Origin of the sequence: Acinetobacter bereziniae LMG 1003 = CIP 70.12, from assembly GCF_000368925.1 — a bacterium.
GTDB classification, from domain to species: domain Bacteria; phylum Pseudomonadota; class Gammaproteobacteria; order Pseudomonadales; family Moraxellaceae; genus Acinetobacter; species Acinetobacter bereziniae.
Genome location: NZ_KB849755.1, coordinates 1,014,667 through 1,072,337 on the forward strand (window position 1 = coordinate 1,014,667; position 57,671 = coordinate 1,072,337).

Genomic DNA, 57,671 nt, shown 5'->3' on the forward strand with positions numbered 1-57,671 from the left:
TGAAGAATCCATTTTCATCAGTTAAAGTACGACCACAGCCACCAAAGTTTGGATCCATCGCGCCGATAAACTTATCATTTGGATGACGATAACGCCCTGAAGCATTGGCTTGCCAAACTTCTAACAAGGCATTTTTGACTGGACGACCAAACTGATCACGAACATAACCATGGACAATAATACGTTCACCGACTGGTAAACCGTCTTTGGCATAGTTCAAAATCAAATCATTATCTTTCGCACCAAAAAGATTGGGGGAAAAATGCGGTGAGGTCACTTCTGTCAAGGTTTCATTAATCGAAATCAATGCATTTTTTGGCGAGCGTAATACACTGGTTTTATAGCCCGGTGTATATGCTGGCGGATGATCATCGGTGTTACGTTGTGGATATGCACCCAATGTATGACTTAACATGCTGGTCTCCTTAATCTTGTAGTGGTGTCGCAATAGGCTGCACTTCGATACCCAGCTCTTTAAAAACGTCTTCAGCCATATGCATTGCTGCATTTGCTGCTGGCAAACCTGCATATAATGAACTATGCAAAATCAATTCTTTAAGTTCATCCTTGGTCACACCATTGTTAAAACAAGCACGTAAATGCATTCTGAGTTCATCCTCTCGTCCCAATGCCAATAAAATCGCAATGGTCACTAAACTACGTGTATGACGTGGTAGACCTTCACGAGACCATACTTCACCCCATGCAAATCGACTGATAAAATTCTGGAAGTCTTGATTAAAATCATTTAGGTTCGCTAAAGAGCGGCCGACATGTTGTTCACCAAGTACTTCGGTACGGACTTTAAGCCCTTGTTGATAGCGTTGATCATCATTCATTGACGTTATTCCTCATCTAGAAAAATGAGCATTAGGTTGCATCGGTATGAGCAACCAAAGATTTAACAAAAATAGCGATGGCTGCTGCGGTTGCTGGAATCATGAGCAAACTGAGAATAGCGGTAAAAGACCAATCATTGCCCAATAAAACAGCCCCGATCCATGCACCAAACACAGCACCAAATCGTCCAATACCCGTCATCCAAGCAACCCCTGTTGCACGGCATTGCGTTGGGTAAAAACGAGCACTTAAAGCAGGCATAGAAGATTGCGCACCATTGATGGCTATCCCGGCACATAACACCAATAGTGCCAATAAAGTTGGATTGCTTAGGCTTTGCCCCACAGCGACTGCAAACAAACCTGCGATAAAATAGAAAGCGGAAATAATGCGATTTGGGTTAAAGCGATCCATCGCCCAACCAATAAATAAGGCACTCATCACACCACCGAACTGGAATAAACCACCGATAAATGCAGCTCGTTCCATGGTCGCGCCCGTTTCACGCATCAAGGTCGGTAACCAGCTGGTCAGCAAATAAATCACCACCAAGCCCATAAAATAGGTCGACCAAAGTAAGAGCGTGCCTTTGGCATATTGTTTTGAAAACAACATACCGAATACATTTTTCTTTTCTGCAACAGCAGACTGCTCTTCTGGAATATGAAAGGTTTGCGCAGTTTTTACCTGCTGTGGTGCAATATGGTTTAAAATTTTGCGAACCTTCTCTGTTGATTGTCCTTTGACAATCAAGAAGCGATAAGATTCTGGCAACACGAAAATGACCAATACCATAAGTATCAGTGGTGCGATTCCGCCCAGTAAAAATAGACTGTGCCAACCAAAGGTCGGGATTAACCAACTACTGATAAATCCACCAATCGCCATCCCCAAGTTATAACCGCAGAACATGCAGGTCACGAGCAATGAGCGAATGCGTTGTGGACAATATTCTGAGAACAAGGTAGTGGCATTTGGCATCGCCGCACCTAAACCAATACCTGTTAAAAAGCGTAATATCACAAGGCTGTTTAAGTCTTGTGCATAAGCAGATGCCAGTGTAAAACCACCAAAAATCAGCATCGAAATAGTCAAAACAATCTTGCGACCAAAGCGATCTGCTGTAGGACCTGAAACCAATGCACCGATGATCATTCCACCCAGTGCTGCACTCATGACAGGTCCAAGTTGGGAACGATCAATGCCCCAATCTTGCGCCAAAGCAGGTGCAATAAAGCCCATTGCAGCAGTATCAATACCATCGACAAATACGATGAGAAAACAAATAATTGCAATCATCCACTGATATTTACTGACAGGTGCATCATTGATCAGCGCCTGCGCATCCATACTCTTGTTTGGGGCAGCAAATTCCTGTGCCATAGTTGCCTCCTTGTAGGCGAATTCCTTTCTAACCCTTGCGGTTATATGCTTTGAATAAACTTAGACAGCGCCTGATTGAACACTTGAGGCTGTTCAATATTGGATAAATGGGAAGCTGCCAAGATTTCAAGCTGACTGTTTTGAACAAGTTGATGCATAAATTCTGCATCTTGAACTGTGGTGACAGGGTCATACTGCCCCGCAATAATCAATGTGGGTATTTGGATTTGATTTAGCTGATCGCGAACATCTGCATCTGCCAAAGCTCTACAGGCATTGGCATAACCTTGTGATGTTGTCATTGCTAAACTTTGAATGGTTTTTTGTGCCAATACATCATGGGCATAATCAAAATGCTCACTAAACCAACGGGTATGTGTCGTTTTTACGATTTCAGCTAAACCATGTTGCTCCACATTCTCCGCTCGACTGTTCCACGCTTCAGCAGTGCCAATTTTTGCGGCTGAATTTGCTACGGTAATACTATGAAAACGTTCAGCATAGTTGATCGCCAAAGCAAGCGCAGTAATTCCACCCATGGAAATACCACAGAAATGTGCTTTGGTAATGTTTAAAGCATCAAGGATATCCACTGCATCTTCAGCTAGATTTTGCAAGGTTGTGTGGGCAACCACCTCACTCTCACCATGACCACGTGTGTCATAAGTAATAATTTGATAATGCTCTGCTAATACAGCAACCTGTGCTTGCCACATCCCATGATCAGTTCCCAAAGAGTTGGAAAACATAATCACTGGAGCATCTTTCAAACCCTGTACTTGCACAGCAAGTTGGTGTCCTTGACGGTTATTGATCATCATGATCTTTGATCCTCTTGTGCGGCTTGCAGTACTGCATCAATTTGAGCCTGAATATTGCCCAAGTAAGATGTCGGGTTAAACAATGCTTGCAACGCCTGCTCATTGAAGTAGGTATTGACTTGATCCATCTCGGCTAATACCGTTTTTAAATGTTTCTGTTCAGCTACTGCTTGTTGACATGCTTGTTCAACCAAATGATGCGCATTTAAACGCCCAATTTTTACTGCAAGTGCCATCATGACTGCTTCTGCCATGACTAAACCTTGAGTACACTCAAGATTACGTTGCATGGCGACTGCATTTACTTGTATATGTGCCAATACATCATGTGTCCGTTCTAAAGCACCTGCACATAATTGAAAAATTTCAGGAATTGCCAACCATTCAGCATGCCAAGCCCCTAAAGCACGTTCATGCTCTTGCACCATACTTTGGTAAACGCTTGCCATCAAAGCAGGAACACGATTGGCTGCTGCAAGGATTGAAGCTGCTGCAACAGGATTACGTTTATGAGGCATCGTGGATGAACCACCGCGACCTTTTGCAGTGGGTTCAAAGACTTCGGCGATTTCAGTCTGCATCAGCAATGACCAATCTTTTGCCATTTTGCCGACATTACCAACAATCAAAGCTAAAGCGCTGGCGATCTCAACCATGCGATCTCGCTCACCATGCCATGTACATGTGGGTGCAGTTAAATTGAGTGTGTTTGCATAAGCTGCAACCACAGCGGAACCTTGATCTTGCAAAGAAGCCAACGAACCTACAGCACCTCCCAGTTGGGCGGTTAAAACTCGTTGTTGCATACGATTAAGACGTTCAAGATCACGTTGCAAAGCAGCCGCCCAACGTGCAAACTTATGTCCAAGCGTGATCGGTAAAGCCTGTTGTAACCATGTACGCCCAATCATGACTTGATCACGGTATTGTTGTGCTTGCTTTAAGCAGACCTGATACGTCTGTTGCAATTGTTGCTCAATCAAGATCAATGCATCTCGACACTGCAAAATGGTTGCTGTATCAATAATATCTTGACTGGTTGCACCCCAATGTACATAACGAGCGGCATCTTCATCTTGCTGTTTAACTAAGGCTGTAAATTGCTTCACAAAAGGAATCGCAATATTTCCAGCCAAACCAGCTGCAACAGCCAATGCATTGATATCTATGTGCATTAAAGCTTCTTGCCCAACACGTTCAATAACGGTAGCCGCTGATTCTGGAATCACATTAACCTGTGCCTGCGCTTTTGCCAAAGCGACTTCGGCTTGAATCATATAACCCAATAAAGCTTGATCACTAAAGATCGCAGTGACATCAGGTTGATAAAATAAGCTGGCGTATAACTGGCTCATCACAGACCTCACTCGACGCGTTGAATAATCATGGCGATGCCTTGACCCACACCGATGCACATTGAACACAAGGCATATTGCCCTTGAATCTGTTCAAGTTGGTTGAGGGCGGTTGTCACCAAACGGGCACCTGATGCACCCAATGGATGCCCCAAAGCAATCGCACCACCATTCGGATTGACCCGTGCATCATCATCTGCCAAGCCTAAATCACGAGTCACTGCCAAAGCTTGGGCAGCAAAGGCTTCATTCAGCTCAATCACATCCATCTGCGCTAAACTCAGATGTGCCTGTTGAAGTAATTTCTTGATCGCTGGTGCAGGTGCAAAACCCATGATTCGAGGTTCTATTCCCACGGTTGTTGCTGCAATGATTTTGGCACGTGGTTTTAATTGATACTGTGTAACGGCTTGATCTGATGCAATCAGTAAAGCGGCTGCACCGTCGTTAATTCCTGAAGCATTACCCGCAGTTACCGTACCTTCTGCTTTCACCACACCTTTTAATTTTTGCAAGGCTTGCAATGTGGTTGACGCTCGTGGATGCTCATCTTGATCCACCAGCAAATCATCACCTTTACGCTGAGGAATGGTCACAGCAACAATTTCTTGTTTAAAAAAGCCCTGTGCCTGTGCTGCTGCTGTACGTTGCTGGCTGTTCAATGCAAACTGATCTTGATCAGCACGGTTGATGTTGAATTGCTCAGCCACATTTTCAGCCGTTTGTGGCATGGTTTCTACACCATACATGTCTTTTAGCTTTGGATTGATAAAGCGCCAACCCATGGTGGTGTCTTCAATCTTTTGGCTACGCCCAAAAGCACTGTCGGATTTGCCCATCACATAGGGTGCTCGACTCATGCTTTCCACACCACCTGCAATGATCAGATCGGCTTCCTCGGCTTTAATCGCCCGTGCTGCCATCGCAATCGCATCCAGTGAAGAACCACATAAACGATTGACCGTAGTTGCAGGCACTTCGACAGACAGCCCTGCCAATAATGCAGACATACGACCCACATTTCGGTTGTCTTCACCTGCCTGATTGGCACAGCCATAAATCACATCATCGACTTGTTGCCAATCCACGCTAGGGTTGCGTTGCATTAAGGCTTGAATCGGCACAGCACCTAAATCATCCGCTCTTACAGCTGCAAGTCCACCGGCATAACGACCAAATGGAGTTCGAATGGCATCAATGATATAAGCATTTTTCATGTGTTTTTCCTTAAATAATCTCTCTTAAGAAGCAGTGCTTCTCACCTTTAAAAAAAAGGGTTAGAGGAGATTTATTATCCTTGTGTTGCATCAAGCAATTGAGCACCCGTCATCGACTGCAATTCTTCAAAGCTGAGACCCGCTACTCTTTCAATCACTTTTAAACCGTCTGGAGTCACATCAATCACACACAGATCGGTATAGATCCGGTCGACACATTTTTTGCCAGTCACAGGATAGGTCAGCTCAGCCACGATTTTGGGTTCGCCTTGTTTGGTGACATGGTCAGTGGTGATAAAGACTTTTTTGGCACCGACTGCCAAATCCATCGCACCACCCACCGCAGGAATCGCATCAGGAGCGCCTGTATGCCAGTTGGCAAGATCACCATTTTCAGCAATTTGGAAGGCACCCAATACTGCAATATCCAAGTGCCCACCACGCATCATGGCAAAAGAATCGCCGTGATGGAAAAAGCTTCCGCCTGTGAGCATGGTGACAAACTCTTTGCCTGCATTAATCAGTTCAGGGTCTTCTTCGCCTTTGGCAGGGGGTGGACCAAACGCCAACAAACCATTTTCAGAATGTAGGAATACATCTTTGTCTGAAGGAAGATATTTCGAGATTTTGGTCGGTAAACCAATACCTAAATTCACATAAGCACCATCGGGAATGTCTTGTGCAACACGTTCTGCAATTTGATCACGGCTTAGTTTTTGGTAACTCATTGTGCTTCTCCCTGTCCTGCATTGACAGCAACCACATGCTGTACAAAAATCCCGGGTGTAATGATATGTTCAGGATCAAGTTGACCGAGTTCTGCGATTTCAGAAACCTGTGCAATGGTGACATCCGCCGCCATCGCCATAATCGGTCCAAAGTTTCGTGCAGATTTACGATAGACCAGATTGCCCCAACGATCGCCTTGATGGGCTTTGATCAAAGCAAAATCAGCTTTGATCGGATACTCAAGCACATAGTCTTTTCCGTCGATATGACGGGTTTCTTTTCCTTCGGCAAGCAATGTACCAAAACCTGTTGGTGTGAATACTGCCCCTAAACCCATCCCCGCTGCTTGAATACGACATGCCAAGTTTCCTTGAGGAACAAGTTCTAATTCAATCTTGCCTGCATGATAGAGTTCATCAAATACCCATGAATCAGACTGGCGTGGGAATGAACAGATGATCTTACGTACAGCCCCTGATTTGAGGAGTTTTGCCAAACCATAATCGCCATTGCCTGCATTGTTGTTGACAATGGCCAAGTCTTTGACGCCAAGCTCAATCAATCCATCAATTAGCTCTGCGGGTTGTCCTGCCGTTCCAAAGCCGCCAATCATAATGGTTGAACCATCCTTGATTTGTGACAAAACCTCTGTCAATGAGCCGGCACGCTTATCAATCATCTGACTACTTCCTGTACTGTGTAGCACTCAACTTTTCATCCTAAAAGTCGATAAAACCAAGTTGAGTGTTTTGTTCGGATTTCTTATCTTTATTCTTGATAAATTCTGAACAGACTTCTATCTTCTAAAAGCTATTTTGTGCGATTATTATTTTTAATGTTCGATCATCGAACATTATCCAACTAAATTAGTCGTGTTTCGATTAGAATAATTATTCATCAAAGGATTTTGTAGGAATGCTCTAAATTATGGAAAATGATAAAAATAAAAATCGTCGCTTGATTCATCACCGTGAAAATAAGAAAGTGATTCGACATGAAGACTTTATCGCAGGTATTGCCAAAGGCTTGGCGATTTTAGATTGCTTCGGTCCTGAACGTCATCGTTTAAATATGAGTACAGCCGCAGAGAAAGCAGGCATGACCCGTGCTGCTGCACGTCGTCATTTACTGACTTTAGAATACTTGGGGTATTTGGACTTTGATGGTCATTATTATTATTTAACCCCCAAAATTTTAAAGTTCTCAGGTGCGTATCTGGATGGTTCTCCCTTACCTAAAATTTGTCAGCCTTTATTAAACTTACTCACCAATCAAACATCACTGATTTATTCAGTCATGGTGCTGGATGGTTATGAAGCCATTACTATTGCACGTAGTGCAGCGCATCAACAAACTGATCGTGTTAATCCTTATGGTTTGCATTTGGGTAACCGACTCCCCGCTCATGCCACATCCGCAGGCAAAATTTTGTTGGCACATCTAAATAAAGATGAGCAAAAAGAGTGGTTAGAAAAATATCCTTTGAAGCGATTGACTAAATATACCCATACAGACAGTGAAGTGTTTTTGGCATTGTTGCATGAGATTAAGGAACAAGATTGGTGCTACTCGTGTGAAGAACATGAGTTAGGTGTACATGCAGTTGCTGTACCGATCTATGATGCCAATGCCGATGTAGTTGCAGCTTTAAATATTGTGTCTCCAACGATCCGTACGACTCAAGATTATTTAATTACGCATATTTTGCCGTTGTTACAGGAAACAGCTCGCGACTTGAGACAAGTGGTTTAGGTGGGAAAATGACTGATATTCATTTTTTAAATTCATTATTTCCACCTGTTCTGTACGAATAGCCTAATTGCCATATTTGATCTAATCGAGCTGCCATAACTCTAATTAATTTATTTTTAATAATAACAAATATTTAAATAAAAACTATTGTTGTAAAACCATGAATCATTCAAGCTTAGGTTTCCAATAGTTTGCCTTCTCTGGATTATATTTTGGATTATTTTCATCAGAGTAAATATTTAACAATAACTCTACTGCTGGTTTATTCCCATTGCTTGCAGCCATCTCTGCATACTTAATAGATTTATCATAATTTTGTACAACGCCACCACCACTATAGTATTTCAATGCTGCATTATATTGGGCTTCTATGTTTCCATTTTTAGCTGCTTTTTCAAACCATATCAGTGCTTGAATAGGGTCTCGATCAACTCCCTCACCTTTCTCATATGATATTCCAATATCATTTTGTGACTCCACATCTCCTTGTTCTGCTGCTTTCATAGACCATTTAAAAGATTCACTTAGATTTTTAGTTACTCCATCTCCTCTATATAACTGTGAAGCAACTATAGTTTGAGACTGTAAAAGACCAAGCTGGGCAGACTGAATGAAATATTTAAATGCTTTACTTCTGTCTTCCTTAACACCAACCCCCTTATAATAAGCTAAACCAAGATTATGTATAGCTGAGGGATTCCCTTTTTTTGCACCAGTTTCAAACCATTCTAAAGCCTTTCTATCATCCTTTTTTATATAGTTATTACCATTTCGATAAATTAACCCTAATTATAATATTGCATTAGAAGATCCTAATTTTGCAGCTTGTTCAAATAGTTCAAATGCCCTTTTTTGATTAACTTCAGCTCCCTCTCCTGTGGCATACATTGAACCTAAAACAAATATTGCTTCTGGATCATTTTCTTTCGCTGCACTTTCTAAATCAGCTTTAGACGTATAAGTTGTAAGATCCTTATAATCTTTTGTTAAATTTTCTGTTTTATTATTCCGACTACCTTCTGTGCATGCAGAAGTCAAATAAATAATTATAAAAAATATAATATTTTTAACATTCATATTTCTAACTACTTTACTACAAGGTTAAATAAAAGCTTAAATTTTATAAAATCATGATTCATTCAAGTTTTGATTTCCAATAGTTTGCTTTTTCTGTATTATAATTCGGATTTTTTGTATTTGAATAGATATCAATTAATAATGCCATAGCAGCTTTATTATTAGAAGTTGCCGCTTTTTCAGCATATTCAATTGCCTTACTAAAATCTTGATTGGTACCATTTCCTGAAAAATACTTAAGAGCGGTATTATACTGAGCTTCAACATTACCATTGTTCGCTGATTTTATAAACCAATTCAGAGACTTAATAGGATCTCTTTCAACTCCCTCACCTTTCTCATAGTTGAGGGCAACATTATTTTGAGATTTTATATCTCCTTGCTCTGCTGCTTTCATAGACCAATAAAAAGACTGGCTTAAATCTTTTGTTATTCCCGTACCTGTATATAATTGATAAGCAACTATTATTTGTGATTGTAAAAAACCTAACTCTGCTGCTTTATGGAAATATTCGTAAGCTTGACTTTTATTTTGAGCAACGCCGACACCATCATAATATGCTACTCCCATGTTATGTAGGGCAGCTGCATTATTCTTCTCAGCTGCTTTTTTATACCAATATAAAGCCTTTTTATTATCAATTTCTTTTAAGTAGTTTGACCCATCATTATATATCAAACCAAGTTGAAACATTGCCTCATCGTTTCCTAAGTTTGCAGCTTGTTCAAATAATTCAAATGCCTTTTTTGGATTAAGATCAACTCCCTCTCCAGTGGCATACATTGAACCTAAAACAAATATTGCATTAGGATCATTTGTTTTCACTGCATTCTCTAAATCAGTTTTGGATGTGTAAGTTGTATGATCTTTATTATCTTTTGTTAAATTGTCTCTTTTATTGCTTTGACTACCTTCAGTACATCCCGAAGCTAGTAAAACCGTCATTAAGCATAAAATATGAAGTTTCATCTAATTAGCACCTAAATTTACAATTGAAATTATTCAATTAATCCTTTGAAAGATTATCTTTTATAAATATCGAACCGATCAATACAACCTATTCCTTAATACACAATTGATAAGCTTTTTTTGAATGCATTACAAATTCACTATATTTTGGGTTTGCTTCATCTAATACCTCTGGATCTTTATAAAAATCTGTTTTTAAATTTTCTACTAAATAATCAAAATAAAACTTAAAAGTATTCGCATAAAATTCTTAGCTTTTATTTTTTCCTCCATTTAAAAAATCAACCATCGATAAAAAAATAAAACAAACAAAGCCTATAAATTGCGTAACAATAAAAAAAAGAATTTGTTTACTGTATTCCATGACTTTATGATTTTTGATATACCCCAATATATTTCCTAAAACATATCCAATTAAACCTATTGTTATCCCTTTAAAAAAATTTATCAGATACGGATGATCTTCTGCTTTAAATTTTGAAATAAAAATACTAATTATAACCTCTGCGATTAATTCTATTATTTCAGACTCTTACATCAGGTTTGGCATTATTTTGTTTTTTCCCATTATATTGACATTCCTTCTTCCCACCACTAATATCATAACTTAATGCAACATTTAGCTTATAGCTAAATATATAAAGTTTGCTACACTATAAAAAAAACCTTACTGACTGCTGTTATGCCTAAGCCATACTCCAATGATCTTCGATACAAAGCTCTAGACTACTACAAAGAATGCCAGAATAAGTCTAAAACATGTACTGTTTTTAAGATTGCAAGAACGACTTTAGATCTCTGGATTCAGCTCGAACATCTCCAAGGAAATGCGAATAGACCACATCCCGAAAAAGCAGGTCGACCCTATAAAATTAAAGACCTAAAGGCTTTCAAAATCTTTGTTGAAACAACATCATTTTCACAGGCTAAAGATCTGGTGCCATTATTTGAGCAAAGATTTGGTTATTCCGTCAGCTATGCCAATATCTTATTTGCTTTAAAAAAGCTGGGGTGGAGTTATAAAAAAAGAGTTTTCTCTACAGACAAGCCTGCAAAATAGGACGAGCAGTATTCCAATGGTTCCTACCACAATGGAAACAGCAATATGGTGAAGAGTATATTTTATACATTGATGAATCAGGTATAAATACCAATGAGGTTGCTGAATATGGTTGGTCTGAGAAAGGAAAACGTTGTCGTGCATTAAGAACAGGTGGGCATGGAAGTAGACTAAATATAATCAGTGCTGTTCGATCAAGTGCAACGTTTAAATTCATTGCTCCCCTAATTTTTAAGGGCTCATGTGATCGCAATACTTTTACTGGCTGGCTTGAATATTTACTTAAAGATCTAACAAGAGATAAAAATGGTCAGCCTCAAAAATATTTACTAATTTTAGATAATGCTTCTATTCACAAAGGTCGAAAAATTGAGGAATTGGCTCGCCAGTACAATGCTAGGCTGATGTATTTGCCTGCTTATAGTCCAGACCTCAATCCAATTGAAAAAGCTTGGTCTATACTAAAAAGAAAAGTCAGACATATTGTTAGCCAACAACAGAAAACTATTCTTGAGGCTTTAGATATTGGGTTTAATCAAATGTAGCATAGTTTATTTAACTAGCTATATTGTAACTTTGATAAGTAAAATAACCTAAGTTTACTCCATCTAATTTAATATCATTAGTTGGAAAAGTAACACCTAATTCATTGTTATTTTCATCACAATAATATTCACCATAATTATTTTTTTCCACCAATCTCCATCCTTTTTCATATAATTTAGGTTTAACAATATTAATATAATTTTCCATATTAAAATTCCCCACTCTTTCTTCGAAGTAGTATGTTCTTAAATTTCTTACAAAGAATTTTTCAAATAAAAAAATCATAGATTTCAAAAATATACTCCATATTTATAAAATAGTTGGACTCTTCAGGAGTAACATTTCTTTCTATTTGCCGTAAATTCATTCCATATTCAATATTTTTTTGATCAATACAACCAGAAAGTAATAACATTAAAGAAAAAAATATACTTAGAATAGTTTTCATCTACAATCCTCCAAATGAGTACATTAAACCTTTAGCATAAGGCTCGGTATCTTTAGTATTACCTATTTTCTTATTCTTAGACTCATCAATAATTAGAACACCTAAACAACTAGGTTTTCAACAATATTTAAAATTAATTTTAAAATATTTATATAAAGCCATTTTAACTATTTCCGTGAAATTCTATCTATAAACTCTACAATTTTACCCCAAATCAAAATAAATATTGACGTAATAAATCCAATTAAAATTCCGTTTAATAAATTAAAAACAATATCACCAACTCCAAAGTCATCAATTTTTAAATAAGCATAAAGAGTGCTAACAAAAAAAATAAAAATTCCAAGAATTATTGAACGGATAAAAAAATACAAAACTGGATGATTATTACATCTAAAATGACTTCCAAAAAATTCAGATATACTATTTATCAACAAATAGAGCATAATTAATTTCGGTTTCTTTTTCAGCTAATTTTATGAGTTTAAATCTAACCATTTACATCCCATAAAGAATAAAGAAGCTAACAAACCAATTCCTAATGATGCGAAAAAAGATAATATTATTTTTTCTACATCCATTAAATCATTATTAAAAAAATCAATCAGCATATATAAAAAAAAGGCAGAAACACCTAAAACTATCCCTTTAAAAAAACTTATTAAATATGGATATTTTTCACTTTCATAATTAGAAACAAAGAAAGAAATGATTACTTCAGCAATAATTGTCAGCATTCTATTTTTTCGCCTCTTTTGCTTTCTGATCCGAAATAATTTTATTTGCCGTTCTAGAGGATGTTTGTTGCATAAGAAATTGATTACCAAAAATAACTATTCCAGCTATATTTTTATCCATTATATTTTTAGGTAATGATAAGCCACCAACATGATTAACTCCTGCTGCTTTAGCCATCGTTCCTCCCCATGCCCCAAAGACAGCTCCGGAAGCTCCTGCAACTGCAGTTCTCGAACCATCCCATTGTACACACTTACATTTAATCATATCTATAGTTTGGAAGGTAGAGTCCACAACCATACTACCACCTGATGTCTTTATAACAGCTTGATTTACTGGATTTGCCCAAATATTTTTTGCATTTTGAACGGAAGCTTTTCCTAAATTAGGTAATTTTTTTACTCCTTCTCGACCAACCTGTAGTAACACTGGTGCAGCCTCACCAGCACCAGCACCAGCACCAGCACCAGCACCAGCACCAGCACCAGCACCAGCACCAGCACCAGCACCAGCACCAGCAATAACATAAGGTGCATATCCAGCAACGGCAACCGCCTGCAAATTATTATTTCGTATTGCTCCTAATTGACGCAAAGTGTTGGCATCATTAGAATTTCTAGCTAAACCAGACATAGTATTAGGTAATAACGCACCCAATATGCCAGTACTTGGTCTATTCTGTTGTTCATACCTAGCGTCATTTATTTTTACAACTTCTCTAGCAGCTTTTAATTTTGCTAATGCTTTTGCATCATCAGCTTTTTCTTTAGCATAATGAGCATTGGCAATCTTACTATAACGATCATAATCAGATGCGTTTTTGTCTTTATCTCCCATTAACCCCATCGGATCAATCCACTGATTTGGATCACTTACATAAACCGAGTTATTTAACCCACCAAACAGCCCAATCGGGTCTTTACTCACATACCTTGCACTATACGGCTCGTAATAACGATAACGGTTATAGTGCAAACCTGTTTCTTTATCGTAATACTGCCCTTGGAATCTTAGATTACTTTGCTCAAGTGGATTGGATTCATTTGCGGTTTTGATTTCTTGTGTTGTTCCCCATGTGTCCTGTTTAATTTCCCAAATACATTCGCCTAACTCATTGCTTAAGGTTTGTGGTGTACCGACTTGGTCACAGTGATAAAACGCAACTCGTTCTAATTCAGCTTTGTTCTTTCTGGTGTCTGTTTTCCACACTGGGTCTTTATAAATCGAATAAGGGACATCTTGGAATTGACGATAATCAGGTGTTTCTATCAGTTCAATAAAACGGGTATAGCCTGTTTGTAATAACGGTACAAAGCTATCTGGTTCATAAACATAGTGTTTGGTGTAGTTTTGTTTGTTGAGTTGATTGGAGTTAGTTTTGTATGACTCCCAGATCATCAAATCACCATCCCAACCAAATAAAGTAAGTTCTGAGCTATGTGCTGTTTTGGCGTCATTGAGGCTGTGTTTGTATAATCGACGACCAAATACATCATAACCATAGCTTGTAATTTGACCATTGTGATCGCTTTGTATCAGACGATTAAGGTTATCCCAAGTCAGTTTTAAGGTCTGACCTGATTGACTGGTTTCAATCACATTGCCTTGCGTATCATATTTGTAGTGCTTGCCTTGATATTGGGTGATCAGGTTATTTTTGACTTGTGATGTTTGTGTCGCAATCGGGTCGATCAAGTTCCCCGCAGGATCAAAACTAAAGCTTTCAGAACTATACGGATTTTGTGCTTTAATTAAGCGCCCAATTAGGTCGTATTGATAGCTTAATTTACCTAATCGGCTGTCATCCACCTGAGTCAGTAGGTAGTTGTTATCGTAGTGGTAATGTCGTTCTGCTTGATGTTTTGCTTGTTGTAATTGATCGAGTGTTTCTTGTTCATGTCGAATGATTTGTGAACTGAGTAAGCCCACATCATTATAGTTTTTGTTTTGCACCAAGCCATTGGCAAGCAGGCGTGTGGTTTCTCGGTGTAAATCATCTCGTTGGAATGCCACCATGTCTTGTTGGCTAAAAGCAATGCCATAAATATGCCCTGAGCCATAGCTGAGATTGGCTTGGACTTGTCCATCGGGTCGGATGGTTTTGGGCAAAGTCATTACTATTCTTTTGTTTATGTTAATTTTATGTTCAATATAAGGAAATATAAGTCTCTTTATAGTAAATTATCAAATTATTTATGTTTGAGATAAAAATATGTTATCAAAAAAAATTTTTTTAACAATTTGCTTACTTAGTGTTTTAAATTCAGGCTGTGCTAAATCAAATGATGATAACCACAATAATCAACAATATAGCTCTAATAGTTCCGCTATTGATATAAATGAGATTAAATCTAAAGCTGAACAAGGAGATCCAGAAGCTCAATATAATATGGGAGTTTTGTTCACAGATGGTTATAAAGACCTAAAACCCAATATTATAGAAGCATTTAAATGGTATAAATTATCGGCTGATAAAGGATATGCAAAAGCTAAATATAATTTAGCTATTCTTCTAAGTAGTGATTCAGGTATTAAAAATGATTATGCTCAAGCAAAAAAGTTATTTGAAGATGCTGCTGCTTTAGGCGATATACCATCATTAAATGAGCTTGGTAATTTTTATAAAGATGGAATAGGTGTACAAGAAAATTACGCTCAAGCATCTGAATATTATTTAAAAGCAGCTAATGCTGGGTATTCTGCTGCTGAAAATAATATAGGTAATATGTATCTACATGGGCATGGAGTGTCACAAGATAAACTAAAAGCATCTCAATGGTATATAAAAGCTGCTGAACAAGGTGAGGTTGATGCTCAATATAATTTAGGGCTTATGTATTTTTTAGGTGATGGCATAAAGCAAGATTATTCACAAGCTTATAAATGGTTTTTAGAAGCTGCAAATCAAGGAGATCACAACGCACAATACCATCTAGGGAAAATGTACCTAGATGGCTTAGGTGTTGATAAAAATCTTTCCAATTCAATTTCATGGTTTGAAAAATCTGCTAAATCAGGAAATTCGTACGCAGCTCATGAATTATCTGAAATAAATAAGTAATTTTTTCATGGTTTTCCTTAGTATGTTGAAGGAAAACCATGTGCCCCCAAATCCCAAGTATGACCTGTTCCATGTGTAATAGATGGGCCATTTGGATTCCCGACCATTTCCTTCCCTTGACTAATTGAAATACCTTGTGTACGACTGCGCCCTACTGCTTTGTCTTTATATACGTAAGGATTAAATTTATCTGTATGAGCACCTGCACAATATTTTGCTTTTCCTGTTCCTGCACATGATTGAACATAGGGTCTATTTACTTGACGCTCACCATATTTATATTTCCATTTCTCATCTCGTTTAAAAACACCATATTCATATTCTAAACCAAGTTTTCTTTCCATTGTTAATGTAGAAACCCCATTGCCTTTATAAGTTGCATATATACCAACTCCAACTCCAACAGTAGTAGAACCTCCAACAGATTTTCCTTTTGCATATTTTTCAAGTTGAGCGGCAACAATCTTATCCATTGGTATACTATTGTCTGGCAAATGTGGTGCTGATTTATTATATATTTCTATAGCTGCATTTGTTCCAGCCCTTTCTGATGCAAGACCTAAAGGATCACACCATTGTATTGGGTTAAGAACATAATCTTTTAAATTAAGTCCCCCCAACAGCCCAATCGGGTCTTTACTCACATACCTTGCACTATACGGCTCGTAATAACGATAACGATTATAGTGTAAACCTGTTTCTTTATCGTAATATTGCCCCTGAAAACGGATATTACTATGTCCAAATGGATTGTCTTGTTCGATTGCCTTAATTTCTAAAGCTGCTCCCCATGTATCCTGTTTAATTTCCCAAATACACTCACCTAACTCATTGCTTAAGGTTTGCGGAGTACCGACTTGATCGCAGTGATAAAACGCAACACGTTCCAATTCAGCTTTGTTCTTTTGGGTGTCTGTTTTCCACACTGGATCTTTATAAATCGAATAAGGGACATCTTGGAATTGACGATAATCAGGTGTTTCTATCAGTTGAATAAAACGGGTATAGCCTGTTTGTAATAACGGTACAAAGCTATCTGGTTCATAAACATAGTGTTTGGTGTAATTTTCTTTGTTTGATCGTTGCGACTCCCAGATCATCAAATCACCATCCCAGCCAAATAAGGTTAGACTATCCTCAGTGGTATTTTTCTTAAATAATCGACGTCCAAATACATCATAGCCATAGCTTGTGATTTGACCATTGTGATCACTTTGTATCAGGCGATTAAGGTTATCCCAAGTCAGTTTTAAGGTCTGACCTGATTGACTGGTTTCAATCACATTGCCTTGCGTATCATATTTGTAGTGCTTGCCTTGATATTGGGTGATCAGGTTATTTTTAACTTGCGATGTTTGTGTTGCAACCGGGTCGATTAAGTTCCCCGCAGGATCAAAACTAAAGCTTTCAGAACTATACGGGTTTTGCGCTTTAATTAAGCGTCCAATTGGGTCGTATTGATAGCTTAATTTACCTAATCCGGTAGGTAGTTGTTATCGTAGTGGTAATGTCGTTCTGCTTGATGTTTTGCTTGATGTTTTGCTTGTTGTAATTGGGGTTGTTGTAACTGATCGAGTGTTTCTTGTTCATGTCGAATGATTTGTGAACTGAGTAAGCCCACATCATTATAGTTTTTGTTTTGTACCAAGCCATTGGCAAGCAGGCGTGTGGTTTCTCGGTGTAAATCATCTCGCTGGAATGCCACCATGTCTTGTTGGTTAAAAGCAATGCCATAGATATGCCCTGAGCCATAGCTGAGATTGACTTGGACTTGTCCATCGGGTCGGATGGTTTGGGTCAAATTGCCCAATTCATCGTATTCGTAACGTAGTACTGCGCTCAGTGCAGGCAGATTCGGGACTTTGTAGTGTTGGTGTTCTCGTACCAATTGCCCAAGTGGGTTGCGATAAAAGTCAATTTGGCTTTCTGCATTGGTCGCTTTACTGAGCTGATGGTTTAGGTTGTATTCAAATTCTTCAACTTGACGGTGTCGAGTCTGCAGATGGGTATAGGTTTTTGATGCAATCGCTCCACCCTGATGGTAGCTAAATTCAGTCAGAATATTCGGTTGACGGATTTGCGATAGGAATCCATTCTCATCATAACTAAAGTGTTTTTCTTCTCCATCAAAGGCTTGTTCACGGATCAATTGCCCATAACGGTTGTAGTCAAATAAGTATTCAGCATGGTTTTGGTTGATCAGTTTTTGAATCCGACCTTGTTTGTCCCATTGGTAGCCGATTTGGTGTCTATTGGCATCAATGCGTTGTTCTAGTAGCCCAACTGGGTTGTATTGGTATTGGGTGATTAAGCCTTTGCTATCGGTATGTTTGAGTAAGCGCCCTTCTTCATCGTGTTCAAATTGTTCTTTTAATCCATCAGGATAAATGATGGTTTGCAGCTGTCCTTTGTCTTTGCCTTGAGTGCTATATAGATATTGGACTTGTTGTGCATCCGCAGCAGCTTGTGCTGTCAGTGTTCCGTCTTCATCATATTCCCAAGCACTGCTTTTTCCTGAACAGTCGGTATAGGAGATCATTTGCCCAAGGTCGTTATATTGGATTTTCTTTGAGCCACCTTTGGCATCAATCACTTCAACCAATTGGTTGTCATTGTTATATTTATATTGGGTGGTCTGCCCTAATGGGTTAATGTCTTTGCTGACATTGCCATCAGCATCATATTCTTTCTTCCAGATATTGCCTTCAGGATCTTTGGTTTCAGTCAGGTTGCCTGCTTCATCATAGGCAAACAGGATGATGCCACCATTCGGCTGTACTATTTTTACCAATTGATCTTGATCGTTATAGACTTGCTCTGTTTCTAAGCCATTAAAGTCAATTTGTCGGGTAATGCGTTTTTGACGATCACGGGAAATCCACTTTTCTCGACCATCCGCTAAACGGGTACGGTAGGTAAAACCGTCTAAGTCGAAATAGTAATAGGTTGGTACATCATAGGCATCATAGACCGCAACTTGACGTAGGCGTGGATGCCATTCTAAGCGGGTTTTAAAGCTGCCATCATCTGCCCACTCTGCAATCGCTTTGGCTTTGGGCGAGGTCGATTCATAACGGATGTTTTGTCCACGCCCTGTACGATCGGTATAACGGGTCAATTGATGGGCTTGGTTATATTCATAATTGCGCGTATGCCCATTTTGATCCGTGGCTTTAATCAGGTTGCCCTGTGTATCGTATTCATAGCGTGCTAAGGGTTCTGCTTGTTCATCAACAAATGCGGCAATGATTTTGGCTTGCTCGTTAAAAGCAAATTTAAGTAAATGTTTGGCGCGTTTCAATTGGAAATCGATGCCCTGCAAGTAGGCAAATTGTTCGTATAATAAATAGGTCAGTACGACTTTTTCATCGGTCTGTTCATTGTATTGTTGGACCAGATGGTAATGTTTTCCAGCATTAAAACTATGAAAATGGAAGTTCCAGTCTGAACCAAAGTTGAGTAATAAATCTCCCTGTTCATAGGGTGCGACACTAAAACCTTCAAAGGGAACTTGATAGCGTTCATCGACAATCGAGGCTGGTAGTTGGTGTTTGCGCCCATTGCTGTCGATAAATAAGTAGCCCTGTGCGTTGTGTATGATCACATTGGAGAATGGCATCATCCATCGTGCACCGATCATACTGTAGTCAAACTCATTCATCTGTGAGTTATATTGTCGGCTAAAGGCAAAACCCAGTTTAGGTAAATAGAAGTCTGCGTGATTGACCCGTTCAGCACCAATCGCATAGCTGATACTGTGCTCTGTTTTAGAGCTTTGATCTTCAATTAATGTTGCACAAATCGGATCATTTAACGCATCAGGCTGTAAGGTCACAAACTCTAAAATATCACCATTGATGTGTTGTTCATGTTCGCCTGTTTGGTTGAGGGGGACGCTGGCTGTGGCTTTTTTTCCCTGTGTTTGAATGGCGTTTAGGGTTTCTTGAATCAGCCAAGCTAGGCTATATCGTGTACCCGCATTGCTTTGTTGTTGGATCGCTGTAGCAAGTAATGGGGCTGCTTTTTGAACTTCCGTTTGCAAAGTTAAATGAGGCGCTGAAATCTTTGCAGTCATGTCTGCTTGTGCGGGTGCGCCCAACAAATCAATCAATGGCTGCGCCCAATTGCTAAATTGTAGGTTGGGGTCTCGCTTTTCAGCTGTTGCACCTGCTGAAGCGATGCTTGGCAATCCACCTGCCACACTGGTGGTAAAGGCTTGCAAGATTGAAGACCCCAGTGTTGTTGCACTGGACAGTAAGCCTGTGAGTTTGGCTTGTGTTTCTTGTAGGAATTTTTCTAAATCCCCTGCCATTTGGGCATTTAAGTGCAACTGCATACGACGTAAGTCGGCTTCTTTAATTTTGCCATCGGCTGGATATAAACACTCAGCCATTAACCCCAACATTGGACGTAATGCCATACGCACATGAGCTTCGGTGTTCGGTTGTAAAAATAAACCAATTAAGTTCATACTCAACAATGCTGCTTGTTGTACACCGGCATCAGCTTGTTTGGGTTCTGCGGCAAATAGAATCAGATCTAACACACTACCAGACAATGCAAAAATATTGGCTACTGTCGGGACATTGGCACTAGCTTTGATTTGTTCGAGACTGGTATTTCCGCATGCTTGTAGGTATTTCTGAATTTGGTGCGCAATAAATTTATGGTCTTCTGTATGCGTCATACTGGCTAAGTTAAATACTGCCAATTCGACTGCTGGCTTTGTATTGTTTGTGCGAGATGTTTCTGTTGTATTGGACCCTGCGGTCTGGTTTTTACTGTCTATAAATGCCATGGGCTTAACCTTAATACGTTTTAATTTTTAATTTCAATCAAGAAAAATCTAAAAATACTCAATCACTTATTGCGTGCACTATATACATCTGGATCTTCAGGCGTAGTTTTGCGTACCGTCACTTGTTTGGTGACGTAACGGGATTCTTCTAAATCCATACGCACCACATCTTTATCCATATTATAAATCGACTGCGGTTTTTTCACCTCTTGAGGGGGTGAAACTGGCGAAGTGTTCTGGGTCAAGATTGGTGAAGGCTGACTTACAGTTTGAGGAATACTCTGTGCTATGGTCGGTGATGAAGATGCTTCGCCTTTGCGCGTGGTAATGCTATACGTCAAGAACCGAGAAAAATACTCGTCCTTTTTCACAAAATCATCGACCACTTTTACAGGCGTATCTGCAAGGTTTTGACCTGAGCCAAAAGATTCTGCGACAAAGCCTTGCCCTAATCCCGAACCGAAACCTGTTGCTGATGTTAAGTTAGACAACAAACCACTGCTCTTTTGAGCGAAGGCAGCTGAAGCTTGATCTTTAAAGAAATCGATACCTTGGTCTTTGATGTTTTGTAAGGTTTGGCTTGGATTGGCAATCATCTGTCCAACATTCATCATCTGAGATGGAGACAGATTTAAATTCATTGCTGAAGAGACTGAACCTAATGCACTTTGAGTAAATTGTTGTTTAAACTGCCCTAGACTTTGTGTTCCAAGGTCTTTTAGAGCATTTTTACCCATGTTTTTTAGGGAATCACCATTCAGTGAGAACAAATTATCCTTAAGTTGAGACATCATATTTTGTCCCATCGATTTTAAGGCATTTTGGGCAAAACCAGTGACGCCACCGACTGCTTCTTCTGACCATGTATAATCACGATTAAAATGACTACCTTGATTCCAAGCACTACGCGGATCGGTTTCAAATTCAACTTTGGCAGGTCCAGGTGCAATACCTGTCACTTTTGCAAAACCATTGCCATCCAATTTGCCAGAAACTTGCTTGCCAAATGAATCAATGACATTAAAGCCTGTTTGCTTAAAGAAATCCTTTCCACCATAACTTTTCAGTAAGTCCAGTGCCCCTTTCATTGGATTCGATGGTGGAAGTTGTGCTGATTTACTGACACTGGCACCCGGCTTAAAGGTATGTTGCCCTGCATTGACTTCGAACTTTCCACCTGTTTTGGGGAAAATTCCTGAGCCATTCAATGCGATTTGCGATGAACCACCAGTAATCAATACTTCTTTCGGGCTACTGATTTCTATTCGGTCTTCAGTCGAAGAAATGGTGATTCCAAGCTTGGCAAATACATCTAAAGCATTTGACTGCGCATGAATATTAAATTTACCCTGTGCCGCAATAAAGTTTATGCCGCCCTGTGCCGCAAATAAACTCACTTTTCCTAACGCATGTCCCAACAGATTTTTTTGGGTACTGAAGTTAATACTGTCGCCTGCACTATGATTGATAATGCCTGTTGCTGAAAGGTGAATATCTTCAGGCGTACTCAGGGCAATGCCATCAGCTGAACTTAACAGCATGATTGCTTTTTTATACTTGGCAATATCTTTTTCAATTGCTTCAGCAAAAGCTTTCAGTTGCTCAATCGACTCAATTTCATCGGTCTTTTGGTTTTTAGCAATATCACTTAAAGCTTTACTATTGGTCTGACTGCTTTCAAGTTGCTTTTGGGCAATCTGACTCTCTAAATGATCACCTTTGGCTTGATCTTGAGCATAGGTCGAAATCAGTAAGCCTTGCCCTGCGCGTAATGCACCCCATTGGTCTGTGCGTAATTCAAAGCCCTCACCACGATCATCACTTTCTGCTTGATCTTTTGGATGACTGAGCTTTCCAAGATTCAGTTGACTCGCGCCATGACTACTCTGTAGCTGACTGCTAAGTTGCCCTTTAGTATCATCAAAGCGTAGCTGATTGTAACCACTGCCCTGATATTCCTTACTTTTAATCCCTGATAACTTTTTGGTATCTGGCAGTTTGCCTTTGCCATCAAATTGAGTTGGATGACGATATCCTTCATGGATGCGCCCAACGATGAATGGTCTGTCAATATCCCCCGCAAAGAAATCGATAACAACAACTTCCCCAATACGCGGTAAGAATCTTGCCCCATAGCCTTCGCCTGCCCACGGGGTCAGCACATCGACCCAAGCCGAGTCGGTATCATTGTCATTCGAGCCTGCACCACCATCATGCGTATTGTCTTCATTACGGGTAAACAGAAAGCGGACTTTGATGCGCCCCCATTCATCGACATGGATTTCTTCGCCACTTGGACCCACAACGATCGCGCGTTGTGGTGATGCGATCGGACGGTGTTGCAGTGGATTATATTCAGGAACAATCGCAATATTACGTCGTAGTAACGTCAGTGTATTGGCTTGGCGTTCCTCACTATTGTTTGTGGTGATATTGGTGATTTGCCAATCACTTTGTTTTAACAAAGTTTCGACTTGGTTGGTTAAGTCTTTCGGTAAATTATTTTGGTTATAAAAGGTTTTGGATATGATCAGAAATTGCCGATCAGCAGTATCTTTTAGATTTATGCTTGGATGTTCATTCAGTTCGAAATGATAGCCAACCTGCGCATCTCGTACTGTCGAGATCGCAGTAAATTGTTTGGCTTGCACATTATAGTAATTGCTGAGGTTTTGGTTAAAGCGCTCAACCTGACTGTTGCCCGATGGCGTTGCACCATCTTCTCCATTGAGATCTTGTATCCATGCAGGGCTAAAGTGCCAAGCTTGTTCTAAACCTAGGCTGGCATTGTCATAATTTTCACTATGGTTGTGTTTACTTTGAACGCTACCAGCACCTTCATCTGTATCTAATACATCGGCTTGCCAGCGTTGAATATGGACTGAGGTCGGTTGAAGTGAACGTTGTCCTGTAAAATGAATGATTGAATCGCTCGCTTCTACAGCGGAGCTACGATGAAAACGAATGTTACGGCGTTCCAAGGCACTAAATTGAGCATTATCATCGATTAATCTTAACTTTTGTGCTTGAATTTGTTCGGTTGTATTCGACACTTTCAGCTGAGCTTCATCAATTAGCCAATTAATTCCTTCAGCTCTCATCAAACGTGTTAGAAAGTCGAAATCGCTTTCAGATGCCTGCATGAGGAATGGACGGACATCATAGTCTTTGGTCAGTCCGCTCTTGTCTAAAGTGAGACTTGAAGCAAACAGTGGGCTACGTTGCACCCATTCCTGAAATACGGTTTGGATTACCTCAACAGCCGACTTCGCCATAAACACACGGGAATTTCTACGATGTTTCCACAGTGCGGTTGGGTCTTCAACCTTAAGACGATAGATGCAAAGAGAACCATCACTCGCGCCTGCATCTGCATGGGTGACAATCCCTGAAATCCGATTGAGTTCGGATTGATCATTGACGATATCAACAGCAACTTGAGCACCAATAAACTGCTTTAAAGGTATTGCTGAATTTGTCGAAAGACAGATCAATTGCAGTTGAATTCCCTCATTCAACTGATGTGTGCCCTCAATGCGCTGAAGAAAAACTTGATCATTGAGCGCGGTATTTGAAAATTGCAAATGTATGGCGCGCTTTTGCGCTGTAAGTCCCAACTGCTCTAGAGCAACATAAATATTGTTAGACATGGTTTATTGTTTGATTTTAGATTGTGATGTAGTGTACTAAAAAATAGCGACAAAGTCTAGACAGACCTGTCTACATTATCTCAATAATATTGATGAGTTTTTCTCAAGTTTCAATTACATAACATAATAAAGAGAATAAAACTTCACCTTATCACGAATCTTAGAAAGTGCCTTCAATTTTATTTTTAGACTGAACTTTGAGTCTTTTCATTTTTTAAGATTAACAATCAAATTTTAATTATTTTTACCGTAAAAATTAACCCTCTAAACTCAGCTCAATTTTTATAAAATCAAGTCGACACGTATGTCTGGTAAAAATCTTCTTACAACACTTTCTATTGCTTTATTCAGCCTTTCTATTTCAGCCTGTAATGACAGTGATTCAAATGAATCCAATGCTAGTGTGGGAACTCAAAAACAACCGAACATCTTATTTATCATGGCTGATGATCTTGGCTATTCAGATTTAGGCGCTTTTGGTGGTGAAATCCATACCCCAAACCTTGATGCACTGACCCAAGAAGGACGTATTTTAACCGATTATCATACTGCACCTACCTGCTCACCGACGCGTTCACAATTGATCTCAGGTACTGATCATCACTTAGCAGGGATTGGAGCGATGGCTGAACTTACTCCTGCGCATTTAAAAGGACAACCTGGATATGAAGGTTATTTAAACGAACGTTCCCTTTCAATCGCAGAGGTGCTTAAAGACAATGGTTATCGCACCTATATCAGTGGAAAATGGCACTTGGGTTTAACCTCAGAAACCAATGCACAGGCCAAAGGTTTTGATCACTCATTCACTTTATTGCAGGGTTTGGATTTACATTTTAAACAAGCCCCTACGGTCTATAAACGTAATGCCACCTATACCGAAGATGGCAAACAAGTTCCAATCTCATCACTGCCTGATGATTTCTTCTCGACCAATTATTTCACCGATAAGCTACTCAGTTATTTAGAGTCTGGTAAAAACTCAGGTAAGCCATTCTTTGCTTATGCGGCTTATACAGCGCCACACTGGCCAATTCAAGCACCTCAAGAATATCGAGATCGTTATCGTGGCGTTTACGATGTCGGCTATGATGCGATTCGTAATGCCCGTATTGCACGACAAAAACAACTGGGACTGATTCCTGCCAATTTTACGGCTGCTGAACCGATTGCAACACAGAATGCCCCTCAAAAATATGGCAAATGGAATGAACTTTCCGCTGAACAAAAGGCTTTAGAAGCACGCAGAATGGAAATTTATGCGGGCATGGTGGAAAACTTGGATGCCAATATCGGTCGTGTCATTCAATATCTCAAACGTAATCACTTATATGACAATACCTTAATTTTCTTTGTTTCTGATAATGGTGCTGAAGGCTTTATCCGAGGTAGCTATGGTGCAGAGTCAGGTTTTGACAACAACTTAAATAATGTTGGTACAGCCAGCTCTTATCACTATGTTGGTCCTCGTTGGGCTGAAGTCAGTGCAGCACCATTCCATTTATGGAAAGATACCGCAGGTGAAGGGGCGACCACCGCACCAGCCATTGTAAAACTTCCAAACCAAACTCAGGCTCAAGCAATTCATCATGGCTTTGCTTCAGTACTGGATGTTTTCCCAACTGTGTTGGAGTATGCCAATATTACAGTTCCACAAGGTCAATACAAAGGACGTCAAATTAATACCCCAAGTGGTTACTCGTGGAAATCTGTACTAGAAAATAAAGCACAATGGATTCGCCCAGCTCAATTTAGTTTTGCGGATGAACTGCATGGCAGTAAGTATGCTCGCCAAGGAGACTGGAAAATTGCTTTACAAGGCAAAGCTGAGTTGGGTACAGGAACTTGGGAACTATATAACTTAAACAATGATCGTGGTGAAACCAAAAACTTGGCACAGGACAATCCAACAAAAGTACAGGAACTCATTGAGGTATATAACAAATATACCCAACAAAATGGAGTGAAGGAATACAATATTCAATGAAGCTTCAGCATGTTCCCATTTTATTGTATAGCCTGTCACTTATGGCAGGCTGTAGTAAGGTACAACCTGATCGCCCTTCACCACAGCAACAAACTCAATTGGCTCAACTTGGCACATTAAAGCAATGCCAAGAATATTCAGGCTTACCAGAGGCGTGGGGGCAAAACCCAACCGCAGGAATGGTACGGATTCCCAAAGGTTCATTTCAGCTCGGTTCTAATCAAGCTTATCCAGACGAAATCAATTTTGGAGCAAAACAACGTCAGGTTGAAAGTTTCTGGATCGACCAAACGGAGGTTACCGTTGCCCAATTCTCCAGTTTTGTAAAGGCAACGGGCTACATCACAGATGCTGAAAAACAGCATCAAGCTGCTGTATTTTCTCCGAATAAGCAGACGCCTCAACAATGGTGGCAACTCAAAGCAGACTATACGTGGAAAAGTCCAAATGGTGCTAAAGGTCAAGCACCGCTGCCTGCTGAACCTGTTCGCTATGTCACTCAAAATGATGCCGAACATTATGCTGTTTGGTTGGGGCATGATTTACCCACAGAACAAGAATGGGAGTATGCTGCCAAAGCAGGATCGACCACAGATACACCATTACACCAAACACCAGAAGATGCACATCAACACCCTCAAGCCAATTATTGGCAAGGTGAATTTCCATTTAATAACACACAAGCAGATCACTTTGAAGGCGTTGCTCCAGTGGGCTGTTATGCTGCAAATGCCTTTAAGTTGTTTGATATGATTGGCAATGTTTGGGAATGGACCTCATCTATTTATCGAGGGGCACACGATCAACACATGGGGAATTATGCAGATCTTCGTCAACAGCGTATTGCGGGTACTCAGTACGTGATTAAAGGCGGTTCTTTTTTATGTGCTTCTAATTTTTGTTCTCGTTATCGCAACAGCAGTCGCTACCCTCAGGAGTTTGATTTGGCTGCGACACATGTTGGCTTTAGAACTGTTTTACGTGCACCTTAAACGTGAAATAGATAAAAGCCATAGTTTTATAAAGCATAATGATCTATAAAATTATTTTTATATTTCAATCAGGTGTTTCATATCCATTCATTTTAGAATAATGAAACTGTATCGTCAAACTGCCTGATTATTCATATAAGTGTTTTGATATAAATCCTGCATATTCAATGAACTTTATGGTTTGTCTTAACGTTCATTTTATTGATCTATTAGACCTCTTGCGAAAGTAGGTTTTTGGGTCATTTAGCTATATGCAATACCTTATATAGTCAAACCGCCTGATTATTCATACAAGGGATTTGGATGATTCATTTATTTTTTACTTTTGAATCATAAACAGTCTTGCTATCACGAGGCGACATGGATGTCGCCATGTTGAGCGGGGGTATTAGGATGTACCCCTCGCTCAACAGAAGATTTTTGTTACTTTTCATCTCTGAAAAGTAGAGTATCGCCTACGCAAAACAATTTAAACTTTAGAGCTAAAGCGTGGCAATGCAAGCTTTATATCATCAAACAATATATTGATCGCTTTAATTTTATTGATAAACAGAAATGATATTCTACTGTATGAATTTTTCAACAGATTAACTATATAACAAAGATCACAGCTGCTCAAATTTTGACTAACGCAAGAGGTCTATTGAAATTATATTTTACAGTATGCGTTTTTCAACAGACTGACGATATATCAAAATTAGGAAAATAATCATATTTATCAGTGGCTTGAAATTTTATACAAAATTACTCAGCCATTCGAAAATGGCTGAGCAAAATAATGACTTATTGACGAATGGATTGATTCAGTTTTTTAGCGAACTGTTGAAGATCAGCATGTTGGATGGTGGTTTTACCTTTACTGATGGCTTGGAATTGTTGCGCTGCGGTTTCCTGCATTTTGAGTTTTCCTGATGCTATGTTTTGGTCAAAGCGTTGCATAAACTCATCAACATATTCTTTCTCAGTCACAATATGATCACCGTTAGCATCAGTGGCAAAGTATTGCTTATCTCGTGCAGTCAAATAATCTCCAAGCGTGACATAGTTCTTTCCTTGACCATACTGTGTAATGAATTCTTGTGTATTGCTTGGCATAGGCATCGAAATCGGTAATTTCACTCTAAAACCATCATGAGTTGCATTAGTGTTGTCTGATAATTTTGCATCCTCAGCATTAATCAAACCATCCTGATTTTTGTCAAACTGATTGAAGGTTTTTAGACCCGTTTCTTGAAATTCTTTCAAGGTCAATTTTTGATCTTTGTTGTTATCCAAAATACCGAAACGTACATGCGCCTGTTTTTCAGACATTTCACGACGCTGTTTCAGCAAGGGCTCTAAGCGTACTTGCTCAAATTGAACAAACTGCTGTTGCGTAACTTTTTTATTTCCCTTAAATAATTCAGCATAATCTTGAGGATATTGTTTAATCAAACTTGGAGCCGTTTGGTCTTTGTTGTTGGAGTGATAAAGCATATACAGTGCATATGCCTGCTGGTAAACATCCGTTTGCTCTAATGTTTCCGCAATGGTTGATACGGAACTGGTCATTGCTGTGATCGTTGCAATCAAGAGTGCCAATTTTTTCATGTTTATATCCTTAAATATACGTATTTGCTGGATTAAAAAAAACTTTCTAGCAGGTGATTAAAAAAAATTAATATTTAAATTCAATACTTGCAACGACATTACGACCAGGTTCAGCAGCACGGTCAATCATACTTGCCTGATTTGCGCCGGTAAGCGTACCAACTGCGGCATAGTCCCAATACGTCTTATCAAAGATATTATTGAATGCTACATTCAGCTTGGTGAATTTGTTGACGTTCCAATAAGCGGACAAATCAAAAACGGTATAACCTGCTACATTTTGATATTTAATATCATCCTGATAAGACGTGACGTCCTTAGTTGCCATTCTTCCGCCAACTGCTGTAGCTGTCATCCCTAATCCAAATACTTTATTCGGATCATCATAAGCAAACGTCAAGCTTCCCTTTTCTGGTTGAACTGAATTCACACCACTTTTGCCGCCATTTTTATTTTTTGCTGATCCTTTGGTTTTACCCGCAACCAATGCCAAGCTGTAGCCATCAGAGTTTGGAATAAACTGTCCTAAATCAATACGCGTAGACAGTTCTCCTCCCCAAATCTGTGCATCAGCTAAATTCTCAGCTCTGTAGTAACCATAAGGATATTGTGGAGTTGTTCCATAGTTGTAATAGTCGATAAAATCTTTGTATTTGGTATAAAACCCAGTCACATCAAATTTGATACCATCAATTGATGTATTTCTTAAACCCAATTCAAATGCATCACTGGTTTCTTTTTTCAAGTTAGAATTACCAATGACGATATAACTCGGATTTCCAGGTGTGGTTTGATAAACCCCACCAATTTCTGTTGGTGATGGGATTCGATTGCCTCTCGAATATTTTAAATAGCTATAATTACTCGGCGTAAATTGATAGCTGGCTGAAAAGCTCGGAGATACATAGTTATAGTCTTTCGCCTGAACATCGCTATAAGACGTGATCTCAGGTCTAAATTCTTGGCGCTCTATACGGACAGCAGGTGTTAAAATTAAATCACGTCCCAGCACATCTAGACTAAACTCATCTGATGCATAAGCAGAGTAACGTTTCAATTCAGAGTTTAAGAGATAACCACCTTGATAAATGCTTGAAATGGTTTGACCATTTCGTAAGTCAACTTTAGTACTGGCATATTCTTTCTTATCTGCTGCAATACCATATTTTAGCTTTTGATTTTTAAACTCTTTTTTAGCATCTATTTTTAAGCCGGTATTTTTCTCTTTATAAGTTGTTGAAAAATCACGTGCAACTGTTGCACTGTTCATAAAGGCTGTCGCGGTATCATTATTCGATTCCTGATACCATATTTTGCTATTCAGTTGATCGAAAAGCTGGAAATCATTTGGTTTATAGGTATGTAGAATACTGAATTGTGTTCGATCAATATCTTGGTGTTGTCTCGCATCACTTTTAAAATTAGAGAATAAGTTTGCAGCAATATCCTTTGTGTCAGTTTTTTTCTTATAATAATCAGCGGTAAAATTCAGTTGATGTTGGTCTGATAAATTCCACAATAAACGTGTCAGCACCGCATCTGAAGTCCAATCTGATGGAAATGCAGGAGTTTTTGAGTTTGGCTTGGTTTCATTCCCTTCACGATGTGCGTAGGCGACAAGTGCTTTAACATCATCATTACCTACAGCCCCAGTGACAGACGATAACCATGCTTGATCCGCAGAACTATAACCTGCTTTTGCAGTCCCTGCGACTGTTTTACCATCCACTAAATAATCTTCTGGTGATTTATTTTTAAATGAAACTCGACCACCGATACCATCTGTGGAAACATCAGTTGTGCCTGAAACAATATCTACTGTGGTGAACATTTCTGGCTCAATATAATCTCGACCAGCACCACGTTTACTCATACTTTTTGGTGGTACATAAGTACTCACCGTTGCATCTGCTAAATCAACCCCATCGACATCCAAACCGATTCTGTTTGCATCTATACCGCGGATGTTATAACTACTGGTTCCAGTTCCATCAAAAAAAGTTCCGCCACCACCAACAGAAAATGGCGCATTTACCAAGGGTAAATATTTCACGATACCCGCCATGTCTGTGACGCCCGTTTGATCCATGTTTTCTCGATTGATGGATGTCCGACTAACAGGTGCGTCATTTTCATACTGTGCATAAACTGTAATCGTAGCTAAAGAATTATATTGATTATCAGATTTGGATTTTTCTAAACGATGTTCTTCTGCAAAACTGCCTGAACTTGCACCTGCTGCCATCAATGCAAACAAACATAATGATAAATAACGCGGTTTTAACTCCAAACGGTGAGACTGAGCGGTTTGGTAAAGTTCAAAAGGATTTGCATTCATGCGGGAGAAGCCTTTTATTAAAATGATATTGATAATCATTAACCATGTGTATTTTTGCTTTAGCCCATCGTAGAAAACTTAATCCCATACGAATTACAAATAGACACACAACTTAATAAATGAGAATAATAATCAATTAGATTATTATTTACAATATGCATTTTTTATGTTTGAACTTCAAAATAAAGATAAGTCACTCAATTTTCTCACTTTAATCATTCATAAATGCTAAACAAAACAACATTTTATTTAAAATAATTTAAATATAATCACCATAATTTAAACATTAAAAATAACATCAACAGGATGTAAAACCAGCATATTTTTCGGAATTTGGGCAGTATCGCCGATGAATCTAACACACAATCACAATAAAATTGCTTGGCGCAAATTCGAATTTTCTGCTCAATGTTTTTTTATTGCTCGCTGTTATTCAATGGGTTGATTGTTTTTTCACAAGCTCTAATAGCCAATCAGTAAGCGCTTTGACTTTGGGTAATACATTATTTTTTAATGAAACGAGATAATAATGCTGTTCACATTTCAACTCCATGTTTTGAAATGGCATAATCAGCACACCATTTTTTAAGTCATTTTCAATTAATTTTTTGCGTCCCATTGCCATCCCTAAATGATTTTTTGCAGCAGTCAATGCAAGGTCAGAACGATCAAAACTTAACTGAGCTAGATGTTCTATAGGAACGCGAAAATGTTGTGCCCAGCTATTCCATTCTTCTGTTCCTGTGCCATTACTCCATGCCTGACAATCATGCAACAATGTACAATCTTTTAACTTCTCTAAGTTATTGTTCAATTTAATCTTTTCAGCATACTCAGGACTGCATACAGGAATAATTGATTCATCCATTAAATATTGATAATTCAGTTGAGTAGAAGGTTGATGATCAAAATACAAGGCAAGATCAATTCCAGTACGCTGAAAATTCACATTTTCATTACCTGTCAAAATTGAAAGTTGAATATGGGGATAACGCTGAACAAAATCAGGCAAATGGGGTAATAACCAGCACTGTGCGATTGATGGTCTTGCATATAAGGTCAAAGCACCAACCAAAGACTGATTTTTTAATGCATTGATTTCACTATTTAATACATCTAGAGAATACTGTAAAGCATCGAGAATCCGTGTTCCTTCAGGTGTAAGCTTCACTTTACGATGCAATCGTAAAAACAGTTTGATCTCGAGTTCTTTTTCTAACTGGTTTATTTGATGACTCACAGCACTCGGTGTTAAAAACAGTTCTTCTGCTGCCAAAGCAAAAGATTCATGCCGCGCTGCAACTTCGAATGTATAAAGCTTGGAAAATTGAAAACCCGTTAGATTTTTATGTGCGTTGTTCATGCATTTTCCTTTAGACCTTGAATTAAACTTTTATGCAATAGCTGATCCTGTTTGGTGACCGACATTGATCATACAGCATTGATTTAAAATCAAAATATAGTCAAACTTCCTGATTATTCATACCAGTGATTTGATATTAATCATTTATTCCAAATGAACTCTATATCGTTTATACGAATTTTTAGAAACTTTGGATGATTCGTATATTTTTCACTTTTGAATCATAGATGGTCTTGCTATCGTGAGCTGACTTGAATGTCGCCATGTTAAGCGGGGATAAATGAGCAAAAACAAAGCACTGCGTTGTTTGCAGCGCAAGAATACGATTCTACTAAAAATGGATTGATCAAAGTGAAGTATCGTCTACGTAAATCGATTTAAAGGTTAGCCATAAAGCGTGGCATTACAAGCTTTATATCATCAAATAAAATATCTATCGCATCAATTTTATTGATCTAGAAATTATATTGACTCTATGAGTTTTTCGCAGATTGACTATAAAACATCATCCCAATGTGTTCACTGTTCACATGAATGAGTTTAATGCATAGATCAAATTTCTTCGTTTGACAGATTTTTCAAATTTAACTTCAATAGCCCAATCATCAAAGCTTGATCATACAAGCACATGCTACGAAAATGATTTCGAAGTAAGTGCAAGATAATTGAAAACGATTGACTGATCTATGGCGACTTGCACAGATGATCTCAGGAATACTTTTATGGATGCTCAACATATTCACCAATTGATCACTCAATATCCTATTGTTGCTGATCTCATTTCTTTAAAAGAAACGATATGGTTCAATCCAAATTTTACATCACTTGCAGAGGGTCTGCCTTATGTTGGATTGACTCAAAAAGATATAGATGATGCCAGTGACCGCTTAACTCGTTTTGCCCCTTATTTAATGCACGCCTTCCCAGAAACAAAGCCCTCCAAAGGCATTATAGAATCAGAACTGGTAAGCATTGCAAATATGCAACAACGATTAGAACAACATTATGGGCAATCAATACCAGGACAACTCTGGCTAAAGAAAGATAGCCATCTCCCGATCTCGGGTTCGATTAAAGCACGGGGCGGGATTTATGAAGTGCTTTATCATGCTGAAAAACTTGCCATTCAAGCAGGGTTATTGACGTATGAAGATGACTATACAAAACTGGCTAGCCCAACATTTAAAACCTTTTTCAGCCAATACAGTATTGCTGTCGGCTCCACAGGAAATCTAGGTCTTTCGATTGGAATCATGAGTGCTCAACTTGGTTTCGATGTGACTGTACATATGTCAGCAGATGCACGCCAATGGAAAAAAGATAAATTACGCGCGCACAATGTGACGGTAATTGAATATGCCGAAGACTATGGTGTCGCCGTCGAGGAAGGTCGAAAATTAGCGCAGAATAATCCAAATTGTTTTTTCATTGATGATGAAAACTCACAAACACTCTTCTTAGGTTATTCGGTTGCTGGACAACGTTTAAAAAAACAATTAAATGAAAAAAATATTCTTGTCGACCAAGAACATCCGTTATTTGTCTACTTACCCTGTGGTGTTGGTGGAGGTCCGGGTGGTGTCGCATTTGGTTTAAAAATGGCATTTGGTGATCATGTGCACTGTATTTTTGCTGAGCCGACCCATTCACCATGCATGTTGCTTGGTGTCGCGACAGGGTTGCATGATGAAATATCAGTTCAAGCATTAGGCATTGATAATATCACTGCTGCGGATGGTCTTGCGGTTGGACGAGCATCGGGTTTTGTTGGACGTGCCATGCAACGATTGCTGGATGGGTTTTATACATTGAGCGATGAAAGCATGTATCTCTTGTTAGGGCTGCTCAATGATTCTGAACAACTGAAATTGGAACCTTCAGCACTGGCAGGCATGCTTGGACCAATTTTGATCCATCAACAGCAAAACTATGCAACGCTCCATCAGCTTAGTCAAAAACAATTCAAAAATGCCAATCATATTATTTGGGGAACTGGCGGAGGTATGGTTCCTGAAGAAGAGATGGAAAAGTATTTGGCTAAGGCACATACTTTAAACGATAAAGGATAGTACCACCGTTCTTTATCATTCGATTTGAGCACACAATGTGGGGCATATTCGATCCATGATTTCATTACCGGATATCCCCCCTTTATTATTTTTGAGATTGATTAAACAACTCCTCCATTTACCCGAAGCACTTGAGCATTTATCCAATTACAATAAATAAAACTCAACTAAATTCAAGCTCTCCAGCCTCTTTCGTTCACATCGTTTTCGCAATTGCATGAGTCAGTTGGAGTTCTTTTAAGAAATGTTTGCATAATTTCTAGACCAGTCATATTGAGCGTATCAATGTATTTATCCTAATGAATAAGTTAAGCTAAACCCTCATGCTATTGAATAAATGTAGATTGTTCAGGTGAAATGCCAATCTTTACTTTGCTTTGCGCGACAATTTCAGATTCGTCTGTATCATTCGGATGAAAGTCAAAATGATAATAAGAGAAAAATTGAGGAATAAGCTTTCGATAGGACTGCATTGCAAAACCTGCAAACTTTACCCAAGACTTAATATTCCATAATTGCTTGTCTCTCGACATCAATACCATTTGATAGATATTTGAAAAAGCAGTAATCAGCACCAAACTAAAGGTGAAAATAGCGACTCGAGGAATATAGGCATCTAAACCTTTTCCATATAAATATTCGTACATATCATATGCCACAGCCTTATGTTCAGTTTCTTCTACACTATGCCAAAGCCATAAGTTACGAATCGTGGTGTCTGTCATTAACTCATTGACATTTTTCATCATTTCCACCACAAGAACTGCTGTATAATGTTCCAAACCAACCGTAACCAATAGATTCCATTTTTTCGGAAAAATCTGCTCTATCGCTTTGAGTATTATCCCAGTCACCTTTTCTAAAGATTCAGGATCTAAACCATATTGTTGAGCGCTGACATGAAAAGCGTGATGTTCTTTAGAATGCATGGCTTCTTGACCAATAAATGCGCCAATATCACGGTCTAATTTTGGATTGCTTTTCACCTTGTCTCTTAATGCACGTACTGAGCGAACAAAATAAGACTCACCTTCTGGAAACAAAGTGGATAGACCTGTGAAGTAATGCGTAAAAGTTGGTTCATTATTACACCAATATTTAGGCATATCCTGAAACTCATAATCCATACGGCGTACTGGAAATGATGCAGGTATTTTTTGCTTTGATTTTTCTATCGCTGCTGATGTAGACATGACTCACCTCAAGGATTAATCTAAAAATAACAAGTTCCAAAAAAGAACTTAAAAGTTAAAATAGTGAGCATGTTCTCACCTGTCAATCAGTTGAATGCCTGATCAACAGAGATTGTCCTTAAATGATAGCGCTGTTCCTATAAAGATAAACCGAATAGGGTCAAATGACATTGAGTCAAACATATCGTACTCACAGGCTTAATAGATTCTTCAATATCAAGATTAAAAAAGTGGAATAATATCTGATAAATCACATAAAATTGTTGATCTGTAAATATCATCATCCCCCTGCTTACTGATACAAGTGATTTAATGTCAATCATTCATACCCAATAAACTTTATGCTTTTGATATAAAATTTTAGCAGCTTTTGCTGATTCATTGATTTTGCACTTTTGAATCCTAGATCATCTTTCTATTTTGAGGTGATATGGATAACGCTATATTCAATTGGATCTAGGATCATCTATTTAAACTTTAGATGTGAGGCGAGACAATCAAAGTTGAATATCACTCAATAACTGATGTTACGCACTTGATTTAAATTAAGTAGGTGAAAAAGAAAAAACTAAATTTACACGACGGAGTCTTACATCCAAAGTTTAAATTTATGGAATAGCCTTCGGCTCGAGGTACTTTTGTTTTGGCATGAGGAGCGAAGCTCCGCAAGGGCAACCATCTTGCGCAGCGGTATCGCTGCTCACCGCAGAACTCGTTTACTATCGTCAAAATATTCAAAGTTTCCCAGAAACTTTACTTATTAGAAGGAGTCCTGACTCAAGCAATTGCGGATGACGTTTTCGCGTATCCACATTCTTCTAGCTCCAAAATTTAATTTTAGAGTTACTGCGTAACATCAGTCAATAATATATATATCATTGATTTTATTATTAATAAAAATTATATTTTACTATTGAATTTTTCAACAGATTGAATAGCGAGCTAAAATCATTTCAAAATCAGCATCGCTATTCAGGAGTGAGGCAAAAGTTTTTAGAGATAAATTGTATATTTATTCAACAATAACGATTATGGCAAATCCAATTCAGCTCTCATTTTCAAAGTTTTTAACAATGCTTGATTGCGAAGCAATTGCAGATTTTTACCTCCTAAACTATTCACAAAGTGCTGAGTCGCATCATCAAGCATCTCGATTTTTTCTTCAGTCAATGTATAGGGTTTCATATCAGCCCACCATTCTGACATTGGCTCACCTAAATGATGCATCGCCGCTTTAAATCCTTGTTGGTTTGCCAGTTGCATATTCAGATATGGACCAAAGATTGCCCAACGTAATCCAGGTCCATTGGTGATTGCGGTATCAATATCTTCTGCACTGCACACCCCTTCAGAAACCAAATAAAATGCTTCTCTCCAAATCGCAGACTGTAAGCGGTTCGCAACATGTCCTTTGACTTCCTTTTGGATCAAAATCGGCTTTTTACCCAATGATTGATAAAACTCAAAAGCATCCTGTATATACTTTGTATGTGTTTTCTCGCCACCAATAATCTCTACAAGCGGTAATAGATGGGGCGGGTTAAAAGGATGTCCCAAAACAATTCGTTCTGGATAAACACAATCTTGCTGAATATCCGATATTTTTAAACCAGATGAACTGGACGCGATTATGGTATCTTCTGGACAATTTTGTGTGAGTTGCACATATAGTTGTTTTTTTAGATCAATTCGTTCTGGACCATTTTCTTGGATAAAGTCGGCATCTTTAACTGCATCTGCAATATTTTGATAAAACCTTAAATTGTTCAAAAGCCCTGTAATATAACTTTCCGAATCACCCTGTTTGTGTTCTTCTAATTCAAATAGATCAAGTAAGTAGCTTTGAACTCGTGTCGTTAAATTGAGTTCTGCATCGGCAGCTGGATCAAATGCACTGACCTGAAATCCTTTACTCAGATAAAAAGCAGCCCAACTTGCACCAATTACACCCGTACCGATAATGGCAACTTTATTGACTGATTTCATATATACACTTCCTCTTATCCTTGAAAAATGTGGGAAATATCTTGATATTTAATAGTGAAAAATAATGCTTTTATAACGGCAAGACTCACTCAAATTTGTGGAGGAATTCGTCCTCCACAAATAATGATGATGAATAAGCAGATCTTTCCGCAGCGATATCAACGGCTAGAATGGATAATTATGATTGGATGAATATTGACACTATTGCGCTGTATAACCGCCATCCATCACCACAGCTTGCCCCGTGACGCCTGCTGCTTTTTCACTGGCTAGAAAAATTGCATAATCTGCGATTTCTTCAACATTCAGTAATCGTTTTTGTGGCACCATAGCTAAAATAACGTCCTCAAGTGCGCTTGTTTCACTGACATTACGCGTTTTTGCCAAATCTTTTATTTGACCACGGACCAAGGGTGTATCTACATAACCCGGACATAATGCATTGACGGTAATACCATCTCGTGCAGACTCTAAAGCTGCCACTTTCGTTAAACCAATCACGCCATGTTTCGCGCTGTTATAACCTGCTTTTCCAGCAAAGCCGATTAGACCATTGATCGAAGCCATATTGATAATACGACCATACTTTTGTGCTTTCATGATTGGAAATACATGTTTAATTCCAATAAAAGAACCCACCAACATTACATTTAACAACTTTTGATAAATATCTGTTGGGAACTCTTCGATTGAAGCAACATGCTGAAAACCAGCATTGTTAATCAGAATGTCTAAACGCCCATAGGTCTTTTGCGTTAACTCAATCGCTGCAGCATAAGCATCTTCATTGGAAACATCACAAGGCGCAGATAAAGCGTCAAATCCATCCTTTTGTAAAGCAAAAACGGCTTCATTGCATTTATCCGCATTCATATCCGAAATGACGACTTTTGCACCTTCAAGTGCGAACTTTTTAGCGATTTCAAGCCCAATACCACTTGCTGAACCTGTGATAAATGCAACCTTATCTTTGAGAAGTTGACTCATGTTTGACTCCCTGTGTTGCTTCTTCAATATAAACTTAGACAATACCAAACCATGTAAATGCTGCAATCGCAACAAACACCGCAATGGTTTTAATGATCGTAATGGCAAAAATATCTTTATACGATTGTTTATGAGTAAGCCCTGTTACGGCAAGTAAAGTAATGACTGCGCCATTATGAGGTAAGGTGTCCATACCTCCTGAAGCCATTGCGACGATACGATGCATCACCTCAGCAGGAATTCCCATTGCAGCGATTGCTGCATTGTACTGATCAGCCATTGCGCTCAACGCAATACTCATACCGCCTGAGGCTGAACCTGTAATCCCTGCTAAAACAGTGGTCGTAACTGCACCATTGACCAATGGATTGGTAAAAGTATGTCCCAAAGCATGACTAATCACTGCAAAACCTGGCAATGCTGCAATGATGGCACCGAAACCGTACTCAGATGCAGTATTCATCACCGCAAGTAAAGAGCCACCAATACTTGCATTGACCCCTTCTTTAAAACTGGTGGATACACGGCGGTAATCAAACATAATGGCGGTAATAATACCCACGATTAATGCTAAACCGACCGCCCAAATCGCCGATGTTTTAGCGACATCCACAGTATAGTTCGCCAGTCCAATTGCATTAAAATCAAAGCCGTTCGGGTACCATTGTTTAATCGCGGTGGATAAATATTTATTCATCACAGCCACCAAAATCAATGGGACAAATGCCATAAATTGGCGTAGTCCAGAACCATTATCCTGTTGTTGAGATTGACTTTCGAATTGTTGTAATTCAGCCTCAGTCAATGTAATACCAGAAGTAAATCCATCACCATTGCGTGCAGCAACACGGCGACGCCATTCCAAATAACTTAAACCGACACCCAAAACAAAAATTGCCCCAATAATTCCTAAAAAAGGTGCGGCATAAATATTGGTTCCGAAAAATGTAGTTGGAATAACATTCTGAATCTGAGGTGTGCCCGGTAAGGCATCCATCGTAAACGAGAAAGCACCTAGTGCAATTGTGCCTGGAATCAAACGTTTTGGAATATTGGCTTGTCTAAACAATTGGTTTGCAAACGGATAGACTGCAAAAACCACCACAAACAAACTTACACCACTATAGGTGAGAATCGCGCCTAGAAGCACAACGGTCAACATGGCATTTTTGGAGCCAATGAGCTCGACAATGGTTTTGGCAATTGATTCTGCAATACCAGACATTTCAACAACTTTACCGAAAATTGCCCCAAGTAAAAAAACCAGGAAATAATCTTTAATAAAGCCCACCATTTTTGGCATAAACACACCAGAATAAAATGGTAAAACGTTGGCTGGATTGATCAGTAAGACGGCAAATAAGGCACAAATCGGTGCCATGAGAATCACAGAAAATCCTCTGTAAGCGGTATACATCAACAGCCCGAGAGAAAGCAAAATTATACCCAGTTCCCACATATCTTTTACTCCGTCCTTAAAGCATATATGTCTAAATCCACCTTGTTTTTTATTTCAAATCATCACAAGGCAGTCCCATCCATTGATATGAATGAGTTATTCAATAAATAAAAATGGATAGTTAGAAAAATTAATTTTCATCAATACATTGAGCATTTATAAATCATCCAGATTTATAAATTGGAATATCCATATCCAAATTATCAATAAAACTATAATCCAAATTTTTAGGGATATTATTTGAAAATATTTATCAGTTAATATGAAAAGCTCATAAATTGAAGCAGATTTATTTTTGTGTTGACTTAATGGGTACTGATATAAAAAAACAAAGTGATGATTTTCAAGATCATTCATGAAAAAGTAGCCCATTCATTCTTTTACAAATTCAAGATTAGCTTGGTTTATCCATACACAATCAATATTTACTCACATAAAAATTAACTTAAACCATTAATAAAATTGAAATTTTATTAATGGATTGAACTCAGCTGATTGAGTAAACACAATATAATTTAAGTGCTTAAATGATTGGTTATACGATCAAAGATTCTGAGTTTAGCGTATCATAGTGCTAAAGATCAGTGAGGTAGAGTTATGACACTCAAACAATTAAAAGCATTTTTAGTCCTTGCCCGCACATTAAACTATGCCAATGCTGCCAATGAGCTTTGTTTGAGTCAATCCGCTTTAAGTTTAAGTATCAAAAGCTTAGAAGATGAACTTGGCGGAAAACTGTTTAAACGCAATACCCGTCGTGTCGATCTTACTGCGGAAGGAAATGCTTTAATCCCATTTGCCAAAAAGCTTTTAGCCAATTGGGAAGACATGGAAAGAGACGTTAAACAACGTTTTAAGCTGCATCGAGGGACACTCAATATTGCCTCTATGCCTTTCGCAACACATGCTATTTTACCCGCAGTACTCAACGAATTTAACAAGCATCATCCCAATATCAATTTTTCAATCCATGATATTCCCAATGAAAAAATTATTGAAAAAGTACAAGAAGGTATTTTTGAACTTGGTATTTGCTTTGAACCTCAACACAATGATCAATTAATTTTTAAACCCTTCTTCAATGAAGATTTTTTGGCATTACTTCCTAAAGACCATGTACTCGCCAAACATCAATCAGTAACATGGCAAGAATTATGTTCGTATCCCTTTATAACACTACAAAAACCTTCAATCATTCGACATGTGGTTGAAGAAAAATGTGCTCAGAATGATTTAATTTTGGATTTAAAAATCGAGTGTCATCAAATCAGTTCTCTTTCCCATTTTGTGGCTTTTGGCATGGGTGTCAGTGCAATTCCACGGCATTTTCAAAATTATATCGACAAAGAAAATAACCTATTGATTGAAATTGAAGATGGACAAGTCAATCTTCCTGTAGGCGTGATTTATAAAAAAGACTTTGAACTCTCCAATATCTCCTCTCAATTTATCGAAACCTTGTTGGCATATCAGTTTTAAAGCTTCCTGCAAATCAATAAAATTCAATGTTTTTAACGAAAAATTAATGAGTTTTTCTCATTGAACATTTGAAAGAATCAATTTCTAAAATCATTTATGCAGTGCTAATAATAAAGGCTCTAAAGGACATAGAGTTAAAACGATGAACAAAGTTGTCGCGAGTGCGCATGAAGCTTTAGCTGATGTAGTTGCAAACAATCAGACCTTTGCTGTGGGCGGATTTGGATTATGTGGAATCCCAGAAGCATTAATTGATGCCTTAAAAGAAACGGGCGTAACAGGTTTAACCTGCATTTCAAACAATGCTGGCGTTGATGATTTTGGTCTAGGCAAACTTTTACAAACCAAACAAATTAAAAAAATGATTTCATCCTATGTGGGTGAAAATAAAGAATTTGAACGTCAATATCTGAATGGTGAACTTGAAGTTGAACTGACTCCTCAAGGGACATTGGCGGAAAAATTACGTGCTGGCGGTGCAGGCATTCCTGCATTTTTTACCCAAACAGGTGTAGGTACACTGGTTGCAGAAGGAAAAGAAGTTCGTAATTTTGCTGGCAAAGACTATATCCTTGAACATGCCTTGATTGCAGATATTGCCTTGATAAAAGCTTACAAAGCAGATAAAGCGGGTAATCTGATTTTCCGTAAAACAGCACGTAACTTTAATCCAGAATGCGCCATGGCAGGAAAATTGACCATCGTTGAGGTTGAGGAAATTGTTGAAATTGGTGAACTAGATCCTGATTCAATTCATCTACCAGGCATCTATGTCAGTCGTATCATCTTGAATGCACAACCTGAAAAACGAATCGAACAATTGACATTGAAGACGGAGGCTTAATCATGGCTTGGACGCGTAATGAAATGGCTGAGCGAGCTGCTCAAGAACTTGAAGATGGTTTTTATGTCAACCTAGGTATCGGATTGCCGACACTGGTTGCAAACTATATTCCTGAGCATATCGATGTCTGGCTACAATCTGAAAATGGTTTATTGGGAATAGATGAATTTCCAACTCAAGAAACTGTAGATGCGGATTTAATCAATGCAGGCAAACAAACCGTCACTGCACGTCAAGGTGCTGCATTTTTCTCTAGTGCTGAATCTTTTGCCATGATCCGTGGTGGTAAAGTGAATATTGCCATATTGGGTTCAATGGAAGTTTCTGAAAAAGGTGATTTAGCCAACTGGATGATTCCTGGTAAGAAAGTCAAAGGAATGGGAGGTGCAATGGATTTGGTTGCTGGTGTTCAAAAAGTTGTGGTTTTGATGGAACACTGTGCCAAAGACGGTAGCCCCAAAATTGTCCCAGAGTGTTCACTGCCACTTACGGGCAGATTGGTTGTCAACCGCATCATCACTGATCTAGGTGTTATGGATATTACGCCACAAGGCGTTAAATTGGTTGAACTGGCTAAAGATGTCAGCTTAGAGCAAATTCAGTCTGCGACAGGTGTAAGCTTGATTACAAGCGAGCTTCAAGTTTCTTGATCAAAAAAAGAGCTGAAATCATTTTCAGCTCTTTTGCTCTTGTTTCGAACAAGTTAATTCACAATACGAAAATCTGCTGTCAAACTAGTTTTGACCATTATTGCCCCATTTTAAATAAGCTTCACGCTGACTTAAACGTTCATAATAATTTTGAACATACGGAAAATCTATTTTTTCAAATGGTGTTAAGTACCAACGCTGTACAGACAAGCCAATCACAATGTCCGCTAAAGAAAAGTTTTGCCCTGTGACATAAGACCCTGTTTTTTCTAATTGTTGATCAAGGATCTGCATATGTTTACTCCAAGCCTGAATACTTTGCTCTACCCGCTCTAAATCTTGATGTAGAGGTGAATGACGAACCAAATGCATCAGGGCATATGTCCAGCTGTTGTTCAATTCAATCCCCTGCCAATCAATCCACTGATCCACTTCAGCACGTTGTTTGGCATCCAAAGGATAAAGGTGTTGTCCATTATATTGATTGGCTAAATATCGAATGATCGAGTTGGATTGCCACAACACAAAATCCTCATCGATTAAAACAGGAATGGTCGCATTGGGATTCAGCTTTAAAAATGCGGTTTCTTGAGTGGATTGAAAGCCACGCCCCCAATCTTCACGCTCATAAGAAATATTGAGTTCATCACACAGCCAAAGTAATTTTCTGACATTGATTGAATCAGCTCTTCCAAGAATTTTTATCACAAACCATCTCCTATCCAATGCAAATAATATAGCTGAAAATGATGAGAAACATCTGTGTTGAAGATCACATGATCATAAAAATATGATTAAAAAAAATCGTGATATAAATCTTAAAAATAAATATGCAGCAATAAGACTAATTCATTCAACTTATTGTCATCTGAGAATTAAAGAAATGAGATATATAAAGCGTTTTAAAATAAAACTTATCTAAAAACAAATGCTTCATACAGTCAAATTAAAGTGTAAGCATACATCTATAATCAATGGGTCATTGATACTAAATCATGTGATCATTCAATTGAGTAAATAAATGATGCCCAAATGTAGCTAAAAAGTATTTTTATCTAATATTGTCCTTCACAAACAATACAATGACCTATCCGAGATTTTGAGGTTGTACTTTTGGATAACTTTGCTTTTTTTAAAAATATTCAGGAATGGTCTGATCAGTATCCGTGGTTAGAAATGCTGACATCATTGTCCATTTTGCTTTTTTTCGCATTTTTAGCAAATTTTATTGCAAAACAAGTCGTTGTTCGGGGTATACGTAAACTCATTTCAAAAATGAAGTTTGCCTATAGTGAAATTTTCTCTGAACACAGTGTGATTCGAAGAGTGGCAAACATTGTCCCAGCGATTGTTATTTTAAATGGGATTAGCACAGTTCCGCATTTGTCTGTAAAAGTTGTCAGTCTCGTACAAATGGCATCACAAGCATTTATCTTCCTCACGATTGCCCTTGCACTCAGTGAACTTCTCAACGTTTTTAACTTATTTTATCAACGTAACCCAAAGTCACTTAATAAACCTATCAAAGGTTATCTTCAGCTGATCAAACTGATCGTATTTATCGTCTGTGGTTTACTGGTATTGGGTACATTCCTGAAGAAAGACGTATTTACTCTGCTGGCAGGTTTTGGTGCTATGGCAGCAGTATTGTTATTGGTTTTCCAAAATACCATTCTTTCTTTGGTCGCGTCCGTACAAATTTCTTCTTATGACATGGTACGTATAGGTGACTGGATTGAAATGCCTTCACTCAATGCCGATGGTGATGTGATTGACATGTCGCTACATACCATCACTGTGCAAAATTTTGATAAAACCTTTACTACGATTCCGACCAATAAATTGGTGACGGATACCTTTAGAAACTGGCGCGGTATGAAGTTATTGGGTGCAAGACGGATCAAGCGATCTATCTTTATTGACCAAACCAGTATTCACTTCATTACTCAGGAAGAACAACAGAAATTAAAAGCTTTCTTATTGCTGGATCAATATCTGGACAATAAGCAATCTGAGCTAGAGACTTTTAATCAGCAGTTTGAAAATCAGTCGATCTATAATCAACGTCGCCTGACCAATATCGGAACCTTTCGGGCTTATGTTGAGTTTTATCTAAAACAACATTCAGGTATTGCAAAAAACCAATCGCTGATCATTCGTCAGTTGCAGCCAACCAGTGAAGGCATACCGCTTGAAATCTACGCATTTGCCAATACAACGGTATGGAATGACTATGAAGCAATTCAATCTGATATTTTTGACCATTTGATGGCAATTATTCCTGAATTTGGCTTAAGAATTTATCAAGCACCTTCTGGTTCTGATTTACGTTCATTAGCCAGCCATTCATCCGACAATACCATTAAACATCTATCGTGAATAATTGTTCAGGAGCATATCTGCGCCTGAACCATCTGTTTTTGTATTGCTCGTGCATTCATTCAGCGCTTTATTATGCTGAGCTAAATAAGATATTGCACTGATTAAATAAGATATTGCACTGATTAAATACGTTATCCAAACTCATGTGAATAATTCGTTTATTCACATGATTACCAATTTTTTAGGATTTATTTTCAATAAATTTATATGTATAAAAAAAGCCCTTGTAATCACAAGGGCTTTTTTAGATATTTGGCGGAAGCGGTGTTAGTCAAATTAAACAACCAAACCACTGATAAACATACAAAAAATAATTTAATTTTAGTTTTTTACTGTTATTTTTACTACAATAAAATTTCAACCAATCATTTGTTTATATTTCATTCACCTGACACTATTCTTGCTTAGTAAGCTAATGATTGTAAATTACAAATCATCTTAAACTACCCATTCTAAGACAGTTCATGTAATTTTACCTCAATTAAGAGTTCATTCGAGAATATATTCAATTAGAAGATTTTATATTCCCCGCCCCACGTAGTGGTGAAATGCTTTCCGACATGCCATTGACTACACTAATCAAGCGTATGCATGAACAAGAACTAAAAAATGGCTTAGGCTATATTGATCCAAAACAGAATCGTATAATTACCACACATGGCTTTCGGTCTACTTTTCGTGACTGGTCTGCGGAAAAAACTAATTATGCGCGTGAAGTCTGTGAACATGTATTAGCGCACAAACTACCAGATAAAGTTGAAGCTTCTTACTTGCGTGGAGATTATCTAGATAAACGTAAAGAATTAATGGCAGATTGGGCAGAGCACTGCTCTACGCTTACAGAGTGATGTAACACATAAACCTTGTATTTCGCCTAACCAAATAATAATCTTACCCTTTATATTTATCATAGAGCCAACATGTCAATACAAACTATAAGCAGTACCATAACAAGGTTAAATAAGGAGTTAGCAGATATTACTCATCGAATGAGCTTAGAGCAGAAAAAGGGAGCTGATATAATTTCTAAAATTTTACAAATTCAAAATTCTATCGGGAAGACAACTAGCCCCTCTACATTAAAAACAAAGTTATCAGAAATTAGTAGGAAAGAACAAGAAAACGCTCGTATACAATCAAAACTTTCAGACTTACAAAAGAAAAAGATTGATATTGATAATAAGCTGCTGAAAGAAAAGCAGAACCTTATAAAAGAAGAAATACTGGAAAGAAAAAAATTAGAGGTCCTGACTAAAAAACAGCAGAAAGACGAAATTGAACATCAAAAGAAGCTGAAACGTGAAATTGATGCTATTAAAGCTTCTACCCAATATATTACTGATGTTTCAATATCATCTTACAACAATACAATACCTGAGACGGAACCAGAATATGATTTGTTTATTTCACACGCTTCAGAAGATAAAGAAGATTTTGTCAGACCGCTTGCAGAGACATTACAGCAACTTGGAGTAAACGTTTGGTACGATGAATTCACGTTAAAAGTTGGGGACAGTTTACGTCAAAAAATTGATAGTGGTCTCCGAAACTCTAAATACGGTACCGTTGTTCTTTCAACTGACTTTATTAAGAAAGACTGGACCAACTATGAACTTGATGGCTTAGTAGCTCGAGAAATGAATGGCCATAAAATGATTTTACCGATTTGGCACAAAATTACTAAAAATGACGTTTTAGATTATAGTCCGAATTTAGCCGATAAAGTCGCCTTAAATACTTCTGTAAATAGTATTGAGGAAATTGCCCATCAATTAGCTGATGTTATCTTAAATCGATAAGCGCCTTCTAAAAATTAAAATTTTGACTGAGATTTACAAATAACCTAATTCTCAGTCAACTTTTGAACACCCTACAATTTAGACACTTTACAATCAATAATTTAATTATAACTAAAACAATTTTTTTTGTGATGAGTAATACTGAATTCACAAATATTGATGTATATTGAAACAATAAAACCAAATAATTTATATAAAATCAAAAACTTAAAAAATTCTTCTTTAGCCATTTCCGCCCTTTAATATTTCTTTTGATATAAGAAATCGATTCTTCATATTTGTATCCAAGCCAAATTAATGTTATATATTTAACAAATAAGTTGAGTATACAACATGAAAATATCTTTACTCATATCCTCTTTGCCTACACAGAACACATCTACACGTATGAGAGTATGGCGTTCTCTTAAAGCAAGTGGAGCCGCAATCCTTAGAGATGGTGTGTATTTACTTCCCATTTCTCATAGCGAGAAATTTGATCCTATTGCAAGTGACGTTATTTCAGAGCAAGGCTCTGCGTATGTATTCCATGCGGAGCAGCCTTTAAACCTTGAATTAGCTCCTTTCTTCAGTCGAAAAGAAGAATACGATGTCCTCTATAAACAACTCTCTGAGTTAAGAGATCGTCAATCTAAAGATGAAAAGAAAGAGCTGCTCAAGCAAATCCGTAAATTAAGAAAAAGTATCGATGCACTCGTAGAAATTGACTATTACCCCGATGAGACTCAAGCACAGGTACTAAATGAACTTTCTGCTTTAGAGCTTTCAATAGCTCGACTTGGTGAAGTGAATGAGCCTCAAGCAATACAAGCACATATTCAACTTCTAGATAAAAATAGTTATCAAAACAAAATATGGGCAACTCGTAAGAGACCTTGGATTGATCGTCTAGCCTCTGCATGGCTAATCAAGACTTTTATTGATTCAACTCCTACATTTATTTGGTTAGAAACACCAAGTGAATGTCCAGAAGAAGCTTTAGGATTCGATTTTGATGGTGCAGCTTTCAGTCATATCAATCACTGGGTTACCTTCGAAGTTCTTTTACATAGTTTTAATTTAGAAACACCTGCTTTGAAAAAAATTGCAGAGATTGTCCACTATCTTGATATTGGCGGGATTGAGCCACCCGAAGCTTCAGGCATAGAAACCGTCTTTGCAGGAATACATGAAAACATTACAGATGATGACCAATTATTAGTCGCATCAAATGCAATCTTTAATGGCCTATTGTCTAGCTTTAATAAAAATAGCTCTGTACTGAATGATTAAACGCATCAAATACTTTTTAAATTTCAAAAATTTAGGTGAAATAGCAATGAATACAAATGAAGATTCCACTGCTTTAGCTGAAAGCATTCCCCCACATGAACTTCATGGTGTTTCATTTCGTGAAGCTTTTTGGGTATGGCTTAAAGTAGCTGCGCTTAGCTTTGGTGGACCTGCGGGGCAAATCGCAGTAATGCATAAAATTTTAGTTGAAGAGAAACAATGGATTAGTGAAACGCGTTTTTTACATGCCTTAAATTACTGTACACTTGTTCCTGGTCCTGAAGCACATAAGTTGGCTGTATACATAGGTTGGTTATTACACCGAACACGTGGCGGACTCGTTGCGGGTACTCTCTTTATTTTACCGGGTCTACTTGCATTAGGAATACTAAGCTGGATTTATGCAAGTTATGGTCAGATTAGTATTGTTCAAGCATTATTCTTTGGATTAAAAGCAGCCGTACTTGCAGTAGTTCTTGAAGCTGTCATGCGTGTAGGTCGTCGAGCCTTAAAAAACAAGGTGATGGTCATTGTCGCTATCTTGTCATTTATCGGCATCTTTATCTTTGCTTTGCCTTTTCCATTTATTATTTTAGTTGCTGCGCTTATCGGTTACATCGGAAATAAAAGTGGAAGTAAAGCATTTAACGCCTCCTCATCTCATTCTGACGCTAATAGCTCTAATGCTTCATTAGCAGCTATTGATGCTGCTTTTGCTAAGCAGATCCCAGAGCATGTACAACCTTCCCATACAAGAGCTCTAAAAATTACTCTCATTGGTTTGGTCTTATGGCTCGGCCCACTTATAGCTTTTATTACTTTAATGGGCAAAGATAATGTTTATACGCATATCGCTCTATTCTTCAGCAAAATGTCCGTACTTACGTTTGGTGGTGCTTATGCAATTTTATCTTATGTTGCACAGCAAGCCGTCGAAAACTTCCATTGGCTTAAACCTAGTGAAATGCTGATCGGACTTGGTATGGCTGAAACCACCCCTGGCCCCCTGATTAGTGTAGTTCAGTTTGTAGGCTTTATGGCAGCGTATCGAGACCCAGGATCATTGAATCCTGCCTTGGCTGGTACTCTTGGAGGTATATTAGCGAAATGGGTAACATTTGTACCCTCTTTTCTATTCATTTTTATTGGTGCTCCATATATTGAAGCATTAAGAAATAATAAGGCTTTAAATGCCATACTTTCGACAATTACAGCAGCTGTTGTTGGAGTGATCCTTAATCTATCAGTGTGGTTTGCATTACATACATTATTTGCTGAAGTTAATGTAATTCATAAATATGGAATGGTTTTACAAGTTCCAGTTTTATCCAGCATTAACCCATGGTCACTAATGTTATCAATCATAGCTATGCTTGCTTTATTCCGTTTCAAACTTGGAATGATGACTACTTTAGCTGGTTGCTGCGCTATAGGAATTATTCTTCACTTTTTCGGGATAAGCGGCTAATCACTTATAACTATATAAAAATGTTTTAGTTGGACTTATTTGTCCAACTAAAACCATTCAATAATTCAAATAAAATGTATTTCAACACTTGCATGCACAATTTCTTCATGGATAGAGAGTGCCTGTTTCACTACATCTGGTGTTAAATCTACACCTGTACTCTCTAAAGCCAAGATGCAAGAAAACTTGCCTCTACCAACTTTCCAAACATGTAAATCAGTAATATTAACTTGAGGAAATTCCTCTATAACCTCTTTGATTTCATCAACCACAGGGTGAGACATTTCTGCATCGAGTAGTGTCTTTCCTGTCTCATTTAATAATCCCCATGACCATTTAGCGACAAGAATAGCTCCAACTACACCTAATAGTGCATCTAAGAAACTCCAACCAAAATATTTCCCCGCAAACAATGCAACAATTGCCAATACAGAAGTAACCGCATCAGCTACTACATGCAGAAACGCCGCCTTTTGATTTAAGTCATGATGATCGTGGTGGTGGTCGTGTTCATGGTGATGATCATGCTCGTGGTGATGGTGGTGGCCTCCGTCATGTAATAACCATGCACAAACCAAGTTTACCAATAAACCAACAATTGCAATTGGTATTGCCTCATTGTAATGAATATTCACGGGATTCATTAATCGATCGATAGATTGAATACCCATTAAAAGTGCTACAACCATAAGTAAAATAGCACTACTGTACCCTGCTAGAATCTCAATTTTCCAAGTACCAAAACTAAATCGCTGATCATGAGCATAATGTCGGGCCATTCGATATGCGAAATAAGCTAAGCCGAGAGCAACCATATGTGAACTCATATGCCAGCCATCTGCGAGTAAGGCCATCGAATTAAAAATCCATCCCCCCAATATCTCTAGTACCATCATGATTGCTGTAAGAATTGTCGCAATCAGTATTTTCTTTTGTGCTAAAGGATTTCCTTCATCGAATTGATGAGAATGACGACGATCTAAGTTACTATGAAGTTGCATAAATTTTATCTTTCCAAGATACTCCCCCCAGTATATATTTTTTTTAGGAAAAATCATGTCTCATTTGCATCAAGATAAAAAAATACTTAATCGCATCAAGCGGATTCAAGGACAGGTTACTTCTGTTGAAAAGTCATTATTAACACCTGAAAGCTCTTGTCTTGAAGTATTACAACAAGTTGCAGCAATTAAAGGTGCTGTTAATGGGTTAATGCAGCAACTTCTTGAACAACATTTAAGAGAACATGTATTGAAAGGGGATCAAAATTTTGATGAAGAAGAAATGAAACAGTACTTATTATTATTAGATCGTTATTCAAAATGAGTAGAACAAAATGTTCTACTCATTTTTATTATTAATGGCAGTGACGATCCCCTGTCTTGCTATTCGTGTGGCAGCCTGAAGAATCAGTACCACCTGAATGAGCAAAAGCATTTGTTACCGCAAGCCCCATTAAACATACCAAGATTAGTTTTTTCATGTTGTTCCCCTTTTTTTATTGAACAATAAAATAAGCTTATAATTGTACAACAAACAAACGGAATCTTTCTAAGTCATTAGTCGAAAAAGAGTTATTTAGGCCACTTTTCATGATAGTCATCAATAATATATTCATGGACGTGTACTCCATTGATTCGATGCTGCTGCAAATGCTCATGATCTGGAGGTAAATCATCATGACTGTGGGGTAAAAGAGCCTCATCCTGTGATGGCCACAAACGCATTGCAAGTAATAAAGAAATCGTTGCAATCACTGCCATCGGTATAAAAGTTTGTAATGTTCCTATGTTAGTAGTGAGCCATCCAACCAAGGGATAAGTCACTAACCAGCAAGCATGTGAAAACGCAAATTGCGCTGCGAATAGAGAGGTCCTACTCTCACTCGATGCAGATTTTCGAATCAAACGGCCTGTAGGTGTTTGTGAAACAGAATATCCAATACCAAGCACAAACCAAAGTACAAGCAAACCATTATAAGATGTAATGAAATAACCACTTAACAGCCCAATTACAAGAATTGTTGTTCCCGTCAACATCACTGATCGATCTGGGAACTTATCCAATATCTTAGGCAAAATGAAAGCCGAAAGCATTGAACCAAATCCAAATAAACCAAAAGCCCAAGTAGTCGCATTTTCAGTTAGCTTAAATGTCGATTGAACCAATACCACGGTATTTACAATCACTACAGCGCTTGCTGACGCAATTGCTAAATTGAGAGCAAGCAATGCTTTAAGTCTAGGCGTATTAAAATAAATTTTAGCTCCCTGCTTAATACGGCTATAAACACCTCTAAACGCAGGTACTTTGGCAACTGGTAATTTCGCACTTACCACAAACAAAGCAGAACCGATAAAACCTAATACCGTTCCCAAAAATAAGTTGTGATAACTCATCAAAGTTAATAAAAATGCCGCGAGCATCGGACTAATAATATTTTCTAAATCATAGGCCAATCGTGATAATGATAGCGCATTGGTATAGTCTTTTTCTTCAGGTAAAACATCTGGAATCATTGCCTGAAATGTTGGTGTAAATGCAGCAGAAGCAGATTGCAAAATAAAAATGAGAATATAAATTTGCCAAATTTGTGTCACAAACGGTAGACACAATGCTGTTAATGCTCGAATAACATCTAGCCCAACCAATACTTTTTTTCTTGGTAATCGCTCAGCAAATGCAGATGCTATAGGCGCTACACCGATATAAGCAATCATCTTAATTGCCAATGCAATACCAAGAACTTGGGCTGCTTCCCCCTTTGCAATATCGTACGCCTGTAAAGCTAGGGCGATTGTGATTAACCCCGTTCCGATTAGCGCTATTACTTGGGCCAAAAACAAATGCCGATATGTTGTGTTTTTTAGTACTTCTAGCATCTTATGGATTCCTTTTAGAACCTGACTTCTTTAGCAATTGAATCTCCTTGGAATATTATTCCAAGGAGATTGATCAAAACTTAAAAGACTTTCTTCATTTCACTAAACTGCCCTTCTACAAGTAGAGTTACAGTCACTGGATTTTCCGTACGGTTACGCCAGAACCAACCATGCTTGCCATCAAAAGCTGCCTTTAAGACACCCTGCTGAGTTGTTTCATTCTTTCCTTTTCCATAGCCATGATAGAACCCTTTAGGAGCGTTCACTGGATCACCATGGGTATCATAATTAAGACCACCTCCAACAGCTTTCCAGTCAAAGTTGACACTTGCACTTTGTGGCATCGTCAGTTTCACTTCGGTTGCTTGGCCCGGTTTAAGCTCAATACTAATGCTCTCTTTATTAATAGCAGGCATAATCATTTGAGCATTATCAGTTGCCGTTTGAGTCGAAGTTTCTACTGATATTTGTTCAACACTATTCACTGCCTGTGCAGCATTGATACCATTTTCTGACTCTTCAGTTAGTGATTGTTTGATTTCTCCCATTTTCGTTAAACCAAGCACTTTACCCATACCTGTCGGATCAATTGCATACTCCGCAGGCATGACACAGGTAACTAGCACAATAACGGCACTTACGGCAGCAATTGCTGTTGATTTAATTAACTTTTTTGATGAAGGTAATTCGATATCTTTTGGAATTTCAGCGTTATACATAATTTAGATCCTTATTGAGTAATGAAGCCAGTAAGTTGATAGCCAACAAGTAAAAAACCGAGGAACATGAGGAAGACATTGCTTTGATAAGCTGTTTTAAAGAAATAAGGTGTCTTTCTCCAAAACGTCATTAATAACAAGATGATGCACAGAGCCATAAACTGGCCTAATTCAACCCCAATATTGAATGAGATTAAATTTGCCAACAGTCCATCACTCGGAACTTCATATTCCTGAATTTTTACTGCGAGTCCAAAACCATGAATCAGACCAAAAATTAAAGTCGCGATTTTCGTGTTTGGTTGAAAACCAAACCAACGCTGATAAGCCCCCAAGTTATCTAGAGCCTTATAAACAATCGAAAAACCAATGATTGCATCAATGATGTAGGCGTTTATCGAGATATTGTAATAAACACCCACCAGCATCGTAATCGAATGCCCAAGTGCAAATAGGCTGACGTACAAGCCGATATCTTTCATTCGGTATAAGAAGAAGATAATGCCAACAAGAAATAGTAAATGGTCATATCCAGTGACCATATGCTTCGCACCCAAATAGATGAATGGAATCACATGAATGCCATAAATTTCTTGAATATAGCCCTTATCACCTTCCGCTACTCCATGAGCAAAAAGTGTAGGGCTTACCAATGTAATGAATAAAGCAAGTAATAGCTTTATGTAAGCACTTAATTTCACAATGTGTGAAGCAATAATTTGCATGTATATCAAACTCCAAAATTTAAAATGAATTGAAAATCCATTAACTTTTTGGGCGGTTTAAAAATACGACTCACCATCAGATAAACATATTCTTTTGACCAATCTAAAATCGAAATCCCTTTTAAGAGATGAGCTAAAGCGGCCGATTTAAGTACGTCATAGCCAACAAAATGTTCATAGTAATTATCTTGGTGACTATGTGAATGTTGTTGGCTTATCTCATGATGGTGAGAGTTAATTGCATCAATTGAAACGTGTCTCTGAAATTCATTTTCAGTTACATGCTCTTTAAAGTGCAAACATAAAGCGAGACTGATCATGCAGACTAGCAACATCATCACAAATTTGTTTTGTTTATCTCGCAATATATTTGTCATTAAAGATGCCCCTAAACAACCTGTTTAGCAGCTTCGTTTGATTTTCTTGACCTACCTTGGTTAAACCACACATATAAGGTTGGCAAAATAATCAAAGTCAGTAAGGTTGATGAAATAATCCCACCAATAACAACAGTTGCAATTGGGCGCTGAACTTCAGAGCCAATGCCTACGTTTAAGGCCATCGGAATAAAACCTAATGAAGCGACTAAAGCTGTAATCAACACGGGACGGAGTCTTTCCATTGCACCATGTTTCACTGCATCAATGACACTTTCACCTTGAACTCTAAGTCGCTGAATGGCTGAAACAAGAACCAAACCATTCAGCACAGCAACACCCGATAAGGCAATGAAACCCACAGCCGCAGAAATTGAGAATGGAATATCACGTAGTGCTAAAGCAATCACACCACCTGTTAGTGCAAATGGCACACCTGTGAATACCAAGATACTGTTTCTAACATTACCTAAAGCCATATAGATCATGGCAAAGATCAGAATTAAAGCAATCGGTACTACAACCATAAGACGATTTGAAGCAGATTCCATTTGCTCAAACGTACCGCCCCAAGTCAGCCAATAACCATCTGGTAATTTAAAATCAGCATTCAGCTTAGATTGTGCTTCTGAAATGTAACTACCAATATCAGTTCCACGAACATTTGCTGTAATGACGATACGCCGTTTACCATTTTCGCGAGAAATCTGGTTTGGTCCTTGAACGTTTTTTAACTCGATCAATTCTGATAAAAGAACACTCGAACCATCAGCTAAGCTCACAGGAATCTGATACAGCTTTTCTAGATCTGTTACCGAGTTTTGATCCATACGTACCACAATGTCGAACTTTCGATCTCCTTCAAACACCTTACCTACTGTCTCACCTGTGATTAGGCTAGAAACCTGTTTTTGTACATCCTCTGCATCAAGCCCATAGTTGGCAATCATGTCTTTTTTCAGCTCAACAGAAACCATGGGTAAACCAGACATCTGTTCGACTTTAAGATCAGCAGTACCTTTGACTCCCTCTAAAATCTTAGCGGCAGCGTTTGCTGATTCAAGCAACTGCTCTAAATCATCACCATAAATTTTTACGGCAACATCTGTTCGGACACCTGAAATAAGTTCGTTAAAACGCATTTGAATCGGCTGTGTAAACTCATAATTGTTTCCATATACGCCTTTAGATACGCGTTCAATTTCAGCAACAACCGCAGACTTTTCCTTATCAGGATTAGGCCACTGACTACGAGGTTTCAGCATGACAAAGTTATCTGCTACGTTAGGTGGAACAGGATCAGTCGCAATTTCAGCAGTCCCCACTTTGGCAAAAATAGTCTGAACTTCTGGAATTTTCTTAATCTCTTTTTCTAACGTGTATTGCATTTCAATTGCTTGAGTCAACGACGTACCAGGGATACGCAAGGCATGTAGTGCTACATCTCCCTCATCCAAGGAAGGTATAAACTCTGAGCCTAAACGAGTCGAAAGACTTGCACTAAAAACAAAGAAAATAGAGACAAAAGCGATTAGCAAATATCTGTGATTTAAAGACCAATCTAGAATTGGGTTATAAAATCTTTTGATGCCATGGACGATTTTTGACTCTTCTTCTTTAATTTCACCAGTAGTGACCAATGCCACCATTGCAGGGACAAACGTAATTGAAAGAATCATTGCTGCCACTAAAGCCATAACCACTGTTGCAGCCATTGGTGTAAACATCTTTCCTTCAACACCAGTCAGAGTCATTACAGGTAGATACACCAAGATAATGATCAATTGACCATAGAGAATCGCTTTGCGGGATTCTTTAGTCGCCTCAAACACAGTCGTAAAGCGTTCTTGCCTTGTTAAAACTCGCCCAAGCTCTTTTTGTTTAATTGCCAACTTTGCTAAGGAGGCCTCAACAATTACAACAGCACCATCTACAATAATCCCGAAATCTAGTGCCCCAAGACTCATAAGGTTTGCACTAATTTTCTGGTTCACCATACCTGTGATTGTCATCAGCATGGATAAAGGAATGACCAAAGCGGTAATCAGCGCAGCACGGAAGTGACCAAGAAATACAAACAGAACAACGATTACCAGAATCGCACCTTCTAAAAGATTCTTTTTCACCGTCTGTATCGTTGCATCAACCAAAGTTGTACGGTTATAGACAGCTTTTGCTTCCACACCTTCTGGTAATGATTTTTGAACCTGTTGTAGCTTTTGATCAACAGCGTGAGCAACATTTCGTGAGTTCTCACCAATAAGCATGAATGCTGTACCCAGTACAATTTCTTGCCCATCTTTAGTTGCAGCACCTGTACGTAATTCGTGACCAATAGATATTTTGGCAACATCTTTCAATCTGAGGATATAACCATTGCTCGTCGTAATCGGGATATTCTGGACTTGCTCAATCGAGTTAATTTGAGAATCAGAACGAATTAAATACTGTTCACCATTTTTCTCAATATACCCCGAGCCTTTATTCATGCTGTTCTTAGAGATAGCCTCTAAAATTGTCTTCTGATCCAGCCCTATGCTACGTAAATAAGCATAATCAGGTTGAACTACAAATTGTTTGAGATAACCACCAATGGTATTGATTTCATTAACACCCTCTACATTTCGAAGCTGAGGTTTAATCACCCAGTCTTGTAAGGTGCGTA

42 protein-coding genes and 4 pseudogenes (2 of these 46 only partly in view) are annotated in these 57,671 nt (G+C 38.3%); 16 read left to right on the plus strand and 30 right to left on the minus strand.

Annotation, left to right across the window (positions count from 1 at the left end):
* The 8 genes from pcaH to F938_RS06735 all read right to left on the minus strand — a co-directional run.
* Window positions 1-415, minus strand: partial view of a protocatechuate 3,4-dioxygenase subunit beta gene (gene pcaH, locus F938_RS06700; protein ID WP_004828629.1) — the 5' portion only. Its footprint begins 311 nt before the window's first position; only the first 415 of its 726 coding nucleotides appear in the window; the start codon lies at window positions 413-415; its stop codon lies off the left edge, out of view.
* Between the two features lie 10 nt (window positions 416-425).
* Window positions 426-839: a 4-carboxymuconolactone decarboxylase gene (gene pcaC, locus F938_RS06705; RefSeq protein WP_004828626.1), complete on the minus strand. Its 414-nt coding sequence runs from the start codon at window positions 837-839 to the stop codon at window positions 426-428.
* Window positions 840-870: 31 nt separating this feature from the next.
* The gene (locus F938_RS06710) at window positions 871-2,223 is read right to left on the minus strand and encodes a 4-hydroxybenzoate transporter PcaK (protein ID WP_005030557.1); all 1,353 of its coding nucleotides are present in this window, start codon (window positions 2,221-2,223) and stop codon (window positions 871-873) included.
* A gap of 41 nt (window positions 2,224-2,264) precedes the next feature.
* Window positions 2,265-3,044 carry a 3-oxoadipate enol-lactonase gene (gene pcaD, locus F938_RS06715; RefSeq protein WP_005030559.1) on the minus strand — a complete coding sequence of 260 codons (780 nt, stop codon included), beginning with the start codon at window positions 3,042-3,044 and terminating at the stop codon, window positions 2,265-2,267.
* The gene (locus tag F938_RS06720; RefSeq protein ID WP_005030561.1) at window positions 3,041-4,399 is read right to left on the minus strand and encodes a 3-carboxy-cis,cis-muconate cycloisomerase; all 1,359 of its coding nucleotides are present in this window, start codon (window positions 4,397-4,399) and stop codon (window positions 3,041-3,043) included. The genes pcaD and F938_RS06720 overlap by 4 nt, the downstream gene beginning before the upstream one ends.
* Window positions 4,400-4,407: 8 nt before the next feature.
* Window positions 4,408-5,616 (minus strand): 3-oxoadipyl-CoA thiolase, encoded by a 1,209-nt coding sequence (gene pcaF / locus F938_RS06725; RefSeq protein WP_005030563.1) that lies wholly within the window; start codon window positions 5,614-5,616, stop codon window positions 4,408-4,410.
* 74 nt (window positions 5,617-5,690) lie between these two features.
* A complete protein-coding gene (locus F938_RS06730; RefSeq protein WP_005030565.1) occupies window positions 5,691-6,344 on the minus strand; it encodes a 3-oxoacid CoA-transferase subunit B in 654 nt (217 codons plus the stop codon).
* Window positions 6,341-7,024, minus strand: coding sequence for a 3-oxoacid CoA-transferase subunit A (locus F938_RS06735; RefSeq protein ID WP_005030566.1), 684 nt, complete (start codon window positions 7,022-7,024; stop codon window positions 6,341-6,343). The genes F938_RS06730 and F938_RS06735 overlap by 4 nt, the downstream gene beginning before the upstream one ends.
* A gap of 248 nt (window positions 7,025-7,272) precedes the next feature.
* Here F938_RS06735 and pcaU point away from each other — a divergent pair, with 248 nt between their 5' ends.
* The gene (gene pcaU, locus F938_RS06740) at window positions 7,273-8,097 is read left to right on the plus strand and encodes an IclR family transcriptional regulator PcaU (protein ID WP_005030568.1); all 825 of its coding nucleotides are present in this window, start codon (window positions 7,273-7,275) and stop codon (window positions 8,095-8,097) included.
* 165 nt (window positions 8,098-8,262) lie between these two features.
* Here pcaU and F938_RS06745 read toward each other — a convergent pair.
* Together F938_RS06745 and F938_RS06750 are read right to left on the minus strand one after the other, a co-directional pair.
* Window positions 8,263-9,174: pseudogene (locus tag F938_RS06745) on the minus strand (tetratricopeptide repeat protein).
* 58 nt (window positions 9,175-9,232) lie between these two features.
* Entirely contained in the window at window positions 9,233-10,144 is a 912-nt protein-coding gene (locus F938_RS06750) for a tetratricopeptide repeat protein (RefSeq protein WP_005030576.1), read from the minus strand.
* 682 nt (window positions 10,145-10,826) lie between these two features.
* Between F938_RS06750 and F938_RS06755 the strand changes: the two genes are divergently transcribed.
* Together F938_RS06755 and F938_RS24985 are read left to right on the plus strand one after the other, a co-directional pair.
* Window positions 10,827-11,204 (plus strand): IS630 transposase-related protein, encoded by a 378-nt coding sequence (locus F938_RS06755; protein ID WP_005029849.1) that lies wholly within the window; start codon window positions 10,827-10,829, stop codon window positions 11,202-11,204.
* Window positions 11,201-11,749, plus strand: coding sequence for an IS630 family transposase (locus F938_RS24985; RefSeq protein WP_082179805.1), 549 nt, complete (start codon window positions 11,201-11,203; stop codon window positions 11,747-11,749). The genes F938_RS06755 and F938_RS24985 overlap by 4 nt, the downstream gene beginning before the upstream one ends.
* A 10-nt stretch (window positions 11,750-11,759) precedes the next feature.
* Here the strand turns inward: F938_RS24985 and F938_RS06765 are convergent, their stop codons facing one another.
* The 3 genes and pseudogenes from F938_RS06765 to F938_RS24990 form a co-directional block, all read right to left on the minus strand.
* Window positions 11,760-12,035, minus strand: a complete 276-nt coding sequence (locus F938_RS06765) for a hypothetical protein (protein WP_010591188.1) — start codon at window positions 12,033-12,035, stop codon at window positions 11,760-11,762.
* Between the two features lie 639 nt (window positions 12,036-12,674).
* The gene (locus tag F938_RS06780) at window positions 12,675-12,935 is read right to left on the minus strand and encodes a hypothetical protein (protein ID WP_005030582.1); all 261 of its coding nucleotides are present in this window, start codon (window positions 12,933-12,935) and stop codon (window positions 12,675-12,677) included.
* A gap of 1 nt (window position 12,936) precedes the next feature.
* A pseudogene (locus tag F938_RS24990) lies at window positions 12,937-15,045 on the minus strand (RHS repeat-associated core domain-containing protein); the annotation flags it as partial.
* 103 nt (window positions 15,046-15,148) lie between these two features.
* Here F938_RS24990 and F938_RS06790 point away from each other — a divergent pair.
* Window positions 15,149-15,997: a tetratricopeptide repeat protein gene (locus F938_RS06790; RefSeq protein ID WP_005030584.1), complete on the plus strand. Its 849-nt coding sequence runs from the start codon at window positions 15,149-15,151 to the stop codon at window positions 15,995-15,997.
* Between the two features lie 17 nt (window positions 15,998-16,014).
* Here F938_RS06790 and F938_RS06795 read toward each other — a convergent pair.
* Window positions 16,015-20,795 (minus strand): annotated as a pseudogene (locus F938_RS06795) (RHS repeat-associated core domain-containing protein).
* Between the two features lie 62 nt (window positions 20,796-20,857).
* A complete protein-coding gene (locus tag F938_RS06800) occupies window positions 20,858-24,445 on the minus strand; it encodes a type VI secretion system Vgr family protein (RefSeq protein WP_005030589.1) in 3,588 nt (1,195 codons plus the stop codon).
* Between the two features lie 304 nt (window positions 24,446-24,749).
* On the opposite strand from F938_RS06800, the gene F938_RS06805 reads away from it, so the two are divergent.
* The gene (locus F938_RS06805; RefSeq protein ID WP_005030591.1) at window positions 24,750-26,432 is read left to right on the plus strand and encodes an arylsulfatase; all 1,683 of its coding nucleotides are present in this window, start codon (window positions 24,750-24,752) and stop codon (window positions 26,430-26,432) included.
* Complete coding sequence (locus tag F938_RS06810; RefSeq protein WP_005030593.1) at window positions 26,429-27,424, plus strand: SUMF1/EgtB/PvdO family nonheme iron enzyme; 996 nt, start codon at window positions 26,429-26,431, stop codon at window positions 27,422-27,424. Before F938_RS06805 ends, F938_RS06810 begins: the two co-directional genes overlap by 4 nt.
* A 783-nt stretch (window positions 27,425-28,207) precedes the next feature.
* On the opposite strand, the gene F938_RS06815 is transcribed toward F938_RS06810, so the two are convergent.
* From F938_RS06815 to dsdC, 3 genes are all read right to left on the minus strand, one after another.
* The gene (locus F938_RS06815; protein ID WP_005030595.1) at window positions 28,208-29,014 is read right to left on the minus strand and encodes a hypothetical protein; all 807 of its coding nucleotides are present in this window, start codon (window positions 29,012-29,014) and stop codon (window positions 28,208-28,210) included.
* 67 nt (window positions 29,015-29,081) lie between these two features.
* The gene (locus F938_RS06820; RefSeq protein WP_005030596.1) at window positions 29,082-31,352 is read right to left on the minus strand and encodes a TonB-dependent receptor domain-containing protein; all 2,271 of its coding nucleotides are present in this window, start codon (window positions 31,350-31,352) and stop codon (window positions 29,082-29,084) included.
* A gap of 433 nt (window positions 31,353-31,785) precedes the next feature.
* Window positions 31,786-32,715, minus strand: a complete 930-nt coding sequence (gene dsdC / locus F938_RS06825) for a DNA-binding transcriptional regulator DsdC (RefSeq protein WP_005030598.1) — start codon at window positions 32,713-32,715, stop codon at window positions 31,786-31,788.
* A gap of 722 nt (window positions 32,716-33,437) precedes the next feature.
* On the opposite strand from dsdC, the gene F938_RS06830 reads away from it, so the two are divergent.
* A complete protein-coding gene (locus F938_RS06830) occupies window positions 33,438-34,784 on the plus strand; it encodes a D-serine ammonia-lyase (RefSeq protein ID WP_005030600.1) in 1,347 nt (448 codons plus the stop codon).
* A gap of 326 nt (window positions 34,785-35,110) precedes the next feature.
* Here F938_RS06830 and F938_RS06835 read toward each other — a convergent pair whose 3' ends face one another.
* The 4 genes from F938_RS06835 to F938_RS06850 form a co-directional block, all read right to left on the minus strand.
* Window positions 35,111-35,977 (minus strand): metal-dependent hydrolase, encoded by an 867-nt coding sequence (locus tag F938_RS06835; RefSeq protein ID WP_005030602.1) that lies wholly within the window; start codon window positions 35,975-35,977, stop codon window positions 35,111-35,113.
* 1,029 nt (window positions 35,978-37,006) lie between these two features.
* Window positions 37,007-37,963: a 3-hydroxyacyl-CoA dehydrogenase NAD-binding domain-containing protein gene (locus tag F938_RS06840; protein ID WP_005030606.1), complete on the minus strand. Its 957-nt coding sequence runs from the start codon at window positions 37,961-37,963 to the stop codon at window positions 37,007-37,009.
* A 201-nt stretch (window positions 37,964-38,164) separates the two neighbouring features.
* Window positions 38,165-38,950, minus strand: coding sequence for a 3-hydroxybutyrate dehydrogenase (locus F938_RS06845; RefSeq protein WP_004828570.1), 786 nt, complete (start codon window positions 38,948-38,950; stop codon window positions 38,165-38,167).
* A 34-nt stretch (window positions 38,951-38,984) separates the two neighbouring features.
* Window positions 38,985-40,409: a GntP family permease gene (locus F938_RS06850; protein WP_005030607.1), complete on the minus strand. Its 1,425-nt coding sequence runs from the start codon at window positions 40,407-40,409 to the stop codon at window positions 38,985-38,987.
* A 597-nt stretch (window positions 40,410-41,006) separates the two neighbouring features.
* On the opposite strand from F938_RS06850, the gene F938_RS06860 reads away from it, so the two are divergent.
* The 3 genes from F938_RS06860 (at window position 41,007) to F938_RS06870 (ending at window position 43,382) form a co-directional block, all read left to right on the plus strand.
* Window positions 41,007-41,888: a LysR family transcriptional regulator gene (locus F938_RS06860; protein WP_005030608.1), complete on the plus strand. Its 882-nt coding sequence runs from the start codon at window positions 41,007-41,009 to the stop codon at window positions 41,886-41,888.
* Window positions 41,889-42,030: 142 nt separating this feature from the next.
* A complete protein-coding gene (locus F938_RS06865) occupies window positions 42,031-42,732 on the plus strand; it encodes a CoA transferase subunit A (protein ID WP_004828567.1) in 702 nt (233 codons plus the stop codon).
* Window positions 42,733-42,734: 2 nt separating this feature from the next.
* A complete protein-coding gene (locus F938_RS06870; protein WP_004828566.1) occupies window positions 42,735-43,382 on the plus strand; it encodes a 3-oxoacid CoA-transferase subunit B in 648 nt (215 codons plus the stop codon).
* Window positions 43,383-43,466: 84 nt separating this feature from the next.
* Here the strand turns inward: F938_RS06870 and F938_RS06875 are convergent, their stop codons facing one another.
* Window positions 43,467-44,090 carry a glutathione S-transferase family protein gene (locus tag F938_RS06875; RefSeq protein ID WP_005030611.1) on the minus strand — a complete coding sequence of 208 codons (624 nt, stop codon included), beginning with the start codon at window positions 44,088-44,090 and terminating at the stop codon, window positions 43,467-43,469.
* A 405-nt stretch (window positions 44,091-44,495) separates the two neighbouring features.
* On the opposite strand from F938_RS06875, the gene F938_RS06880 reads away from it, so the two are divergent.
* The 5 genes and pseudogenes from F938_RS06880 to chrA all read left to right on the plus strand — a co-directional run bounded on the left by F938_RS06880 (window position 44,496) and on the right by chrA (window position 50,303).
* Window positions 44,496-45,761: a mechanosensitive ion channel family protein gene (locus F938_RS06880; RefSeq protein ID WP_004828564.1), complete on the plus strand. Its 1,266-nt coding sequence runs from the start codon at window positions 44,496-44,498 to the stop codon at window positions 45,759-45,761.
* Between the two features lie 494 nt (window positions 45,762-46,255).
* Window positions 46,256-46,612, plus strand: a pseudogene (locus F938_RS06885) (tyrosine-type recombinase/integrase); the annotation flags it as partial.
* Between the two features lie 72 nt (window positions 46,613-46,684).
* Complete coding sequence (locus F938_RS06890; protein WP_000027438.1) at window positions 46,685-47,563, plus strand: TIR domain-containing protein; 879 nt, start codon at window positions 46,685-46,687, stop codon at window positions 47,561-47,563.
* Window positions 47,564-47,896: 333 nt separating this feature from the next.
* Entirely contained in the window at window positions 47,897-48,835 is a 939-nt protein-coding gene (locus F938_RS06895) for a chromate resistance protein ChrB domain-containing protein (protein ID WP_002065076.1), read from the plus strand.
* A complete protein-coding gene (gene chrA, locus F938_RS06900) occupies window positions 48,828-50,303 on the plus strand; it encodes a chromate efflux transporter (protein ID WP_000595802.1) in 1,476 nt (491 codons plus the stop codon). The genes F938_RS06895 and chrA overlap by 8 nt, the downstream gene beginning before the upstream one ends.
* A 65-nt stretch (window positions 50,304-50,368) precedes the next feature.
* On the opposite strand, the gene dmeF is transcribed toward chrA, so the two are convergent.
* Window positions 50,369-51,304, minus strand: coding sequence for a CDF family Co(II)/Ni(II) efflux transporter DmeF (dmeF, locus tag F938_RS06905; protein WP_001175951.1), 936 nt, complete (start codon window positions 51,302-51,304; stop codon window positions 50,369-50,371).
* A 55-nt stretch (window positions 51,305-51,359) separates the two neighbouring features.
* Between dmeF and F938_RS06910 the strand changes: the two genes are divergently transcribed.
* Complete coding sequence (locus F938_RS06910; RefSeq protein WP_000018740.1) at window positions 51,360-51,629, plus strand: metal/formaldehyde-sensitive transcriptional repressor; 270 nt, start codon at window positions 51,360-51,362, stop codon at window positions 51,627-51,629.
* Between the two features lie 31 nt (window positions 51,630-51,660).
* On the opposite strand, the gene F938_RS24115 is transcribed toward F938_RS06910, so the two are convergent.
* The 6 genes from F938_RS24115 to F938_RS06935 form a co-directional block, all read right to left on the minus strand.
* Entirely contained in the window at window positions 51,661-51,786 is a 126-nt protein-coding gene (locus F938_RS24115) for a YHYH domain-containing protein (protein WP_000733641.1), read from the minus strand.
* Window positions 51,787-51,877: 91 nt separating this feature from the next.
* The gene (locus F938_RS06915; protein ID WP_000895211.1) at window positions 51,878-53,185 is read right to left on the minus strand and encodes an MFS transporter; all 1,308 of its coding nucleotides are present in this window, start codon (window positions 53,183-53,185) and stop codon (window positions 51,878-51,880) included.
* Between the two features lie 80 nt (window positions 53,186-53,265).
* Window positions 53,266-53,904, minus strand: a complete 639-nt coding sequence (locus F938_RS06920; protein WP_000282061.1) for a hypothetical protein — start codon at window positions 53,902-53,904, stop codon at window positions 53,266-53,268.
* A gap of 11 nt (window positions 53,905-53,915) precedes the next feature.
* On the minus strand, window positions 53,916-54,629 hold the full coding sequence (locus tag F938_RS06925; protein WP_001165581.1) for a HupE/UreJ family protein: 714 nt from the start codon (window positions 54,627-54,629) through the stop codon (window positions 53,916-53,918).
* A gap of 5 nt (window positions 54,630-54,634) precedes the next feature.
* Window positions 54,635-55,006 (minus strand): hypothetical protein, encoded by a 372-nt coding sequence (locus F938_RS06930; protein WP_000181823.1) that lies wholly within the window; start codon window positions 55,004-55,006, stop codon window positions 54,635-54,637.
* Between the two features lie 11 nt (window positions 55,007-55,017).
* On the minus strand, window positions 55,018-57,671 hold the 3' portion of the coding sequence (locus F938_RS06935) for an efflux RND transporter permease subunit (RefSeq protein WP_000460236.1). The gene runs 475 nt beyond the window's last position; only the last 2,654 of its 3,129 coding nucleotides appear in the window; its start codon lies off the right edge, out of view — the gene reads right to left on this strand; its stop codon occupies window positions 55,018-55,020.

Coding starts and splice junctions, on each gene's coding strand:
- pcaC (WP_004828626.1), bottom strand. CDS start 839: ATGAATGATGATCAACGCTATCAACAAGGGCTTAAAGTCCGTACCGAA.
- F938_RS06710 (WP_005030557.1), bottom strand. CDS start 2,223: ATGGCACAGGAATTTGCTGCCCCAAACAAGAGTATGGATGCGCAGGCG.
- pcaD (WP_005030559.1), bottom strand. CDS start 3,044: ATGATGATCAATAACCGTCAAGGACACCAACTTGCTGTGCAAGTACAG.
- F938_RS06720 (WP_005030561.1), bottom strand. CDS start 4,399: ATGAGCCAGTTATACGCCAGCTTATTTTATCAACCTGATGTCACTGCG.
- pcaF (WP_005030563.1), bottom strand. CDS start 5,616: ATGAAAAATGCTTATATCATTGATGCCATTCGAACTCCATTTGGTCGT.
- F938_RS06730 (WP_005030565.1), bottom strand. CDS start 6,344: ATGAGTTACCAAAAACTAAGCCGTGATCAAATTGCAGAACGTGTTGCA.
- F938_RS06735 (WP_005030566.1), bottom strand. CDS start 7,024: ATGATTGATAAGCGTGCCGGCTCATTGACAGAGGTTTTGTCACAAATC.
- pcaU (WP_005030568.1), top strand. CDS start 7,273: ATGGAAAATGATAAAAATAAAAATCGTCGCTTGATTCATCACCGTGAA.
- F938_RS06750 (WP_005030576.1), bottom strand. CDS start 10,144: ATGAAACTTCATATTTTATGCTTAATGACGGTTTTACTAGCTTCGGGA.
- F938_RS06755 (WP_005029849.1), top strand. CDS start 10,827: ATGCCTAAGCCATACTCCAATGATCTTCGATACAAAGCTCTAGACTAC.
- F938_RS06765 (WP_010591188.1), bottom strand. CDS start 12,035: ATGATTTTTTTATTTGAAAAATTCTTTGTAAGAAATTTAAGAACATAC.
- F938_RS06780 (WP_005030582.1), bottom strand. CDS start 12,935: ATGCTGACAATTATTGCTGAAGTAATCATTTCTTTCTTTGTTTCTAAT.
- F938_RS06790 (WP_005030584.1), top strand. CDS start 15,149: ATGTTATCAAAAAAAATTTTTTTAACAATTTGCTTACTTAGTGTTTTA.
- F938_RS06800 (WP_005030589.1), bottom strand. CDS start 24,445: ATGTCTAACAATATTTATGTTGCTCTAGAGCAGTTGGGACTTACAGCG.
- F938_RS06805 (WP_005030591.1), top strand. CDS start 24,750: ATGTCTGGTAAAAATCTTCTTACAACACTTTCTATTGCTTTATTCAGC.
- F938_RS06810 (WP_005030593.1), top strand. CDS start 26,429: ATGAAGCTTCAGCATGTTCCCATTTTATTGTATAGCCTGTCACTTATG.
- F938_RS06815 (WP_005030595.1), bottom strand. CDS start 29,014: ATGAAAAAATTGGCACTCTTGATTGCAACGATCACAGCAATGACCAGT.
- F938_RS06820 (WP_005030596.1), bottom strand. CDS start 31,352: ATGAATGCAAATCCTTTTGAACTTTACCAAACCGCTCAGTCTCACCGT.
- dsdC (WP_005030598.1), bottom strand. CDS start 32,715: ATGAACAACGCACATAAAAATCTAACGGGTTTTCAATTTTCCAAGCTT.
- F938_RS06830 (WP_005030600.1), top strand. CDS start 33,438: ATGGATGCTCAACATATTCACCAATTGATCACTCAATATCCTATTGTT.
- F938_RS06835 (WP_005030602.1), bottom strand. CDS start 35,977: ATGTCTACATCAGCAGCGATAGAAAAATCAAAGCAAAAAATACCTGCA.
- F938_RS06840 (WP_005030606.1), bottom strand. CDS start 37,963: ATGAAATCAGTCAATAAAGTTGCCATTATCGGTACGGGTGTAATTGGT.
- F938_RS06845 (WP_004828570.1), bottom strand. CDS start 38,950: ATGAGTCAACTTCTCAAAGATAAGGTTGCATTTATCACAGGTTCAGCA.
- F938_RS06850 (WP_005030607.1), bottom strand. CDS start 40,409: ATGTGGGAACTGGGTATAATTTTGCTTTCTCTCGGGCTGTTGATGTAT.
- F938_RS06860 (WP_005030608.1), top strand. CDS start 41,007: ATGACACTCAAACAATTAAAAGCATTTTTAGTCCTTGCCCGCACATTA.
- F938_RS06865 (WP_004828567.1), top strand. CDS start 42,031: ATGAACAAAGTTGTCGCGAGTGCGCATGAAGCTTTAGCTGATGTAGTT.
- F938_RS06870 (WP_004828566.1), top strand. CDS start 42,735: ATGGCTTGGACGCGTAATGAAATGGCTGAGCGAGCTGCTCAAGAACTT.
- F938_RS06890 (WP_000027438.1), top strand. CDS start 46,685: ATGTCAATACAAACTATAAGCAGTACCATAACAAGGTTAAATAAGGAG.
- F938_RS06895 (WP_002065076.1), top strand. CDS start 47,897: ATGAAAATATCTTTACTCATATCCTCTTTGCCTACACAGAACACATCT.
- chrA (WP_000595802.1), top strand. CDS start 48,828: ATGATTAAACGCATCAAATACTTTTTAAATTTCAAAAATTTAGGTGAA.
- dmeF (WP_001175951.1), bottom strand. CDS start 51,304: ATGCAACTTCATAGTAACTTAGATCGTCGTCATTCTCATCAATTCGAT.
- F938_RS06910 (WP_000018740.1), top strand. CDS start 51,360: ATGTCTCATTTGCATCAAGATAAAAAAATACTTAATCGCATCAAGCGG.
- F938_RS24115 (WP_000733641.1), bottom strand. CDS start 51,786: ATGAAAAAACTAATCTTGGTATGTTTAATGGGGCTTGCGGTAACAAAT.
- F938_RS06915 (WP_000895211.1), bottom strand. CDS start 53,185: ATGCTAGAAGTACTAAAAAACACAACATATCGGCATTTGTTTTTGGCC.
- F938_RS06920 (WP_000282061.1), bottom strand. CDS start 53,904: ATGTATAACGCTGAAATTCCAAAAGATATCGAATTACCTTCATCAAAA.
- F938_RS06925 (WP_001165581.1), bottom strand. CDS start 54,629: ATGCAAATTATTGCTTCACACATTGTGAAATTAAGTGCTTACATAAAG.
- F938_RS06930 (WP_000181823.1), bottom strand. CDS start 55,006: ATGACAAATATATTGCGAGATAAACAAAACAAATTTGTGATGATGTTG.